Raw genomic sequence first — 56252 nt, forward strand, 5'->3', positions numbered from 1 at the left:
GGGCGCACGACGGCCACCGCGTCCTCTCCCCCGAGGCCGCCGAGCGGGTCCGCGAGGGGCAGGGCGGCTGCCGCGATCTGGTGCTCGGCGCCGGGTTCGAGAGCGAGACCGAGGTCGGCCTCGGCCTGTGGCTCAGCGGGCCGAACGGCTCGTACGGGCCCAACCCTCGGGCCTTCGGGCATGACGGCTTCGGCGGCTCGTGCGGGCTGGCGGATCCGGAGGCCGGAGTGTCCCTCGGCTATGCGATGAACGCCATGGGCCCTCATATCGCCAACGACCCGCGGAAGATGGCGCTGGTCGACGCCCTGTACAGCGCTTTGTGACGAGCGGTGGGCGCGGGCCGTTCACGCCGATGCGGCGGGTCGGCCCGGCCTACCAGTAGGAAATTCCAACCCACTTAATCCGTCCGGCGTCGCGCCACCACCATCCGCACACGCGGGCTTCCGTCTCGCTGCCGCCCGAACTCGCGCAGGGCCTGCAGTTCCACCTGGAAGCCCGCACGCGCCAGCTCGCTGCGCACCTCCCCGAGCCGGAAGGCCCGGTAGTACATGACGAACGGGGGCCGCCACACGGCGTTGCGCACCCGCATCACCGCGTCGAAGCCCAGCAGCATCCAGTACGCCGGGGACGCGGGCCCCGGCGGCGCCACGAGCGGGAAGGCGAAGCATCCGCCGGGCCGCAGGACGGAGTGGACCTGGGCGAACAGCCCCGGCAGCTCACGGGGCAGGAAGTGACCGAACGCCCCGAAGCTCACCACGAGGTCGAAGGCGGGGGCGAACGGCAGGGCACGGGCGTCCGCACGAACCCAGTCCACTCGCGGCCCGTCCACCCCCACCCGCTGCCGTGCGACATCGAGCATGCCGGCACTGAAGTCGACGCCGGTGACGCTGCGTCGGCACACCCCGGCCAGCACGTCCACACCGGCGCCCGTCCCGCAGCAGAGGTCCAGTCCGTCGTCGTACGGGCCCGTGCGCGTGAGCGCCGTCGTGACGGCGGAGAGCACCGAGTCCGGCGTACGGAACGGTGTGTGGTCGAACTTGGGGGCGAGCAGGTCGTATCCGCGCTCCACGGACGACAGCGCCTGGACGGCGAGTTCACGCAACGAGGGGCCCTCGGGGCTGAACATCCGCGTCACCCCCTCGCGACGCGGTGCTTCAGGACGGCGAGAACACGCTCGCACCAGCGCAGGTTCTCCTCCTCGAAGGAGATGCCGCGCAGCAGCGTCAGATACGGCCCGACGCGCTCGGACTCACGCAGATACTCCTCCTCGGTCCGCCCGTCGAGGAGGCGGTCGCGGACACGTTCGTATCGGTCGAGTTTGCCGCGCGCCCAGGTCATGCGTTCCTCGATCAGGGCGTGGGCGGCTTCGGAGTCCTCCATGGCCTGCAGCTTGATCAGCAGTTCGTCGCGGACGGCGGTGGGCCGCCGGGGCGGCTCGGCGGCGAAGGCGCGCAGGTCCTCGCGTCCGGCCGGGGTGAGCGTGAACATCCGCTTGTTCGGCCGCCGTTCCTGCTGCACGAACCGGGCCTCGACAAGGCCGTCCTGCGCCAGGCGTTCCAGCTCGCGGTAGAGCTGCTGCGGGGTCGCGGGCCAGAAGTTGGCGAACGAGACGTCGAAGACCTTGGACAGCTCGTAGCCCGAGGCCTCGCCCTCCAGGAGGGCGGCGAGGACGGCGTACTTGAGGGACATGTGGACACGTTAACAGCAGGTGATTATTCTCATCGGCACCTACTCAACTAATTGACTATGAGGTGATCCGATGCGCGCGTTCCGCGAGGCGGTCGAGGCAGGCGACGCCGCTGCCATGGAGGCACTGCTGGCGGAGGACGTCGTCTTCACCAGCCCGGTGGTGTTCAAGCCGTACGCCGGCAAGGCGATCACGGCGGCGATCCTGCGCGGTGTCATGCGGGTCTTCGAGGACTTCCGCTATGAGCGCGAGATCAACGACCCGGGCGGCCGCGACCACGCGCTGGTCTTCACCACGCGCGTGGGCGACCGGGAACTCACCGGCTGCGACTTCCTCCGGCTCAACGAGGACGGCCTGATCTCCGAGTTCATGGTGATGGTCCGTCCACTGTCCGGAGCGCAGGCGCTGGCCGCGGCCATGGGGGCACAGTTCGAGCAGATCGAGAAGGAGGCGGCGGAGCGGTTGGCGTGAAGGAGGCGGAGGTGCCGGGGTGAGTGCACTGTCACCCCACCGACGAACCGGCTCCTACGCGGATCGACACTCCGCGAGCCGCTTCTCCAGGAACCTCCGTTCCGCGTCGTTCTCCACCAGTTCCAGGGCCCGCCGGTACGCCTCGGCGGCCTCTTCCGTACGGCCGCTGCGGCGCAGCAGATCGGCGCGGGTGGCGGGGAGGAGGTGGTACCCGGCCAGCTCCCCTTCCTCCTCCAGTTCCGCGACCACGGCGAGGCCGGCCTCCGTGCTCTCCGCCATGCCGACGGCCACCGCACGGTTGAGGCGGACCACGGCGGAGGGCACGAAGCGCGTCAACTCGCCGTACAAGGCGGCGATATCGGCCCAGTCGGTGTCCTCGGCGGTGAGCGCGGTGGTGTGGCAGGCCGCGATGGCGGCCTGGATCTGGTACGGGCCGGGCCTGCCGCGCCGCAGCGCGGTCTCCAGCAGGGCGGCGCCCTCGTCGGCCTCGGCCCGGTCCCAGGCCGTGCGGTCCTGGTCCTCCAGGGTGACCAGGTCTCCGGCGGCGTCCACGCGCGCGCGGCGACGGGCGTCGTGCAACAGCAGGAGAGCGAGCAGGCCGAGCACCTCCGGCTCGTCGGGCATGAGACGGGCCAGGACGCGGGCCAGGCGGATCCCCTCGGCACAGAGGTTCGTGCGGACGAGATCGGCGCCCGCGGTGGCCGCGTACCCCTCGTTGAACAGCAGGTAGATGACGCCGAGCACGCCCGTCGTGCGCTCGGGCAGAAGGTGCGCGGGCGGCACCCGGTACGGGATTCCGGCGTTGCGGATCTTCCGCTTGGCGCGCACCAAGCGCTGCGCCATGGTCGTCTCGGGGACGAGGAAGGCGCGGGCGATCTCCGGTGTGGTCAGGCCCGCGAGGGTCCGCAGGGTCAGTGCGACCCTGGCCTCGATGGGCAGCGCGGGATGGCAGCAGGTGAAGATCAGCCGCAGCCGGTCGTCATGCACCCCGCTGTCGTCGCCGATGTCTCCAGGTCCGTACGGCAGTTCGTCGCGGGTCGGCACCGCCACCTCCCGGAGTTTCGCCGCCCCCACCGCCTCCCGGCGCAGCACGTCCAGGGCGCGGTTGCGGGCGGTCGTGGTCAGCCAGGCGCCGGGGCGGCGCGGCACTCCGTCGCGCCGCCACCGGTCGAGGGCCTGGGCGAAGGCGTCCTGCGCGCAGTCCTCGGCGAGGTCCCAGTCGCCGGTCACCCGGATGAGGGTGGCGACCACCTGACCCCATTCCTCGCGGAAGGCCGCGCCGACGGCCTCCTCGACTCCGTCCGTCTCGCTCACTCCCAGACCGGTCGCACTTCGACCGAGCCGCCGCCGAGGGCCGCGGGATGCCGGGACGCGAGGTCGATGGCCTCGTCCAGGTCGGCGACCTCGATGATGTCGAATCCGGCGACGTACTCCTTGGACTCCACGAAGGGCCCGTCGCTGAGCAGCACTTCGTCGCCCTGGACGCGCACGGTGGTGGCGTCGCTGTGCGGCCGCAGCCGGGCCCCGCCCTTGACGACGTCACGGCTGCGGACCTCGTCGATGTACGCGGTGAAGCGCGGGTCCTCGGCGATCTCCTGCGGGCTCGGTTCCTCGCCGCCGACCGGCGTGCAGATGAACAGGACGTACTTCATGACCGCTCCTCGGTGTCGAGCGTGGCGTGTTCGTGCGCGATCAGCCAGCGCAGGCCGACGTTGCGGTAGCCGGTGGTGACGCGCATCAGGTCGTCGAGTCGCGTGCCGTCCGTGCGGGTGGCGCGCAGGCGGACGAGGGCGTGACCGAAGGCGACGCTCTCGTCGACGTGGACATGGAAGTCCCGCACCTCGCGGATGACAGGGCCGGTGACGCCGGTGAGCAGTCCTTCCATCGACTTGCGCAGGGCGTCGGTCCCTCGGTGTTCCCGGCCGTCGGCGAACGCGGCCGCGTCCGGGGCGTAGCAGGCCGCCATGCGGTCGACGTCCCGCTCTCGCGCCGCTCCGGTCAACTCGGCGTCGAGCGCGCGGATCTGTGTCTCGGCGTCCTCGTCCTCCCAGAAGGGCCGTACTTCCATGGCCCCGACGGTGGCCACGGGATGCCTCGCCGCCGCCTCGATCGCCTCCTCCAAGCTGTCGCACTCGAGGATGTCGAAGCCGGCGACGTACTCCTTCGTCTCCGCGAACGGGCCGTCGCCGCGCAGCACCTCACCGTTCCTCACCCGCACGGTGACGGCCCGGTCCGGGAGCGCCAGGCGGTGGCCGTGCAGACGTACACGGCGGTCGCCGAGGTCCTCCACCCAGGGCTCGACGGGGGCCATTCCCGAGGCGTCGGCGGTGTCGTCGCCGCAGACGAGCAGCATGTACTTCATGGTTCCTCCCGGTCCTCATGAGCTTCCTACATCCCACCGACGAACGGGGCCGGACCGAATCGACAACCGGCGGCACCGGGAGCCCCTCTGCTCCGACTGTGGTACAGTGCCAGCAGCACTTGTGTACGCCCCGTTGTGGGCGCCGGTGCGAGTTTCCCTTCAATTCGCTGATCCCCCTCGGCCGTCGCGGCCGGTGCATCAGCTTCTCGGCACCACCTCGTGAGCAACTCTTTCGTCGGCCTTTCGGCGCCGTGCACGAGGTGACGTTCCGCCGCCCGAAGGCGCGCTCGTTCTGCCCGCCTTCCTCTCGCGGCCCTCCCCTCCCTTCGCATGTCCCATGCCTTCCGTCCTTGAAAGGACCGACCACCATGACCACCACACTCGAACACCCCCCAGTCCAGCAGCAGCTCCCGCCCCGGGCCGTCACCGGAGTCCTCGACATCGACGCGAGCGGGAAGGGTCACCTGCGCGCCGAGAACTGCCTGCCGTCGCCGTCCGACTCCCAGGTGCCCGCCGCGTTGATCCGGCGGTACGGCCTGCGCAAGGGCGACCTCGTCGACGGTGTCCGCGGCGATCGGCGCGCCCTGACCGAGGTGGCCCGCGTGGGCGGGCGCCCGGCCGAGGACCTGCGCGGTCGTCCCCACTTCGGCGACCTCACCCCGCTGCACCCGCGGGAGCGGCTGCGCCTCGAACACCCGGCGGCCGGTCCGACCGGGCGGGTCGCCGATCTGATCGCGCCGGTCGGCAAGGGGCAGCGAGGGCTGATCGTGGCCCCGCCCAAGACCGGCAAGACCGTGCTGCTCCAGCAGATCGCGGCGGCCGTCGCCGGCAACCACCCGGAGTGCCGGCTGATGGTGGTACTCCTCGACGAACGTCCCGAGGAAGTCACCGACATGCGGCGCTCGGTGCGAGGCGAGGTGTACGCCTCCACCTTCGACCGGGCGCCCAAGCAGCACATCGCGCTGGCCGAGCTCGTGATCGAACGGGCCAAGCGGCTCGTCGAGGCGGGCGAGGACGTCGTCATCCTGCTGGACTCCCTGACCCGGCTGTGCCGGGCGCACAACAACGCGGCCGCGTCCGGTGGCCGCACCCTGAGCGGCGGCGTCGACGCGGCCGCGCTGCACGGGCCGAAGCGGTTCTTCGGCGCCGCACGGCTCGCCGAGGAGGGCGGTTCGCTCACCATCCTCGCCACGGCCCTGGTGGAGACCGGCTCCCGGGCCGACGACTTCTACTTCGAGGAGCTCAAGAGCACCGGCAACATGGAGCTGCGGCTGAGCCGGGATCTCGCCTCACGCCGTGTCTTCCCCGCTGTCGACATCAACCCGTCCGGCACCCGCCGCGAGGAACTCCTCCTGCCCCCGGCCGAGTTGACGGCCGTACGGGGTCTGCGCCGGGCCCTGCAGTCCCGGGACGGCCAGGCCAGTCTGGAAACCCTCCTGGAGCGCATGCGGGACACGCCGGACAACGCGACGTTCCTACGGCGGATCCAGCCGACGCTGCCCGGCCGGTGACACGCCGCGCGGCATCGCCCGTCCGGGTGCCGACGCGGCCCGTCCGGCCCGGGCAGCGCGGTGGAAGGCGGGAGCGTTTCTAGGTTGACCGTATGAAGATCGGATTTATCTCCCGGGCTCTCGCGACCACCTGCGCGCTCTGCGCGGCCGGGCTGCTGGCGCTCGCGCCCTCCGCCGCGGTCGCCCGCACCAGGCTCGATCCCGACCCACCCAGTGGGCCGCAGACGGTGACACCGCGGCCGTCGCTGCTGTACCGGCCCGGCACCCATGTGCGGCCGACCGCCGATGTGCCCCGGGTTCCGCGGCTCTCGGCGCTGTCGTGGCTGGTGGCCGACGCCGGCACCGGTGAGGTGCTCGCCGCGCGCAACGCGCACCGGGAGCTGCCGCCCGCCAGCACCTTGAAGACGCTGTTCGCCCTGACCGTGCTGCCGACCCTGCCCGCCGGCATCCGGCACCGGGTGAGAGAGGAGGAGCTGGCGGGGATCGGGGCCGGCAGCAGTCTGGTGGGGATCGCCGAGGGGCGTACGTACCGGGTCGCCGACTTGTGGCGCGGGGTGTTCCTCCGCTCCGGCAACGACGCCGTGCGGGTGCTGGCCGCGCTCAACGGCGGCTGGCGCGCCACGGCCGCCCGTATGCAGGACAAGGCCCGTGCGCTGGGCGCCCTCGACACACAGGTGGAGTCGCCGGACGGGTACGACACGCCCGGCCAGGTGTCGTCGGCGTACGACCTGGCGGTGTTCGGGCGGGCGGGGCTGCGCAACGCGGACTTCGCCCGGTACTGCGGCACGGCCGAGGCGTGGTTCCCGGGCCGGAACGGCTCTGCGTACGAGATCCGGAACACCAATCGGCTGCTGGTCGGCACCGCCGACATGGATCCGTATCCGGGCATGATCGGCATCAAGAACGGCTACACCAGCAAGGCGGGCAACACACTGATCGCCGCCGCCCGCCGAGGCGATCGCACCCTCGTCGTGACGGTGCTCAACCCTCGGTCGGGCGGCGGGCTCGCCGTCTACGAAGAGGCCGGCGAGCTGCTCGACTGGGGGTTCGACGCGGCCGGGCGGGTCGAACCGGTGGGATCGCTCGACGCCTTGCGGGCGAAGCCGAGGCCAGGGCCCGTGACGGGGCCCGTGGTGGCCGCGGTGGCGCCCGAGGGCGGTCCTGCCGGGGCCGGCTGGGCGGAGGCGTGGGCGATCGCGGGCGCCACCGGTGTGGGCGCCGGCTTCGTGTCCCTGGTGCTGCGTGCCAAGTGCTTCGAGCGCGTGGACCCGGACTGACCGACCGGCAGCCGGAGCAGCAGACCGAGCGTGATCCAGGCGTACATGTTGCTCCCGAGGAAGCCGTCCACGCCGGACGCGTCGTCGAACCACAGCCACACCACGCTGGTACAGAGCACCGCGTACAGGGCACCCGCGATCCGGACGTGCCCGGCGCGGACGAGGACGGCGAACGACGGCAGCAGCCACACCAGGTGGTGAACCCAGGTGATCGGGCTGACCAGACAGGAGGTCAGCCCGGTGAGGGCGAACGCCGCGGTCCAGTCCCCCGCCGCGACCGCCCGCCGGGTGCGCGCCGCCCAGACGCCCAGCACCAGCAGGACCACCACCGCCCAGACCGCACGGTCCGACACGCCGAGCCGGGCCAGGATGCCCTGCAGCGACTGGTTGGAGACGTAGTCGAGGCGGCCCACCCGAGTGGTGTCCCACATCGCGTGCGTCCAGTAGAAACGGGACGCGGCGGGCGCCACCCAGGCCGCCAGCGCCGTCGCCGCGGCGGCGACGGCCGTCGCCACTGCCGCGGTTCGCCAGCGCCGGGCCACCAGCAGCAGGCCGATGAACGCGGCGGGCGTGAGCTTGATCGCGGCAGCGAGACCTATGCCCAGCCCCGCCCAGCGCTCCCGTCCCGTGGACAGCAGCCAGCAGTCGAGGAGGACCAGCGCCAGCAGCAGGATGTTCACCTGGCCGAAGCTGAAGGTGTCCCTCAGCGGTTCGAAGAGGGCCAGCGCGCAGGCGGCGAGCGCGCAGCCGTACCAGCCGTAACGCCGCCAGGACCGTCCGGCCAGCACGCGCAGCGAGAAGGCGAGTGCGCCGAGGTTGAGCAGCAGCGCCACGGCGATCGCGGCGTGCAGACCGACCAGTGTCATGGGCAGCATGACGACGGCCGCGAACGGCGGGTAGGTGAAGCCGTACGTCGTGCCGGGCACCCGGTAGTCGTAGATACGGCCGCCGTGGTGGATCCAGGTGTCGACGGTGCCGTAGTAGACGCGCAGGTCGAACCAGTCGCGCAGCAGGGGCACGGTCGCGGTGAAGACGGTCACGGCGGCGGCGAGCACCAGGACGAGGGCCAGCCGACCGCGGTCGGTGCGGGGAAGTCTCATGCCGTGCGCTCCAACGCCGGGGCCTGCGCGGCCAGATGTGCCTGCCACAGGACGACCACGGCGAGCACGCCCCCCGAGACGGCCAGCACCAACTGACCGACGTCCGCGGAGCCGCCGCTGGGCAGGACGGCCAGTGCGAGCACTCCGGTCAGGGCGGCGACCCGGTGCCGTACCGATGTGCTGGGCGCGGCGGCCGCTATGAGGAACAGGCCCCACAGGGCGTACCAGGGGCGGATCGCGGGTCCGAAGGCGGCCACGGCCGCGAGACTCAGGCCGAGCGCGTACACCGGGCGCGGACGCCAGCGCCACCATATGAGGACCACGAGGACCGCTGTCAGCACCATCCCGAAGACGTGCCACGCCGGAACGGCCAGCGGCGCCAGATCGCTGCCGATCTCGTCCAACAGGGAGGCGGTGGCCCGGCCGAGCAGGCTGGTGAGCGCCCAGTTCTGCGGCGAGACCGGAGTGTCCAGGGCGCCGATCCAGCCGTATCCCGTGCCCGCGACGGCCGTCGCGGCGACCGTGGTGGCCGCGGACGCGGCCAGCGTGGTGAGCACGGCCTTGGCCACGTGGTGCCCGGCCCGCATCATCAGCAGCACGACCGCGGCGAGGCCCATCGCGGCGGGCGCCTTGACCAGGGCGGCGAGCGTGACGAGTACGGCGCCCAGGATGGGCCACCGGCCGAGGGCCGCGACCAGACCGGCGCCGAGCAGGCCGAGCATGATGGCGTCGTTGTGGGCACCTGCGACCAGGTGCAGCAGCACGAGAGGGTTCAGGGCGCCCAGCCACAACGCGGCGGCCGGGTCGGCCCCGCTGTGCCGGGCGAGGCGCGGCAACGCCGCCGCCATCAGCGCCACACCGAGCAGCGCTATCAGGCGCATGCCGATGAGCCCGGCGGGGAGTTCACCACGGGTCAGGCCGGACAGGGCGGAGGCGACACCGAGGAACACCGGGCCGTAGGGAGCCGCGGTGTGCCGCCACAGCGGGGCGACCTCGTCCGCGAGCGGTCCGCCGAGGTGGGCGGGCCCGTAGGCGTACACGTCGATGTGGGCGTCGACCATGGCGCCTTGCGCCAGGTAGCTGTACACGTCCCGGCTGAACAGCGGCGGCGCGATCAGCAGTGGGGTGGCCCAGACCGCGAGCACCAGCAGCAGGGCGCGTGGGGTGGGCGGGTCCGCGCCGCGCACGAGCCGGCCGAGCAGCAGCCAGGCCGCGATCAGCAGGACGACGCCGAAGTAGACGCCGACCAGGCCCAGGGCGGCGTGCGCCGAGGACGGGGCCAGGAGTTCCCGGACCGGTAGGGCACCGGCCGTCTCACCTCCCAGGGCGAGGAAGGCGGTGCCGGCCAGACCCAGAATCTGGCAGCGGCGGAGATCGACGGGGAAAGCCATGGCCAACACTCGGTCAGCGTGTCAACGTGGGGTGGCCGGAAGTTGACGGGGTTCCCTCCGGAGGGAAGCCGGCGTATGACCGGCCGGTGATCGAATGCGAGGGAGTTGCAGTCTGCTTCCCGTCTGCCGGATACGGCCGTTCGCAGGCCGCGGGCCGGTGGGGGCTTGTCGTGCCCACGCGGCGGAGCCGCATATCGAAACAGCCCCACGCCCGTGAGGGGGCACGCCCGCACTCGGCGCCGAGCTGATCCGTCAGAACACCGACAGACCCGTCAGCGTCGTGAATCTGTCCAGGGCCGCCACTCCCGCCACCGAATTGCCCCGCTCGTCCAGACCCGGGCTCCAGACACACAATGTGCACCGCCCCGGCACCACCGCGATGATGCCGCCGCCCACGCCGCTCTTGCCGGGCAGACCCACCCGATAGGCGAAGTCGCCTGCCGCGTCGTACGTCCCGCAGGTCAGCATGACCGCGTTGACCTGTTTGGCCTGGCTGAGGGTGAGCAGGCGGGTGCCGTCGGCCCGGATGCCGTGGCGCGCCAGGAACGTGGTGGCCAGGGCGAGGTCGGCGCAGGACGCCATGACGGAGCACTGGCGGAAGTACTGGTCGAGCAGGACCGGCACCTGGTTGTCGATGTTGCCGTAGGACGCCATGAAATGGGCCAGGGCGGCGTTGCGGTCGCCGTGGGCCGACTCGGAGGCGGCCACGTCCTGGTCGAAGTCCAGGGTCGGGTTGTCGCTCTCGGTGCGCAGGAAGGACAGGAGCTCGCCCGCCGCGTCGCCGGTACGGGTCTGGAGGCGGTCGGTGACGACGAGGGCGCCCGCGTTGATGAACGGGTTGCGCGGGATGCCGTTCTCGTACTCCAGCTGGATCAGGGAGTTGAAGGGGTTGCCGGAGGGCTCTCGGCCCACGTGCTCCCAGAGTTCGTCGCCCTCGCGGGCCAGGTCGAGCGCGAGGGTGAACACCTTGGTGATGGACTGGGTGGAGAACGGCTCGCGCCAGTCCCCCACGCCGTACAGCGAGCCGTCGATTTCCGCGACGGCCATGCCGAAGCGCCGGGGGTCGCAGGCCGCGAGCGCCGGGATGTAGTCGGCGGGCCGGCCTCGGCCGGGGGTCCGCCCGATCTCCTCCGCGATGCGCTCCAGGATCGGCTGGAAGGTCAGTGACGACGTCGACGCTGCCATGATCACCATTGTGCCTTCCAGTCGGTCCCGGTGCGCATCCGCGGAGTCGGGAGGGATCAGGCCAGCGCCCGGCCGCTGCCCGCGACGACCTCCGGACGGAGCAGGTCGGCGAGGGTCTCGGCGGGCAACAGGCCCTTCTCCAGAACGAGTTCGGCCACGCCCCGGCCGCTGGCGAGGGCCTCCTTGGCGATATCGGTCGCGGCCGTGTACCCGATGTGCGGGTTCAGGGCGGTGACCAGGCCGATGGAGTTCTCCACGGTCCGGCGCAGTGCCTCGGTGTTGGCGGTGATGCCGTCCACGCAGCGCTCGGCCAGCGTCACGCACGCGTTCCTCAGGTGCGTGATGCTCTCCGACAGGGAGTGCAGGATGATCGGCTCGAAGGCGTTGAGCTGGAGCTGTCCGGCCTCGGCGGCCATGGTGATGGCGACGTCGTTGCCGATCACCTCGAAGGCGACCTGGTTGACGACCTCGGGGATCACCGGGTTGACCTTGCCGGGCATGATGGACGAACCGGCCTGCACGGGAGGCAGGTTGATCTCACCGAGGCCCGCGCGCGGCCCGGAGGACAGCAGCCGCAGGTCGTTGCAGCTCTTGCTGAGCTTGACGGCGATGCGCTTGAGCACGCCGGACATCTGGACGAACGCCCCGCAGTCCTGGGTGGCCTCGACCAGGTTCGCGGCGGTGACCAGCGGCAGCCCGGTGATCTCGGAGAGGTGACGGCGGGCCGACTCGGCGTATCCGACGGGGGCGTTGAGGCCGGTGCCGATGGCCGTGGCGCCCAGGTTGATCTCATGGATCAACTCGACGGCCTCGGCAAGTCGGGACCGGTCCTCGTCAATCATGACGGCGTACGCGGAGAACTCCTGCCCCAGCGTCATCGGCACCGCGTCCTGCAACTGTGTACGGCCCATCTTGAGCACGTCACGGAACTCGACGGCCTTGCGGGCGAAGGCGTCCTGGAGGACGGACATCGCCTTGAGCAGCCCGCGTACCGCGAACACCGTCGCGATCTTCACGGCGGTCGGGTAGACGTCGTTCGTCGACTGACCGAGGTTGACGTCCTCGTTGGGGTGCAGGTGCTGGTACTGGCCCTTCTCGTGGCCCAGCAGTTCCAACGCCCGGTTGGCCACGACCTCGTTGGCGTTCATGTTGGTCGACGTGCCGGCACCGCCCTGGATGACGTCGACGACGAACTGGTCGTGCAGCTCGCCGTCCCGGATCTCCCGGCAGGCGGCGACGATCGCGGCGGCCTTCTTCGGGTCCAGCAGCCCGAGTTCCTCGTTGGCGAGGGCAGCGGCCTCCTTGACGGCGGCGAGGGCGTCGATGAGGTGCGGGTAGGCGGAGATGGGAGTGCCGGTGATCGCGAAGTTCTCGGTGGCGCGCAGGGTGTGGACGCCCCAGTACGCGTCGGCGGGTACGTCACGGTCGCCGAGCAGATCGTGTTCGCTACGGGTGGAGGTCACGGTCATGAGAGAACGAGTCCTCTTTCAAGAGGGTTGAGGGTGAACGCGCCCCATAGGGGCGCGGGGGACTGCGCGACCAGCCACAACCGGCCCGCAGCCGCCGGACAGGAAATCCGGCACATCCTTAGGCGCAAGCAGGAACAACAACCGGCTCCAGCGAACGAACGGGCCGCACACACCCGACCGCCTGACCGCCCCCGAGAAGCGCCTCACCCTGGAACTCGGTGAGCAGCCCCAGATCCACCCCGGCCCTGGCCAGAGCCGCGGCGGCAACCGGCACGCGCGCCCGATTCGCCCCATCGGCGATCTTCACGGCGATGGCCCGCCCGTCCGGCAGCGCGGCAACCTGCACGCCCTCGAACCCGTCCTTGGCGAGCAGCCCCGGCACGGCCCGCATCAGCGCGGCGACATCCCGCCCCGAGCCGGAGGCCATCTCGGCGTGCTCCCGCATCGCGTCGGCGACCCGCGCCTCGGGCGTACCCGCAACCGCGGTGGTGATACGAGCGACGGCCCGGGCCAGCCCGTGCAGCGAGACGGAGAACAACGGCGCCCCACACCCGTCGACGGTAGTGCGAGCGATCCGCTGCCCGGTGAGGTCCTCGACGATCTCGGCGATCGCCTGCTGAAGGGGGTGCGCCGGGTCGAGGTAGTCCTCCAGAGACCAGCCGTTGAGCCGGCAGGCGTACAGCATGGCCGCGTGCTTGCCGGAGCAGTTCTGGGCGAGCCGGGAGGGCGGTCGGCCCTCCCGGACCCAGGCGTCCCGCACGACCGGGTCGTACGGCATGTCCGGGACGTTGCGCAGGTGGTCCTCGGTGAGTCCGGCGAGCTCCAGGATCCGCCGGGTTCCGGCGAGGTGGCGTTCCTCGCCGGAGTGGCTGGCCGCGGTGAGCGACAGCAGGTCGCCGTCGAGCGGGAGCCCGGCGCGGACCATGGCCACGGCCTGGACCGGCTTGAGCGCCGAGCGCGGGTAGAAGGCGGCCTCGATGTCACCGAGCTGGAACTGGACCTCGCCGTCGGCGCCGAGGACGACGACGGAGCCGTAGTGGATGCCTTCGATCATTCCGCCGCGTATGAGGTGGGCGACGGGCGCGTGGAGGGGTTCGCGGACAAGGGGTGCGTCCGCTATGGAACTGCTGTACATCACTGCCTGGTTGTCCTGGGTCGATGGATGGTTTCGACCGACGCGGATCTCACGCGTCGGCCTTGGTGGAGGTGCGCGCGACCCTGGCACGGATGCCGTACCAGCCCGCGACCAGCGCTCCGACGATCAGCGGCAGGCACAGCACGGTGGTGCGGCCGGCGCCTCCGTCGGCGTACATGAGGACCAGGACGGAGGCCAGGAAGGCCAGCGTCACGACTTCGGTCCACGGGGAGCCCGGCAGTCGGTAGCCGGGGCGGGTGAGTTCGCCCTTCTCGGTCTTCTGCCAGAAGAGCAGGTGACAGATCATGATCATGCCCCAGGTGGCGAGGATGCCGATCGCCGCGAAGTTCAGCACGATCTCGAACGCGTCCGCGGGGACGACGAAGTTGAGACCGACACCGAGGACACAGATACCGCTGGTCAGCAGGATGCCGCCGTACGGGACCTGGCTGCGGTTCATCACCGAGGTGAACTTGGGGGCGGAGCCGGACATCGCCATGGAGCGCAGGATGCGGCCGGTGGAGTACAGGCCGGAGTTGAGCGAGGACATGGCCGCGGTCATCACGACCAGGTTCATGACGCCGCCGGCGGCCGGGATGCCGATGTTGGACAGCACGGTGACGAAGGGGCTCTCCCCCGCCTTGTACGACGACCAGGGCAGCAGCATCGACAGCAGGACGACCGAGCCGACGTAGAACAGACCGACGCGCCACATGATCGAGTTGATCGCCTTCGGCATGATCTTCTCGGGGTTCTCGGTCTCACCGGCCGCGACGCCGACCAGCTCGACGGAGGCGTAGGCGAAGACGACGCCCTGGATGATCAGCAGCATGGGCAGCAGGCCGTTGGGGAAGAGGCCGCCGTGGTCGGTGATCAGGGAGGGGCCGGGGGTGGTGCCGTCGACCTCGTGCTGGGTGACCAGCAGGAAGATGCCGATCAGCATGAACGTCACCAGCGCGCCGACCTTGATGATGGCGAACCAGAACTCCAGTTCGCCGAACATCTTCACCGACACGAGGTTCACGGTGAGGACCACCGCGAGGGCGATCAGCGCGATCACCCACTGCGGGATGTCGGAGAACATGCCCCAGTAGTGGGTGTACACGGCCACCGCGGTGATGTCGGCGATGCCGGTGGTGGCCCAGTTGAGGAAGTACATCCAGCCCGCTACGTACGCGCCCTTCTCCCCCATGAACTCTCGGGCGTACGACACGAAGGCGCCGGACGACGGGCGGTACAGGACGAGTTCGCCGAGGGCCCGCACGACGAGGAAGGCGAAGACGCCGCAGACCGCGTAGGCGATGAACAGGGACGGGCCGGCGTCGGCGAGTCGGCCGCCGGCGCCGAGGAACAGGCCGGTGCCGATGGCTCCGCCGATGGCGATCATGTTGACGTGCCGGGACTTCAGCGACTTGCTGTAGCCGAGGTCTCCGGCGTCGACGTGACCGGACTGGGGGCGCGTCTCGTCTTTGAGGTGCTGTTCGCTCACGCCTCGGGTCCGCCTTCCGTGGTGCTGTCCGTGCGCGGGGGGCGCACGATGTCGGTGAGGGTCGTCTCGACGCGGTCCAGGTGATGGGCCATGGCGTCGGTCGCGTCGAGTTCGGAACCGTCGATCAGCGCCTCGACGATCGCCCGGTGCTCCCGGTTGGACTGCTCGCGGCGGCCGCCCAGCTCGTTGAGGAAGGCCGACTGACGCGCCAGTGCGTCGCGGATCTCCTCGATGACCCGGCGGAAGACCGGGTTCTGGGCGGCCTCGGCCACGGCCAGGTGGAAGAGGGTGTCCATCGCGACCCACGCGGTGGTGTCCGTCTCCCGCTCCATACGGTCGAGCAGGTGGGCGAGGTGGTCGAGGTTCTCCGGGGTGCGGCGCAGGGCCGCGTACCCGGCGACCGGGATCTCTACGTGCCGGCGCACTTCCAGCAGGTCGCTCGCCGCGTAGTCGCCGAAGGTGGGGTCCTCGACGGTGTTCGCGACGACGAACGTGCCCTTGCCGGTCTTGGAGACGGTCAGACCCATGGTCTGCAGGGCCCGCAGGGCCTCGCGCAGCACAGGACGGCTGATCTCCAGGGTGCGGCAGAGCTCCGCCTCGGAGGGGAGCTTGTCGCCGATGGCGTACTCGCCGCGCTCGATGGCATCGCGGAGGTGTGCCAGCACCGCCTCCATGGCGCTGACGCGCCGTGGGGGCTGACTGGCTGTCCGGCTGTCTGACAGGTTCACGGTGGTGATCCTGCGGGTGACATCCCGGAACTGTCAAGAGCGGCGAATGAAGAGATTCATCCGTCCCGCTCCGTGAAAATCGGCCGGCAGCCGCCTACGACCACACCGCCCCCGCGATCGAAACCCCCAGGAACGCCGCGCCGAGCCCGGCGGTCACGCTGCCCGCGATGTTGGCGAGGGCGTAGAGCCCCGCCCCGGTCTCGGCCAGCCGCAGGGTCTCGTAGGAGAAGGTCGAGTACGTGGTCAGGGCGCCGCACAGGCCGGTGCCCAGCAGCAGCTGGAGGTGGGAACTCGCGGCGCCGGCCGCCGCCGCGCCGGTGAGCAGGCCGAGGATCAGGCAGCCGGAGACGTTGATCGCGAAAGTGCCCCAGGGGAACACCGAGTCATGGCGGGACTGCACCGCGCGGTCGGTGAGGTAGCGGAGGGGCGCGCCGACCATGGCGCCCGCGATCACCAGGAGCCAGTTCACGGCGACTTCTCACCCTTCGTGCTCTTGCCCTTCGTGCTCTTGCCCTTCGTGTTCTTGCCCTTTGCGGCAGCAGTGCGCGGGGTGTCGTCGCGGCCGACGTACCGGATGACCTCGCAGTCGTCGAGGGTCACGAGCCCTTCTCCGACGAGTGCGTCCAGCTGCGGCAGGAAGGCCCGGACCCGCTCCTCCGCGTCGACGATCACGATGGCGACCGGCAGGTCCTCGCTCAGGGACAGCAGCCGCGAGGTGTGGATGACGGAGGACGCGCCGAAGCCCTCGATACCGCGGAAGACGCTGGCGCCCGCGAGGCCGGCGGCGTGGGCGCGGTGGACGATCTCCGAGTAGAGGGGCCGGTGCTGCCAGGTGTCGCTCTCGCCGACGTAGACGGTCACGCGCAGGGCCCTGCCGGTCAGCCTTGTCATGGCTGCCTCCACTTCAGGACGCGGCGGGTCGCCGCCGCGGCGAGCCAGACCGCCGTGAGTGCCGCGATCAGGGTCGCGGCAAGGTAGGCCAGTCCGGTACGGGGGTGGCCGCCGTCGACCAGTCTCTGGATGTCGACGGCGTACGTGGAGAAGGTGGTGAAGCCGCCGAGCACTCCCGTGCCGAAGAAGGGGCGAACCAGGCGGTGGGCGGCCCACACGTCGGTGATGACCACCATGAACACGCCGATCACGGCACAGCCGACCACGTTGGTCCAGAAGGTCGCCCAGGGGAAGCCGCCCTGTTGGGCCGGCCACCAAAGGGAGGCCGCGTAGCGGGCCGTGGCGCCGAGGGCTCCGCCGACGGCGACCACCGCGACGATCGGCGCCTGCGTCCGCCACGCGGGCTGCCGCGCGGTGCGGGTGGGGGCGCGGAGGTTCTCGGTGTCCGGGGCTGTCATGGGCGTACGTCTCCTACTCGCCGGGGCCCGGGCATGCGGGCCGCGTCGTCGCAAGTAGGGACCGTTGGCGGCAGCACTGCCGCGGTTCGGGTACGGCGGGCCCCACCGCCGCGCCGCGAGGGTGGTCGCGGCCGGTGAACAGGGTAACTCCGGGCGTCCGGAAGGAGCACGTCGAGGCCTCGACCTGGGCACGTCCCACCGCTGCGGGTGCCCCGAGTGCGCGGCGCGGCTACCGTCGAAGAGCCCCTGCGCAGCTGAGGAAGAGGAGCGTGGTCGGCTTGGCCCGGAACCGTCGCCTGATCCTGAGCTCTCCGTCCGAGGTCTGGAGTCTGCTGTCCGACGGCCATCGCTACGGGGAGTGGGTCACCGGGACCCAGCAGGTCCTCGCCGCCGACCCGCACTGGCCGGATGTGGGCGCCCGGCTGCGAGTCCGTGTCGGTGTCGGCCGCCTCGCCCTGGAGGACACCTGCGTCGTCCGCATCTGCGAACCGGGGCACCGGCTGGAACTGGAGGCGAAGGCGGAGCCCTTCGGAGCGGCCCGCATCGCCATGAGGCTGATCCCCTGGGGCGAGCACACCCTCTTCATCCTCGACTGGCACCCCCTCCGCGGCCCGGGCACCCGGATGCACGGGCTGCCCGTCGACTACGTCGTCGCGATCCGCAACGGCATGATGCTGACGAAACTGGCCCGGATCGCGGTGCGCGAGCATGACGAGTTCGGTGAGGTGGCGGGACGGGGCGCGGGCTAGGGCCTGTCCGGGAGTCGGGCCGACTGCTCCCGCCCCCGCCTACCAGCCCTTCTCGAACATTCGCGCCACCTCGGCGATCCGCATCTCCTCGCGCCGGTAGTACAGGCGCCGCCGGATCCGCTTGGTGCGCAGCAGGCCGAGGTCCGTGAGGAGGCCCAGGTGGGTCTCGGCGACCTTGCGCGGCACGCCGAGTTTCGCGGCCACGGCGTCCGCGGTGACGCCGTCCTCGGCCGGGTCGCCGTGTCGCGGCTTCGGGAAGTGTGCGGCCGGGTTCTTCAGCCATTCCAGGATGTCCAGGCGCCTTACGCTGACGGGAGTCCTGAGCATCTCGTGCCTCCCTCCGTGGGGCCGCGTCATCACGCGTCCCCCCACTGTCCCGCAGTCGAAGCCGCCGTGTCCGGGACTCCGGGACCCTTGTCCGGTACCGAACGGCCGTACGACACACGGTGGTTCGTCCGGGACGCGGCGGGGCCCGGCCGCATGGGCACGGCCGGGCCCTTCTGTCACTGATTCAACGAACTCAGCGGTGGCTGAACCACGCCATCGACGACAGCGCCTTGTCGTCGTAGCCGAACAGCGCCTGGTTCTCCCAGCCGTTGCCGGAAGAGGCGTCGGTCGGGTCCCAGCCGTTGCCGGAGACGGCGGTCCAGGTCGCCTCCCAGTAGAAGACGCCGAGGCCGCGACCGTTCGGGACGGCCTCCACGATGCTCGTCACGTCGTTCATCCACCGGCGCTGCCCGGCCGTGTTCGCCGGGTAGCCGGAGACCAGTTCGCCGGTGGTGTTGATGATCTCCTCGTGCGAGTCCTCGCTGTCCAGCCGGAACGGGTAGGCCGTCTCGGCGACGAAGACCGGCTTGCCGTAGCGGGACGCCGCGTCGTCCAGGGTCGTCTGGAAGTCGTAGAGCGAGCCGTGCCAGTAGCCGTAGTACGACAGGCCGATCGCGTCGAACTTCACCCCGTTGGAGACGGCGCTGTCGAACCACCAGCGGGTGCCGGAGAGATCGCCGCCCTTGGCGAGGTGCAGCGCGACCGTGGTGGACGAGTTGACCGCCTTGACCGCGTCGTAGCCCGAGTTGAGCAGGCCGGCGAGCTGCGACCAGTTGTCCGTGGAGCCCTCGGACCACAGCATGCCGCCGTTGATCTCGTTGCCCACCTGGACCATGTCGGCGGTGGTGCCTTGAGCCTTCAACGCGTTCAACACGTCGTACGTGTGGTTGTACACGTCGGTCTTCAGTTGACTGTACGAGTGCCCCGCCCAGGCGGACGGCTTGCTCTGGGCGCCGGGGTCGGCCCAGGTGTCCGAGTAGTGGAAGTCGACCAGCAGCTTCATGCCGGCCGCCTTGACGCGCTTGGCCATGGCGAGGACGCGCGTCTTGTTGTTGTAGCCGTCGGCCGGGTTGACCCAGACCTTCAGACGCGCGTAGTTCATGCCGGCGTTCTTCAGGATGGTGACCGCGTCGCCGGTCGTGCCCGAACCGGTCTTGTAGACACCGCCCTTGGCCTCGCTCTTGACGAGGGAGGAGATGTCCGCGCCGTGGATCGATGTGCCGCCGGTGCCGGACGCGAAGGTCAGGTCGTCGACATTGATCCAGTTGCCCGCGTTCGCGTCACTGTTGATGCTGATGGTGCACTGACTGTTGGTCACATTGACCGGCACGACGATACGGATCCAGCCGCTCGCCGAGACCGGAAGATCGGTGCGCTGCTCGGCACCGCCGCAGCCCTTCAGCGCTATGTACGCCGAGTTCTGGCCACCGCCGGAGCGGACCCAGGCGGTCAGCTTGTAGTTCCCGTTGGTCAGCCCGGACAGGTACTGGTAGGTCTCCACCTTGTAGGCGGAGGACGAGTAGTGCGTCAGGCGGTAGCTCCCGCCGTGGCCGCCGGCCTCGGTGAAGGAGGCCGAGTTCTGGCCGGCCGCCGAGTACGTGGACCAGCCGGCCGGAGTCGCGGTACCGGTGCCGTCGGACTCGAAGCCGCCGTTGGTGAGCGTGCTCGCCGCCGAGGCGGTCTGCGCGGGCAGGGCGGTGAGGGCGAGTCCGGCGGCCAGCGGTATGAGCAGAACTCGGAGGGTGCGTCTGGGATGGAACATCGTCGTCCGTCGTCCCTTCGACGTGGGGTTGGGGGTACCCCTCGCCAGGAAGGTCGGCGAGGGCCTCACCACAGTGGTGAGGAGCCCCTCCGCCCGCGGCTCGCGGCACGCGCGGGCGGAGGGGAGTCGGCTCAGCCGTCGAGTCGTACGACCCGGACGGCTCCCGCGGGCACTTCGAGGCAGCCCGCGGCGCGTTCACCGGTCAGCAGTTCGGTGCCGGGCGCCTCCAGCGGCACCTTGGCGTCCGACGCGGTGTGGTTGACGGCGAACAGATAGCTGCCCGACTCGCCGGCGCGGCGGACGACCTCGACGTCGCGGGGCAGGTCGACACGCGGGGCGACCTGCGCGTCCTCGATCGCCCAGCCCAGCAGCGCGTCGAGTCCCTCGGCGCCCAGACGGGTGGAGACATACCAGGCGGTCCCCTCGCCGAGCCGGTGCCGGGTGACGGCCGGATGGCCGGCGGTCAGGCCGTCGGTGTACGTCCAGACGGTCTCGGCGCCGCGCGGGACGACGAACTCGCTCCACACGTCGCCGCTGAGCTCGGAGCCGTCGGGGCCGGTGATCCGCACCAGCTGGTCCTGGAGCAGCGGCGAGAACTCCTCGATCGTCAGACCGAGGACGTCCCGCAGCGGTCCGGGGTAGGAGCCCTCGTGCACGGCGTCGTGCTCGTCGACGATGCCGGAGAAGTACGACACGACGAGCGTGCCGCCGCTCTCGACGTACCGGCGCAGATTGCGGCCGGCCGCCTCCGTCATCAGGTACAGCGCGGGTACGACGACAAGAGGATAGGGCGACAAGTCGGCTTCCGGATGCGCGAAGTCGACCGTGAGGTGGCGGTCGTAGAGCACTTCGTAGAAGGCGTCGGCGCGCTCACGCGGGTCATGGTCCTCGCTGGGGCGCCAGTCGAGGTTCTGCGCCCACCAGGAGTGCCAGTCCCACAGCATCGCCACGTCGGCCTGCGTGCGGGTGCCGCGCACACTGCTCAACGAGTCGAGGGCGGCGCCGAGTTCGACCACCTCGCGCCACACGCGCGTGTCCGTGCCGCCGTGCGGGAGCATCGCCGAGTGGAACTTCTCGGCGCCGCGCCGGGACTGCCGCCACTGGAAGAACATGGCGCCCTCGGAGCCGCGCGCCACATGGGCGAGGGAGTTGCGGGCCATCTGGCCCGGGGCCTTGGCGGGGTTGCGGGGCTGCCAGTTGACGCCCGAGGTGGAGTGCTCCAGGAGGATCCACGGGGCGCCGCCCGCCACCGAGCGGGTGAGGTCGGCGGCCATCGCGAGGTTGACGTGGGTGCGGCGGCCGTCGGTGATCAGGTAGTGGTCGTTGGTGACGATGTCGACCTCGCGGCCCCAGGCCCAGTAGTCGACGGAGTCGCACTGGCTGAGGGCGGTCATGAAGTTCGTCGTGACGGGGACGCCCGGCGAGAGGCGGTGCAGGATGTCCCGCTCCATCACGAAGTTCTCGCGCATGGTGGCGTCGGCGAACCGCTTGTAGTCCAGCGCCTGGGCCGGGTTGACGGAAGTGGGCGTCAGGCGCGGCGGGTTGATCTGCCCGAGATCGCTGTAGCGCTGGCCCCAGAAGGCGGTGCCCCAGGCCTCGTTGACCGCGTCGACGGTCTCGTACGTCGACTCCAGCCAGCGGCGGAAGTGTGCGGCGCAGGAGTCGCAGTAGCAGGCCGAGACGGGGACGCCGTACTCGTTGTGCACGTGCCACATCGCCAGCGCCGGGTGGTCGCCGTAGCGTTCGGCGAGCTTGGTGGTGATGGTCGCTGCGGCGGCCCGGTAGTCGGCGTTGCTGTGGCAGATCGCGGCGCGGGAGCCGAACTCGTGGCGCACACCCTCCGCCGTCACGGGCAGGGCCTCGGGGTGGGCGCGGTAGAACCACACCGGCGGGCACACCGTGGGCGTGCCGAGGTCGACGCGGATGCCGTTGTCGTGGAGCAGGGCGAACAGGCGGTCCAGCCAGCCGAAGTCGTATTCCCCGGGTGAGGGCTCCAGCAGGGCCCAGGAGAAGATCCCGACACTCACCATCGTGACGCCGGCCTCCCGCATGAGCCGGACGTCCTCCTGCCAGACGCTTTCCGGCCACTGCTCGGGGTTGTAGTCCCCACCGAAGGCGAGCCTGGTGAGGCCCCTGGGGGTGGTCTCCGGCATGGATCTCTCCCGTTTAATCGATCATTTGGGAACGTGCACACACCCGATCAGCGGTGCGAGCCCAACATAACCGCACAGCAACAACCATTGACAAGTGTCCGGGATGTTTCTCTACTGTGAACGCTCACAGAAGCATGGCAGGTCTTCGCATCAGGCGGAGACCCCAGGTCAGGGGAGAGATCCATGCCCAACACGAAGCGCGTTCGCCTCGTGGCATCCACCATCGCCGTGGCCCTCGGCGCCACCGCCCTCGCCGCTTGCGGCTCCGAAGACGCGAGCGACGACGCGTCGGGGCCGGCCTCACTGACGTACTGGACGTGGACGCCCGGCATGGACAAGGTCGTCGACCTGTGGAACAAGGGCCAGGGCAAGAAGGACCAGATCACGGTCACGGTGAAGAAGCAGGCGTCCGGCGACACGCTGGTCACCAAGATCCTCACCGCGCACAAGGCCGGCAAGGCCCCGGACCTGGTCCAGGCCGAGTACCAGGCACTCCCGACGCTGGTCAGCAATGACGCGGTCGCGGACATAGCGAGCGAGGTCGGCGACACGAAGGGCAAGTTCGCCGACGGTGTGTGGCAGCAGACCACGCTGGGCACGGACGCGGTCTACGCGGTCCCGCAGGACATCGGGCCGATGATGTTCTACTACCGCGAGGACCTCTTCAAGAAGTACGGCCTGACGGTCCCGACCACCTGGGAGCAGTTCGCCGAGACCGCGCGAGCGCTGAAGAAGAAGTCCCCCGACACGGACCTCACCACCTTCTCCGCCAACGACTCCGGCCTCTTCGCGGGCCTCGCCCAGCAGGCCGGCGCCAAGTGGTGGACGACCTCAGGCGAGAAGTGGAACGTCGGCATCAATGACGCCGCCTCCCAGAAGGTCGCCAAGTTCTGGGGCGACCTCGTCAAGGAGGGCGCCATCGACAACCAGCCGATGTACACCCCGGCCTGGAACAAGGCGCTCAACACCGGCAAGCAGATCGCCTGGGTCAGCGCCGTGTGGGCGCCGGGCACGCTGACCACGGCCGCGCCCGACACCAAGGGCAAGTGGGCCATGGCCCCGCTCCCCCAGTGGTCGCAGTCGGAGAACGTCACCGGCAGCTGGGGCGGCTCCTCGACCGCCGTCACCACGGACTCCAAGCACAAGGCCGCCGCCGCGAAGTTCGCCGCCTGGCTGAACACCGACCGTGACGCCCTCAACGCGCTGGCCAAGGAGAGCGGCATCTACCCGGCCTCCACGTCGGCCCAGCTCAGCGGCGCGTTCACCACCCCGCCGGACTACTTCTCCAACCAGGCCGACTTCTACACGAAGGCCGCAGAGATCGCCGAGACCACCGCGCCGTCCGCCTGGGGCCCGAACGTGAACGTCGCCTACACGACCTTCAAGGACGCCTTCGGCAAGGCCGCCAAGGAAAAGTCGGACTTCGGCGCCGCCCTGAAGAGCATGCAGGACGACACGGTCGCCGACCTCGAGAAGCAGGGCTTCGAGGTCTCCGAGTGACCAGCACCAGCCGGAGGGCGTACGGGGTGAAGGGGGCCCCGTACGCCTTCCTCCTCCCCGCAACGATCCTCTTCCTGCTCTTCTTCGCGCTGCCCATCGGCTACGCGGTCTGGCTCAGCTTCCACAAGGTGAAGGTCTCCGGGCTCGGGCTCGGTTCCGGCGCCCGCAAGGAGGTCTGGGCCGGTCTGGAGAACTACACGGACGCCCTCACCGACAGCGAACTGGTCGACGGCGCGCTGCGCGTGCTCGGCTACGGCTGCATCGTGGTGCCGGTGATGCTGGGCCTCGCCCTGCTGTTCGCGCTGATGCTCGACTCCGACAAGGTGCGCCTCGCGCCGTTCACCCGGCTCGCGATCTTCCTGCCGTACGCCATCCCAGGCGTCGTGGCCGCGCTGTTGTGGGGCTTCCTGTACCTGCCGGACGTCAGCCCCTTCTACTACGTGCTCGAAAGGCTGGGCATGCCGCAGCCGGACCTGCTCGACGGCGGTCCGCTGTACCTCGCCCTGTCGAACATCGCGGTCTGGGGCGGTACCGGCTTCAACATGATCGTCATCTACACCTCGCTGCAGGCCATCCCGGCCGAGGTATACGAGGCGGCCAAGCTGGACGGTGCCACTCCGCTCCAGGTCGCGCTGCGGATCAAGATCCCGATGGTGGCGCCGTCGCTGGTGCTGACCTTCTTCTTCTCGATCATCGCCACGCTCCAGGTGTTCACCGAGCCGACCACCCTCAAGCCGCTCACCAACTCCGTGTCCACGACGTGGAGTCCGCTGATGAAGGTGTACCAGGACGCCTTCGGCAAGGGCGACATCTACGCGGCGGCGGCGCAGGCCACGATCATCGCCCTGGCGACGCTGCTGCTCTCCTTCGGCTTCCTGCGGGCCGCGAACCGTCGTAACAAGCAGGAGGCAGCCCGATGAGTTCTCTTGCCGTCGGCAAGGCCGACACGGCCGCCGGCAGCACGTCCGGCACCGCCCAGAGCCGCCCGCCCCTGCGCCGCCGGATCGCGCTGTTCCCGACGGTCACGCTGCTGCTCGGCGCGCTCTACTGCCTGCTGCCCGTGGCCTGGGTGGTGATCGCGGCGACGAAGTCCGGCAGTGAGCTTTTCTCCACGTTCACCTTCCTGCCGGGCACGGGCTTCGCCGACAACTTCTCGGATCTGAACGCCTATCGCGACGGCGTGTACTGGCAGTGGATGGGCAACTCCGCCCTGTACGCCGTTCTCGGCGCCCTGCTGTCGACGTGCGTGTCGGCGTTCAGCGGCTACGCCCTGGCGATGTACCGCTTCCCCGGCCGCGAGGCGATCTTCAGCGTCCTGCTGGCGGGTGTGCTGATGCCGCCGGTGATCCTGGCCATCCCGCAGTACCTGCTGCTGGCCAAGGCCGACCTCACGGACTCGTACCTCTCCGTGCTGCTGCCGCAGATCCTCTCGCCGTACGGCGTCTACCTCGCGCGGATCTACGCGGCCGCGGCCGTCCCCGCCGACGTGGTCGAGGCCGGCCGGATGGACGGGGCGAGCGAGTGGCGGATCTTCACGCGGGTCGCATTGCCGATGATGGTGCCCGGCATGGTGACGGTCTTCCTGTTCCAGTTCGTGGCGATCTGGAACAACTTCCTGCTGCCGTACATCATGCTCAGCGACGACGAGCGGTTCCCGATCACGGTCGGTCTGCAGACGCTCCTCGAACAGGGCGCCAACACGCCCGCGCTGTACACCCTGGTGATCACCGGTGCGTTCCTCGCGGTGATTCCGCTGGTGGCGCTCTTCCTGGTCATCCAGCGGTTCTGGAGTCTCGATCTGCTCTCCGGAGCCGTAAAGTCATGACCATGAGCAACACGGGGGGCCGACGCAGACCGCCGACGATCCACGACGTGGCGCGCGAGGCCGGAGTCTCACGGGGTACCGTCTCGCGAGTGCTCAACGGCGGGCACTACGTCAGCCCGGCCGCGCAGGAAGCGGTCAACGCGGCGATCCGCAAGACGGGTTACGTCGTCAACCGCCATGCGCGCTCGCTGATCACGGGGCGTTCGGACTCCATCGGCTTTCTGCTGACCGAGCCGCAGGAGAAATTCTTCGAGGACCCCAACTTCAACGTCCTGCTGCGTGGTTGCACCCAGGCGCTGGCCGCGCACGACATCCCGTTGCTGCTGATGCTGGCGGGCACCAAGGACGAACGGCGGCGCATCACGCGGTACATCACGGCCGGGCACGTCGACGGGGTGCTGCTGGTGTCCAGCCACTCCGGTGACCCTGTGGCCGAGGAGCTGCGTGAGGCGGGTGTGCCGCTGGTGGCGTGCGGCAAGCCGATCGGGCTCGGGTCCAAGGTCAGTTATGTGGCCGCGGACGACCGGGACGGCGCCCGGGACATGGTGCGCCATCTGCTGTCCGTCGGCCGCCGCCGTATCGGGGTGGTCACCGGTCCGCTGGACACCCCGGGCGGTGTGGAGCGGCTCGCCGGGTACAAGGAGGTGCTCACCGAGGCGGGTGTCGAGATCGACGACCGGCTCATCGTCTCCGGCGACTACAGCCGGGCCAGCGGTGAGGCGGGGGCCGAGCTGTTGCTGGCGCGGGCACCGGACATGGACGCGGTGTTCGTCGCGTCCGACCTGATGGCGCAGGGCGTTCTGACGGCCCTGGAGCGGGCCGGGCGCCGGGTGCCGCAGGACGTCGCGGTCGGCGGCTTCGACGACTCCCCCGCCGCGCTCGCCGCCCGCCCCGAGCTCACCACGATCCGGCAGCCCTGGGACCGGATCAGCGCGGAGATGGTGCGGGTGCTGCTGGCGCAGATCGGCGGTGAGGATCCGGCGGCGGTGATCCTGCCGACGGAGCTGGTGAGACGGGAGTCCACATGAGGGCGTGAGCGGGCAGCGGGGGCGGGCCGCACGGGTTGGGGCCGGCGGCGCGCCCTCGGCCGGCGATCGGCAGCGCGCCTTCGCCCCGTCATCGGTCAGGAATCAAGAAGTGCCCGACCGCTCCCCCGTCCTAGCGTGAAGCCACCGACGAGACGCGTCGGACCACGCTTCACGAGGAGTGCGCCATGACCGCCGGACTCAACACGATCATCTACCCCGTCAAGGACCTCGACCGGGCGAAGTCCCTGTTCAGCGCCCTGCTGGGCACGCAGCCGTATGCGGACGAGCCGTATTACGTCGGCTTCAAGCACGCCGGGCAGGACGTCGGCCTGGACCCCAACGGTCACGCGAAGGGCATGACAGGGCCGGTCCCCTACTGGCACGTGACCGACATCCGGGCGACCCTCGCGGCCCTGCTGGAGAGCGGTGCCGAGACGCTGCAGGACGTGAAGGACGTCGGCGGCGGCAGGCTGATCGCCTCCGTGAAGGACGCGGACGGCAATCTGGTGGGGATCCTCCAGGACCCGACCGAGTGACGACTGACTCTCGATCCGCTGGCCCTCGGTCCACGCTTCTGTTGCGCATGCACTAGTTGCACGCTCAATGATTGGCCGGATCGGTGTTACCGTTCCGGTATGGCAGTGAAGACGGCCGACGCAGGGCTCGAGGAACGGTGGCGGGACATCCTGTCGGTGCACGCGCGCACGATGTGCGAGATCGATCGCGTCCTGCACCCGCACGGACTGGGCGCGAGCGACTTCGAGGTGCTCGACATCCTGGCGACCGCCTCGTCCGACGAGGGCACCCAGTGCCGGGTGCAGAACCTCGTCGGACGCGTCCATCTCAGCCAGAGCGCCCTGTCCCGGCTCATCGGCCGGCTGGAGAAGGACGGCCTGGTGGAGCGTTCCATGTGCGCTGAGGACCGGCGCGGTGTGTACGTCACGTTGACCCGCAAGGGCCGCGACCTGCATGCGGAGGTTCTGCCACTGCAGCGCGACGCGCTGGTCCGGATGCTGGGCGCCTGACGCCACCCGTCGGAGACCTGGCTAGAGCACGAACTCCGCCCCGTCCGGGAGCACCTCGACGCCCGCCTCCGACACCTGCGTGCGAGCCGCCGAGGCGGGGTCGAGCAGGGGATTGGTGTCGGCGAGGTGGGTGTAGACACGGCGGACGTGCGGATGGCGGGTCAGGGCGGTGAGGCTGCCGGCGGTTCCCGAGACGGGAAGATGCCGCCCGGGCCGAGCCGCCTCGTCCGCCGCGAAGTGGGTGCCGTCCAGCACGACGCAGTCCGCCTCCGCCACGATGTCCTCCAGCATCGGCGTCCAGGTGCCGACTCGGGGCGCGTACACGAGGACGCCCCCGGTGGCCAGATCCTCGATCCGGTACGCCGTCACCCACCGGCGGTCCTTCGCCCGGCCCGGCACATACGCCGGGGGCTCCCCCACCACGGGGTGCGCCGTGACGACCAGGCCGCCGGCCAGCACGAACCCGCCCTCCGTCAGATTGTCGGCCCAATCCCACGGGGTGTGGCGGTCGAGGGCCGTCCGCGCCGGGGCCAGGGCGGCGAGCACCGGAGGAGCGGCGTACGTCTTCAGCCCAGCGGCCTCACGCAGCACGGCCAGGCCCGCCAGGTGATCGGCCTCGGCGTCGGTCAGCAGCACACCACGCACCGGAGTGTGCCGGGGGCCGGGCCACAGGGCGGGGGCGGCGGTGAGCTGGGCCCGGATGTCCGGCGAGGTGTTCAGCAGCCACCAGTCCCGGGAGTTGCCGGTGACGGCCGCGCACTCCGGGGTACGGGTGAGCAGCTTGCCGTCACGGGCGGCGGCGCACCGCGCACAGGCGCAGTTCCATCGCGGGAAGCCGCTTCCGGCGGCGGTGCCGAGCAGGACGACCCTCAAGACGACCCCCCATCCCCAACACGTCGGCCCTCCCGGTGGGATCTTCCCTCTCCATACGGCCGAACCACCCTGCGGCGGGGAGCAGTTCCGGCCGACCTTCACCGGGCGGGGCCGCTGACCACCGTCACGGGCGTCACCCCTGCCGCAGCAGTTCCCGTACGGCGCCGAAGGCGGCCTCGGCCGTCGCCGGGTCCGCGCCGGGGCGGGCGAGTGCGCTCATCGCGATCGGCGTGACGGCCGGCAGGCCCTCGCACGGGGTGAGCCCGTCGGGCGCGGCGCCGACCGAGGCGAGCAGGGCCACACCCTGGCCGGTGCGGGCGATGTCGAGGACGCCCGCGAGATAGCCGGCGTCGCCGACGACCGTGGCGGGCACTCCGTGTTGGGCGAGGGTCGCGATGGCACGGCGGCGGATCGCGCACGGTTCCTCGATCGCGACCAGCGGCACCGGAGCGGGTGCGGCCGGGGGCGCCCAGCCGGGGACGGCATGCCAGGTGAGCGGGAGGCCGCCGACGGGGGTGCCCTCGGTGGCGGCGGCCTCGGTGACGTACACCGCGACATCGACGCTGCCGCGTTCCACGGCCTCGACGAGCCGGGCCGAGCGGTCGATCCGGAACCGCACCCGGCAGCCGGGGCGTACCTCCTGGACCGCGGCGGTGAGCCGGGGCAGGAACTGGTCGGCGGCGTGTTCGGTGGAGCCGACGGTGACCGTGTCGCCCTCGGTGTCGAGCAGGGTGCGGACGGCCTCGTCGTGCACGGCGAGGATCCTGCGTGCCTGTTCCAGCAGTCGGCGCCCTTCGGGGGTGAACCGGGTGCCACGGCCCTCGCGTTCGACGACCGGCCGCCCCAGGGTCTTCTCCAGTTTGCGCACATGCTGGCTGACCGCGGACTGGCTCAGGGACAGCGCCTGGGCGGCGCGGTGGAAGCCGCCGCAGTCGGCTATCGCGGTCAGGCTGCGCAGGGCCACGATGTCGAGGACGGGTTGGGGCATGCCGTGACAGTAGCCCGCCCGGGCGATCGATCGCGATCGCTGATCGGTTTCGATGCGGAATCGTCGTTGGACGTGGTCCGCCGCCTGCGGTCATGATGAGCGCATGTTGCACGCGACCGCTTCCGCTGCCTTTCTGACGCAGCGCCGAGTCATCGACTTCGGCGTGGCGTGCAGCGCGCTCTGTCGCTGACATTCCTCTCGGCGCTCTGCCGCCGTCCCAGCTGATCACGTCGCCCCTGCTCCGACACGCGCTGACACGTGACAGCACCTTCTGCCTGCCCTTCCCTGCTCTCTTTCCCTGCTCTCTCCATCCCCTGAAACGGGAGTTGCCCCCTCATGCCCGAATCGTTCTCCTGGGACGAACCCGAAGGTCTCGCCGCGCGCGGCACGCTGATCGTGCTGGCCGGGCGGGGCGAACACGGCGGTGTGTACGAGCGGTTCGGCCGCCGGCTCGCCTTCGACGCGTACCGCGTCCGCGCCCTCGGCGACCCGGCCGCCGACCCGTCGGTGCTCGACGAGGCGGCCAAACTGCTGGCCGACGAGTCGCTGCCCGGCCCGAAGGTGCTGGTCGGCTCGGACACCGGCGCTCTCTACGCCGCGCGGCTGGCCGAAGAGCGGACGGTGGACCTCGACGCTCTGATCCTGGTCGGCCTGCCCGTTTCCCCCTGGACTGCCGGGAGTTGGGAGGCGGAAGTCGAGGCCCGCACCGCCTGCCCCACCCACCAGGGGCGGCTGACGAACGACGTGGACTTCCGGCGGGGTGCGCTCGACTCGCTCCCGGACCTGCCCGCACCCCGGCTCGACCGAGTGGGCGTCCCCGTCCTGGCTCTGCACGGCAAGGACGACACGGCGAGCCCGGTCGATCAGGCACTCGCGGCGTACCGGGGAGCGCGGACGGTCGTCTTCGACGGCGGCCGGCACGACGTCCTCAACGACGCCCTGCACCGCACCGCCGCCGCCACCGTGGTGCTCTTCCTGGAGCGGCTGCGTCTGTCCCCCGAGCTGCCCCCGATCGCCGAGGAGCGGGCATGACCGTCACGACCACCGTCGCCGAACTCCACGAGCAACTCGCCACCGACACTCCCCCGGTCCTGCTCGACGTCCGCTGGGCACTGGGCGACCCGCACGGCCGCGCGCACTACGCCGAGGGCCATATCCCCGGTGCCGTATACGTCGACCTGGTAACCGAGTTGGCGTCCGCTCCGAGCCCGCGGGGCGGTCGGCATCCGCTGCCCTCGGTCACGGATCTCCAGCGGGCGGCCCGCGCATGGGGCATCCAGGAGGGGCAACCCGTCGTCGTATACGACGACTTGGGCAACACGGCGGCAGCGCGGGCCTGGTGGCTCCTGCGGTACGCGGGGCTCGGGCGGGTGACGCTGCTCGACGGGGCGCTCGGTGCGTGGCGTGCGGCGGGACTCCCCCTGGAGTCGGGGCTGCCGGCTGATCCGGGGCCGGGCGATGTCGTCCTGCGCGCGGGCGCACTGTCGGCCACTGATGCCGACGGTGCCGCCGAACTCGCCGCCTCGGGGCTGCTGTTGGACGCGCGGGCCGCCGAGCGGTATCGCGGTGAGGTGGAGCCGGTCGACCCGCGTGCCGGTCATATCCCGGGCGCGGTCTCCGCGCCGACCGGGGAGAACCTCGCCGCGGACGGGACCTTCCGGCCGGCCGACGAGCTGCGCAAGCGGTTCGAGGACCTGGGTGCCGGTACGGCCGGGCGTGTCGGCGTGTACTGCGGCTCGGGTGTGACCGCGGCCCATCAGATCGCCGCGCTGGAGATCGCCGGCTTCGAGGCCGTCCTCTTCCCCGGCTCCTGGTCCGCCTGGTCGGCCGACCCCGATCGCCCGGCCGCGAAGGGAAGCCGTCCATGACGACCAAACCGCTGGTACGGCCCCGGCAGACCGCACCGGAGAAGCCCGCACCGTCCACCCGCGTCACCATCCGAGGCAGCGTCAAGACCGGCCGTCGCTTCACGGTTCCCCGTTCCGTGCGCCGGGCCGCCGGACCGATCGGTCTCGTCCTCCTGTGGTTCCTGACCTCGGCCACCGGTGTCCTCCCGGAGTCCGTGCTGGCCTCCCCCGTGGACGTCGTGAAGCAGGCCGTGGAACTGACCCGGACCGGTGAACTCCCCGGCGCCATCGCCGCGTCGGGCCGCCGCGACATCTTCGGGCTGTGGGGCGAGCCGCTCAAGGAGACGGCGGAGCAGATCGCCGCCGTCAACGCGGTCGCGGACGCCGCCGGGCGCCCCCGGCCCCGTATCTGGGTGTCGTTCCGCCCGATCATCGCGCCCACCGAGGAGCTGGCCTGGGAGAAGGCACACCGCACGCTGGGCGTGCTCAAGGACCAGGCACGCAACACCGAGCTGCTGCGCCACTACCGCACGACCGGGCGCCCGGCCAACGTCGGCTCCCAGCGGCTGCTCGACATCGCGGACCGGGGCGAGGTCCACGACCGCTGCCTGTGGACCGCGCCCGCCGTCGCCACCAACGCCGCCGGGGCCTCGACCGCGCTGGTCGGCACCCCCGAGACGGTGGCCAAGGCCCTGCTCGACTACGTCGACATCGGCTGCGACCTGCTGTCGATCCGCGGCTACGACCCCCTCAACGACGCCGTCGACTACGCCCGTCACGTCCTGCCGCTGGTCCGGCAGGAACTCGCCCACCGCGCGACCACCCACGCCGCCTGATGGAGATCCCGTGTTGTTCCGCCGTTCCCTGCGCACGTCCGCCGCCGCGCTCGCCCTGCTCCTGCCGTTCGCGGCGGGCTGCGGAACCGAGGCCCAGGCGGAGGCCCCGTCCTCGGTGTCCGCGGTCACGCTGAGAGTCGGTGCCACCGGCTGGAAGGTCGAGGAGGCGGTGCTGAAGTACGCCGGCCTCGACGACACCCCCTACCAGGTGAAGTGGAGCCAGTTCCAGGGCGGCGACCAGCAGCTCCAGGCCATCCGGGCCGGGGCGCTGGACCTCGCCTCCTCCAGCGAGATCCCGCCGGTCTTCGCCGCCGCCGACGGGGACCCCGACTTCAAGGTGGTCGCCGTGCAGCGCGGATCCACCCTCAACCAGGAGGTCGTCGTCCCCAAGGGGTCGGAGGTGACCGACATCGCCGGGCTGAAGGGCAAGAAGGTCGGCTACGTCCAGAACACCACCGCCCACTACTTCCTCTACCGGCTGCTGAAGCAGGCGGGCCTGAAGTGGTCCGACATCGACGCCAAGCCGCTCCTGCCGAACGACGGTATCGCCGCGCTCAACGGCGGCGGCATCGACGCCTTCGCCTCCTACGGCACGTCGATCATCACGGCCCATCAGCAGGGCGCGACCACGGTCGGCTCGGGCAAGGACATCCTGTCCGGCAACTTCCTCTGGTCGGCGCGGGACAGCGTGCTGAAGAGCCCTGCGCCGAGGGCGGCCGTCGCCGATCTGATCGCGCGGATCACCAAGGCGTACGCCTATGTCCGCGACGGCCACCTCGACGGCTTCGCGAAGATCACCGCCGACGCCACCCACCAGCCCCTCGCCCAGGCCCGGAAGGATCTGCTCGACGCTCAGAACCAGCGCCCGACCCAGGCCCGGACGGTCGGCGACGACGCCATCGCCTCGCAGCAGAAGGTCGCCGACGCCTTCACCGAACTCGGCGCCCTGAAGCAGCACTTGGACGTGAAGTCCTTCTGGACCACCGACCTGAACGCCGACCTGAAGAAGGCCCTGTGACGAACGAGACGACCGAGAGGCCCGAGCCGACCGCGCGCATCGCCGAACTGGCGGTCGAGTACGACCGCTCGGCCGCCTTCCCCGCCGAGTCCCTGCGGATCGCGCACGAGGCGGGCCTGCTCACCGCGACGATCGGCGAGCGGTACGGCGGCCGGGGCGGCGGCGTCGAAGAGAGCGCCCGGATCCTGCACTCCCTGGGACGGCTCGACCCGTCCGTCGCGCTGATCACGGCGATGACGCTGAACACGCACGCCCGGCAGGCCGCTCAGCCGCACTGGCCGCAGGAGCTGTACGCGCGCGTGGTGAAGGAGTCGTTCGAGCTCCCGGTGCTGATCAACCACGCGCGCGTGGAGCCCGAGTTGGGTTCCCCCGCGCGGGGCGGGCTGCCCGCGACGCGGGCTCGGCGTACGGCCGACGGCTGGGCGGTCAGCGGCACCAAGCGGTTCGTGACGGGCGCCGAGGGGCTGGACTGGTTCCTGGTGTGGGCGCACACCGACGAGCCCGAGCCGCGTGTGGGCACCTTCCTGGTGCCCGGCGGCTCGCCCGGCATCGAGATCACGGGCCGCTGGGACCAGTTGGGGCTGCGGGCCAGCGGCAGCCATGACGTGACGTTCCATGAGGTGGAGGTCCCGTACGAGCACGTCATCGGGATCGGTCCGTACGGTCCCGCCGCCGAGCAGGACAACCGGGCGGGCGCGGCCCTCCATGTCCCTCTCGCCGCCCTCTACTTGGGCGTCGCCCGCGCCGCACAGGCGTACTTCCACACCTTCGCCAACACGCGCGTGCCCGCCAACCTGGGCCATCCGGTCGCCCGTACCGAACGCTTCCGGCGCACGGCCGGGGAGATCGAGGTACTCCTCGCCACGGCCGAGCAGCTGGTGTTCGGCGGGGCCGTGAAGCTCGACGCCGACGACCCCTCGTACACCCCCGAACAGGCCCTCGGCGCGCGCGTACTGGCCGACCGGCACGGATTGCGGGCCGTCGAGCTGGCCGTACGGCTGCTCGGCAATCCGGGGCTGGCTCGCGGCAATCCGCTGGAGCGCCACTTCCGCGACATCCAGTGCGCGCCGGTGCATGCGCCCCAGGAGGACGTCTCCCTGGTCGCGATCGGAACAAAGGCACTCGCTGCAGAGGCACTCGGAACGAAGGCACTCACCTCATGACGGCAGCACCCGAGACGACCGTGTCCGCGCGCTTCCTGGGCCTGCTGGCCCGGGACCTGCCGCCCGACCGGCTCACCACCGACCCGGCCGCCCTGTCGCCGTACGCCACCGACCGCTCCGGCACCCGACCGGGCGGCGAACCGCTGGCCGTCGTGCACGCGCGACGCACGGAGGACGTGACGGTCACGCTGCGGCACGCGCACGCCCTGGCCGTGCCGGTGGTGCCGCGCGGTGCGGGGACCGGTCTGTCCGGCGGGGCGACGGCGTCGGAGGGGTCCCTCGTCCTGGACCTGTCCGGCATGGACCGGATCCTGGAGCTGTCGGCGGACGATCAGCTCGCCGTCGTCGAACCCGGTGTGATCACGGCCGAGCTGGACCGGGCGGCGGGCGAGCAGGGGCTGCGGTACGCGCCCGACCCGGCGAGCGCCGCCCTGTCCACGATCGGCGGGAACATCGCGACCAACGCGGGCGGGCTGCGGTGCGCGAAGTACGGGGTGACCCGGGACAGCGTGCTGGGTCTGGAGGCGGTGCTCGCGGACGGGACGGTGCTCGGGACCGGTCGCCGTACCGTCAAGGGCGTCACCGGCTACGACCTCACCGCCCTGCTCACCGGCTCGGAGGGCACCCTCGCGGTGATCACCTCGGCGACCCTGCGGCTGCGTCCGGTGCCGGTGGCGACGGCCACGATCGCCGCGTACTTCCCCACGTTCGAGGCCGCCGCCGAGGCCTCGTACGCGATCGGCCGGGCCGGTGTCGTGCCCGCGCTGGCGGAGCTGGTGGACGGACCGGTGCTGGGCGCCATCGACCCGGCGCTGCGGGGGCGGGGAGCCGCGCTGCTGCTCGTGCAGTGCGACGGTGCGGGCGCGGCGGCCGAGGCCGCGGTGGTCGCGCGGTTGCTGACCCCGTTCGCCTCGACCGTCGAGACCACCGAAGATCCCGCCGAGGCGGACGCCCTGCTCGCCGCCCGCCGGCTCGCCCTGCCGGCGCTGGAGCGGCTGGGGCGCCCGCTGATCGAGGACATCGCCGTTCCACGGTCCCGCCTCGCGGAGGCGGTGCGGGAGATCCGCGCCATCTCCGTACGCCATGACGTGCCCGTCTACACCCTCGCCCACGCGGCGGACGGGAACCTGCACCCGATCATCATCGTGGACCCCGCCCTCGACCGGCTCCCCGACGCCGCCTGGGAGGCGGCGGGCGAGATCTTCGCGCTGGCCCTGCGGCTCGGCGGCACGCTCACCGGGGAGCACGGGGTGGGCCTGCTGAAGCGGCAGTGGGTGGCCGACGAGCTGGGGCCCGCTGCCCATGCCGTGCAGCGGCGGGTGAAGGAGGCGTTCGATCCGCGGGGGATCCTCAACCCCGGCAAGGCGCTGTGAGGGCGGATGCGTCCTGCGGCGCTACGGCCGCGCGAGCAGGGTCCGTACGCCCTCCGAGGTCAGCGTCAGGGGGTGCGGCGAGCCCGCGTCTATGGTGAGCGCCAGGTCCTCGGACGGCCACTGCGAGGCGAGTGCGCCCAGCGGTACCAGGCGGTAGCGGGAGATGAAGGGCAGCAGTGCGGCCATCGCGGGCTCGGAGGTGAACACCGGGACGGTCGGGTCGCCGCCCTGCTGTTCCATGACGGGCAGCGCCACGGTCTCGGGGTCGTCGGCGACCTCCGCGCCGGCGTCGTCGGGCACGGGGACGAGGACCTCGCTGCTCGCGAGTACGTCCATCGCCGCCCTGTCCTCCGTGTTCTCGGCCAGCGCGTCCAGCGCCCGGCGGGCGGGTGTGGCGTCGTAGTGGTTCGCGGGTGTGTGCATGGCGGATCCCCTGGTAGCGGCGGTCTTGCGGCCCTGCTCGCGTACCCGATCCGGACCGGAGCATTCCTCAGGGAATCAACGGAATGTGCTCCGACGGCAGCCCCAGGCGGTCACAGCCGACCCGGCGGGCGAGGGGCTCGGCCATGGCGGGGCCCACATGGGTCCAGTACGTGGCCGCGTCCCGGAAGTAGCGCTGCATCCGCTCCCCGTCGCGCGCGTGCCGGGAGCCTGCCGTGCGGAAGAGGGTGCCTTGGAGGACGTCCCAGGTCATACGGCCCGCGTTCAGGAACATGAGCGCGAGACGGTTGTCCTCGGCGATCGTGAAGGGGGCGGCACCGGTGGCGTTGCGGTGGCAGGTCTCCATCCACTCCTCGGCGGTGCGCTGCAGTGCCGCCTCGGCCGTGTGGATCACACCGAGGGCCTCGCCGAGGTGACGCTGGTAGTCGTGGAGTTCGGCGCGGGTGCGGTCGGGTTCGAGGATGAGCGGGCGCTCGGCGACGGCCCGGGCGTACTCGTCGGCGGCCGCGTGGGCGGTGCCGATCATGATGGCGGCCAGTTCGCCGTGGAAGAAGCTCGGCGCCCGGCCGGCGTACATCGGGTTGCCGTGCAGCTCGGAGCCGACGCTGCCGCCCTCGACGGGGAGGTCCAACAGGCTGGCCTCGCGGGTGAGGTACGCGGGGATGCGGGCGTGCTCCATGAGGACGCTGTTGGAGCCGGTGCCGCGCAGGCCGAGGACGCCGTGCCAGTCGTCGAGCACCGTCCACACCGAGCGCGGGGCGACGAACAGCACCGGCGGGCCCGGCGGGCCTCCGGGGCGGTCGGGGGCGCGCAGGGTCTGACCGACGTAGTGGGTGGAGTACGGGGCTCCGGAGGAGTACGGCCAGGTGCCGTCGAGGACGACATGGCCGTCGCCGTCGGGCTGTGCGACGCCGATGGGCGTGACCGTGGACGCTGCCCGGAAGTCGCCGTCGGTGCCGAAGATCTCGTCCTGCGCCCGCTCCTCGAAGAGCGTGGCGACCTGGAGGACGTGGGCGGCGGTGAGCGACAGGGCCCAGCCGGTGGAGGGGCAGCCGCGGGCGATTTCGGTGACCACCCGGTAGAAGGTGGGCAGGCCGAACTCGTAGCCGCCGTACCGGCGCGGCTGGAGCATCCGGTAGAAGCCGGCCCGCAGGAAGTCGTCGTGGGTGTCCTTGGGGTAGTGCGTCAGCCGTTCGGTCTCCGGCTGGCGTTCGAGCAGCACGGGCCGTAGGTGCACGGCGCGTTCGACGATGTCGCGTTCGGTCAGACCGGGCTCGGGAGCGGCGATCACGATGCCTCCTGACGTATGGGGCCGTCCGTTCGTGCCGTGTTGCGTGACGCGATACGAGTGATTGAACACGGCAACCGCCTCGGGGTACCGACGGGATATCGCCAAGTGGCGGGCGGCGGGGCGGCCCGGTGTCCAGGGCTCTCACGGCGCCGGACGCGGGCGAACGGTCGTAGCCTGAAAAGGACGGGACAGGCTCCCGCCCTGGTGGGCGCGGGAGGCGGTGTATGCGTTACGACGACCGCAGGGAGGCCGGGCGGCTGCTGGCCGAGAGGCTTCAGGAGCTGCGGGGTCGGGATGTCGTGGTGCTGGGGCTGCCGCGCGGCGGCGTGCCCGTGGCGGCCGAGGTGGCGCGTGGTCTCGGCGCCCCGCTGGACGTGCTGGTGGTGCGCAAGCTGGGCGTGCCCGAGCAGCCGGAGTGGGGCTTCGGGGCGATCGGTGAGCACGGGGTCCGTGTCCTCAACGAGGACGTGATCGACGCGGCCGGGCTGCGGGCCGGCGAGCGCGAGGCCGTGGAGGAGGCCGAGCGGGGCGAGCTGGAACGGCGTGTGCGCAGTTACCGGCGGGAGCGGACCGCGCTGCCGGTAGCCGGGCGCACGGCCGTCGTCGTGGACGACGGACTCGCCACCGGGGCCACGGCCGAGGCCGCCTGCCGGGTCGTACGAGGTCAGGGCGCGGCCCGGATCGTGCTCGCGGTGCCCGTCGGGGCGAGGCACAGCGTCGCCCGGCTGGAGCGGGTGGCGGACGACGTCGTCTGCCCGCACACGCTTCAGGTCCTCGGCTCGGTGGGCGCCTGGTACCGGGACTTCACCCAGGTCACGGACGCCGAGGTCACATCCCTGCTCGCGGCTGCCGCCCGCTCCCCCACCGCGCCCGCGGCCACCTCGCCGTCGGACCGCGAGGTGCTGGTCCCGGCCGCGGGCGCGCGGGTCGGTGCCCGCCTGGTCGTGCCCGACGGGGCGCCGGCGGCCGTGGCGTTCGCGCACGGCAGTGGCAGCAGTCGGCACAGCCCGCGCAATCAGTATGTCGCCACCGCCCTCAACCGCGCGGGGCTGGCCACGCTGCTGCTCGACCTCCTCACCGACGGCGAGGCGCAGGACCGGCACAACGTGTTCGACATCCTGCTGCTGGCCCGGCGCCTGCACGCCGCGTCGGTGTGGCTGCGCGGTGAAACCGGGCTGCCCGTCGCCTACTTCGGGGCCAGTACCGGAGCCGCCGCCGCACTGGAGGCCGCCGCGCTGTCCGGTTCCGACGTCCGCTCGGTCGTCTCCCGCGGCGGCCGTCCCGACCTGGCGACCCCGGCGGCGCTGACCCGCCTGCGGGCACCGACCCTGCTCATCGTCGGCAGCCGCGACGCCCAGGTGCTCAGCCTCAACCGTCTGGCTGCCGACCGGATGCACTGCGAGCACCGGATCGCGGTCGTCCCGGGCGCCACCCACCTCTTCGAGGAGCCCGGCACCCTGACCATCGTCGCCGAACTGGCCCGCGACTGGTTCACCGCCCACCTCGACCGGCCCGGCACGGGGGCGCCACGCCGTTCCGCGTAGGCCCGGGCGGCTGGTTCCCGACCGTCCGGAGGGCCTGGCTCCGCCAGATCCCGGGGTCGTGGAGATTGCGTGCAGGCCATCTGTTTAAATTCCGAACATCCGCACGGAGAGGGATCCCGCGTGAGTGAGCCGAACGGCCCTGTCTGCCCCGAGTGCGGCACGCCCCGGGCATCGGACGGCACCCCGGACTGCTCCTGCGGCCGACTCGCGTCCGACACCCGTCGCGAGTCGCGCACGGCGGAGGCGGCGGCCGCGGAGGACTTCGACCCGGTGCGGATCCGGCCGTTCGTGGACCTCGGTGGCGACGCCGATGCCGACCCGGACGATGTCGCGTGGGAACCAAGGGAGTTGACGACGTCGGACGACGCCCGGCCGACGTCCGGGGACCCCACGGAGGAGCCTTCCGACCGGGCGCCCCTGCGCGACGCGGATGCCCTGGAAGGTCCCCGGAGCAGGCGTCGCACCCTGCTGATCACCGCAGCGGGCGCCACCCTCGTCGTCCTGTTGACGGGCGCCTTCCTGGGCGGGTTGTTCTCCTATGACAGCCCGTCACGGGAGGGCGCCGCGTCCGACGACATACGGGCACCCGTCCCGGACGGTTCGTCCGCGGACGGCACCTCCCCCGAGGGGCAGTCCTCCGGCACGTCGTCCGCATCACCGTCCCGGAGTTCGACGCCCTCACCCGGCGCGACCCCGGCCGACAGCTCCCCCACACCGACCGACGCCTCCGCCACCCCGACAACGGCCCCCTCCGGCCCGGGAACCACCCCGAGCGTCACGGCCCCCGAACCGACCGATGCGGAAGGGCGTCCCCCGGTCCTCCGCTTCGGCGACCAGGGACCGGAGGTGGTCGAACTCCAGCTCCGGCTGCGCCAGATCGGCTTCTACGGCGGTGCCGCCGACGGTGACTACGACCGCGAGGTCGAGAGCGCGGTACGCACCTACCAGCTCGCCCGCGTCGTCCTCGCGGACGAGTCGGGCGTCTACGGCACGGCGACCCGGACATCGCTGGAGTCCGAGACGTCTCAGCCGTGACCAGGCCGTCTACGTCAGCAGCTCGGCGACCGTCGTCACCCGGATCAACGGCCGGTACAGGTCCAGCACCTGCAACGCCTTGACGTGCGAGTCGTCGTCCGCACCCGCGCAGGCATCGGCGACGACCAGCACCTCGACGCCCGCGTCCGCAGCCGCCAGGGCCGTCGACAGGACACAGCAGTCGGTGCTGACGCCGGCCAGGACCAGACGGCCCTCCGAGGTGGCGCGTCGGGCCAGTTCCGGGGTCCATTTGCCGAAGGTGGTGGCGTCCAGCACGTGCCTTTCGGGGGGAGCGAACTCGTCCGTCAGCTGCCAGAGTCGGGCGTCCGGAGGTTGCAGGGCGAAGGGCCACTGCTCGTAGTACGCCCGCCAGGCGCCCTCCGGTTTGTCGGGGGCCACGAAACGGGTGAACGTCACCCGGTCCCCGAAGGCCGGCAGCAGACGTCGTACGCCCGCCGCCGCTTCGGCGAATCGAGGGGCGGCCCAGGGGCTGTCGGGGTCGGCGAAGACGCGCTGCATGTCGATGACGGCGAGCAACCCGGCGGTCATGCTGTCGCCCCTTCGTCCACCGTCGGGCTCGGTGCCTGTGCCTCCTGTACGCGGATGCGTCCGCGGCGCAGGGCCAGTGTGCCGAGGAAGCCGAGGGCGAGGGCCGCGAGGACGCCGAGGTTGGCGTACGCCCAGGCTCCGGACCTGCCGCCGAGGCCGAGGGGGCCTAGCAGATAGCCCTGCCAGTCCAGCCAGTTCGCCGTCGAGTTGGTGACCAGGCCCCAGCCGAGGGCGGTGGCCGTGAGGGTCAGGAGCAGCGGGGTGAGCGGTACGTCGCCGTAGCGGCCGGTCGGGCGGTAGAGGTCGGGCTCGTCGTAGTCGCGGCGGCGCAGGGCCAGGTCGGCGAGCATGATGCCGCACCAGGCGGCGATGGGGACGCCGAGCGTGGTGAGGAAGCCCATGAAGGGGCCGAGGAAGTCGTCGGCGACGAACACGATGTAGATCGAGCCCGCGATCATCAGCAGGCCGTCGAACAGGGCCGCCACATAGCGCGGCACGCGCAGGCCCGCCGAGAGCAGGGCCAGGCCGGACGAGTAGATGTCGAGGACCGCGCCGCCGACCAGGCCGAGGACGGCGACGACGGCGAACGGGACCAGGAACCAGGTGGGCAGGATCGTGGTCAGCGCGCCGATCGGGTCGGCGGCGACGGCCGCGCCCAGCCCGCTGGAGGAGCCGGCCAGCAGAAGTCCGAAGACCAGCAGGAGCAGGGGTGCCAGCGACGCGCCGAAGGTGGTCCAGCCGATCACGCCCCGGCTCGACGCGGTGCGCGGCAGATAGCGGGAGTAGTCGGCGGCCGCGTTGACCCAGCCGAGGCCGAAGCCGGTCATCATGAAGACGAGCGCGCCGATGAACTCCTGGGCGGATCCCGCCGGCACGGCGCTGACGGCCGACCAGCGGACGTGGTCGGCGACGAGAACGACGTAGACGACGGTGAGCACGCCCGTGACCACGGTGATCACGGTCTGGAACCGCATGATCAGGTCGAAGCCCATGACGCCGACGACGACGGTCAGCGCGGCCACGACGACGAGGGCGACCACCTTGGTCTCGGTGCCGCCGCCCCAACCGAGGCGTCCGAAGACGGTCGCCGTGGCCATGGTGGCCAGGGCGCAGAGCACGGTCTCCCAGCCGACGGTGAGGACCCAGGAGATCACCGACGGCAGACGGTTGCCGCGCACGCCGTACGCGGCGCGGCCGAGCACCATCGTCGGCGCGGAGCCACGCTTTCCGGCCACGGCGACAAAACCGCACAGCAGGAACGAGAAGACGATGCCGACCACTCCGGCGGCCAGCGCCTGCCAGAAGGAGATCCCGAAGCCGAGCGCGAAGGCACCGTAACTGAGGCCCAGGATCGACACGTTGGCCCCGAACCAGGGCCAGAACAGGGTCCGTGGAGTGCCTTTGCGTTCGGCGTCGGCGATCACGTCGAGGCCGTGGGTCTCCACCTGGAGTCCTAGGCGCGGGGGCCTGCCGTCGAGTGGGTCCGGGGATGTGATCATTGCGGCATCGTCGCACCGCTCGCCCCGTCGGGGAACTCCTCGATCGCATCGAAGCCGTCGGGGCCGGTCGAGCTGGTTGCCATGCATCAGTCACTCGTCCGAGTGGGACTTGGTGTACCGGTTGCCGTCCGAGGGTGATGTTCATGTGGCAACAGCACCCAATCCACAGGAGTACGCATGCGTATTCGCACCGCACTTGCCGCCGCCGCTCTCGGAACTCTCGTCGTCCTCGGCGGCGCCACCGCCGCCCACGCGGATGTCGACGACCAGACCACCACCGGTGCCGCCTTCGGGAACGAGAGCTGGCAGGGGCCGTCGTTCGACAAGGGCCAGAGCGGCGCCGCCTTCGGGGACGAGGCCTGGGCAGGGCCCTCGTTCGGGGACCAGGCGGGCGGCGCCTCCGGCAGTGAAGCGACCCGGGACATGGGACAGGCGCAGGGCTTCGGTGACGCCGACAGCTCGTTCCAGCAGTAGGAGGGTCTAGGCCGATCGGCGGGACCGTCCGAACTCGGCGGCCGAGGACGCCTCGTATGCGCGTCGCGTACGAGGCGTCCTCGGCCGTGGCAGTCTCCCGGAACCGTCGACCCGGTCGGCGGCCGTGGTTCAGCCGAGCTTCTTCAGCAGTTCGACGGCGAGCGGGGCGGCGGAGGCGGGGTTCTGGCCGGTGACCAGGTTGCGCTCGATCACCACGTTCGGGACCCATGGCTCGCCCACCTGGACCTGCACGCCGGCCTCGGTGAGCCGGTCCTGCAGCAGCCACGCGGCCTTGTCGGCGAATCCGGCCTGGGTCTCCTCGGCGTTGGTGAACGCGGCCACCCGGGAGCCCGCGAAGGCGTTGGTGCCGTCGGCCCTGGTGGCGGCGAGCAGCGCGGCCGAGGCGTGGCAGACGACGCCGAGCGGCTTGCCGGACTCCAGGGCGAGCGTCAGCAGCCTGCCGGAGTCGGGGTCGGCGGCGAGGTCCTCCATCGGGCCGTGACCGCCGGGGTAGAACACGGCGGCGTAGTCGTCGAGGTCCACGTCCGTCAGCCGGAGCGGCAACCGCAGCTCGGAAATCGCGGCGAGTGCGGCGGCGGTCCGGTCGGCGTTCTCCTGACCACCGTTGAACTCGGCCGCGAGGCTGCCCTGGTCGACGGGCGGCACGACCCCGCCCGGCGTGGCCACGACGACCTCGTGACCGGCGGCCTTGAAGGCCTCGTACGGGGCGACGGCCTCCTCGGCCCAGAAGCCGGTGGGGTGCTTGGTGCCGTCGGCGAGCGTCCAGTGGTCGCTTCCGGTCAGCACGAAAAGGATCTTCGACATGGAGTGCCTTTCGAGGGGTGGGTCTCCACCGTAGGCGTGTCCCGCCACAGGGATCCAACGGGCCTGTTCCAGCCGACCTCCGAATGGCCCGCGACCGACAACTCCCCGCAGGTCAGCCGCCGTTCGGCCGCAGCGCGTGCGTACGCAGCGCCAAGAGCGCCTCGAACCGGAACCGCGGGTCCCCGAGCCGGTCGCCGAACAGCGCCTCCAGCTGGCGCAGTCGCTTGCGCGCCGTCTGCGGATGGATGCCCAGCGCCTGCGCCACCTCGGGCGCCGTACGCCCCCAGGACATCAGCAGCGCGTCCAGGGTCTCGGCGAGCCGGGCGGCCCTTCCCCCGGGCAGGTCCGCGAAGACGCCCAGCACCCGGCGGCCGAGCAACTGCCCGATGGGGGCGCCCCGGACCAGGTGCAGTTCCGCGAGATCGTCGTCGACGCGCAGGAAGGCCTCGTCGTCCGGTTCCGTCGGGAGTTCGTCACGACGGTCGAGGGCGAGGCGGGCGCACTGCAGGGACAGCCACGCCTCGTGCACGGGTACGGCCGGGCCCACGGCGGCGACACGGCCCCGGGCGGCGCCCCGCACCCGTTCGATCAGCCCGCCCGTCTCCGGCTCGGGCACGATCAGGACGAGGTCGCTCCCCCGGTTGACGGAGAGCAGTTCACCGTCCGCGCCGGGCACGGAGAAGCGCCCGGCCGACCGCACCACCACACACGCGACGGCATCCGGCAGCGCCCAGCGGGCACGTTCGGCCAACGGTCCCAGCGGGGCGCGCTCCTGCCCTCTCGCCTGCTCCAACAGCTGCTCCACCAGGGTCCGGCGGGCTCGCTTCACCTCGCCCTCCGAGCGCAGCTGCGCCGCGAGGAAGCCTTTCACCGCCTCGTTGGACAGGGCGTTGATGTGGATCAGCACGGCTTCGTGCAGCGTCAGGACCGTCTCGGGCGGCAGCGCGGCCTCCTGCACGAACTCGGCGTACCGCCTGCTGCCGACGCGCGCTCCGACCCGGAAGGCTGCATGGAGGCCGTCCGTCGTACGGCCGTTGAGGAACTCGATGCGGCCCAGGTGCCGGAAGTGCCGGATGTGATGGTCCTGCGCGCTGTCGGGGTGCTCGATCAGCTCCGCGAACTGCCGTACGGCCCGGCGGACCGCCTCCGTCAGGTCGCGGCCGACGGCGGAGTCGAGCGGGCGGCGGTAGGGGGACACCTCGTCACGGATCGCCTTGATCATGTCGGTGACGATGCTCTCGGTCCGGGAGCGGATCAGCTCGGCCAGCACCGGGGGCAGCTCGTGCCAGGGCTGACGCGTGAACGTGTCGGCCTGTGACGCCATCGCGGTGACTCCCCCTTTCGGAAAGGTGTCACGCCCATGACACCTTTGCCTGCTCCGCCACGGTTCCGCTGGTACGGCTCCCTCCGGCGACGCGAGTGTTGACCCGACGTTACGCGTCAGTAGCTTCCGTGTCTCTCCCTTGTGACAAGGCCGCACGGATCCACTGCCGCACCCCACGACCAGGCAGAGGAGACACCCTCATGCGCACCCGCAGACTCCGCCGCCGTCGCCTGCTGACATCATCCTTGGCCGGGCTCACCGCAGCCGTCTGTATCGGCATGGTCGGCGTCGACCGATCCCAGGCGACACCGGACACGGACGACGCCGCCCCGGTGGCGGCACAGGATCCCGTCGGCCCGCCCCAGGACGACTTCCCGTCGGCCCTCGCCTACTCCCTCGCCCGCCCCGCGGCAGTACCGACCGGCGCCAACGACTTCACCTGCCGCCCCGGCACCGCACATCCGCGTCCCGTCGTGCTCGTGCACGGCACCATGGAGAACCGCTACGACAATTGGGCGGGACTGGCCCCGAAGCTGAAGGAGGCCGGGTACTGCGTCTTCGCCCTCAACTACGGCGGCGGTTCCGGCGCCGTGCTGGGCACGGGCGACATGAAGGACTCGGCCGGGCAGCTGGCGGACTTCGTCCACCGCGTCCGGGCCGCGACCGGCGCCGCGAAGGTCGACCTGGTGGGGCACTCGCAGGCCGGCGTGGTGGCGCGCTACTACATCGAGCGTCTCGGCGGCGCGGCCGAGGTCGACAAGCTCGCCTCGCTCAGCCCGCCCAACCACGGCACCACGTTCTCGGGCCTCGGCCTGCTCGCCGCCACGATCCCGGGCGGCACCGCACTCCTCGGAACGGCCTGCAAGGCGTGCAGCCAGCAGCTCATCGGCTCGAAGTTCCTCGCCGACCTGAACGCGGGCGGCGAGACCCACCCGGACATCACCTACACGGTGATCGCCACGCGGTACGACGAGGTCGTCACCCCGTACACCTCGGCCTATCTCGACGCCGCCCCGAACGTCACCAACGTCAAGCTCCAGGACCTCTGCCCGGCCGAGGTCACCGAACACGCCGGCATCAGCTACAACGACGTCGCCACGCGGCTCGTGCTCAACGCCCTGGATCCGGCTCACGCACAGCGCCCCACCTGCTGACACCGCGCGCCCCGTGGCTCCAGCCACGGGGCGCGTTCAGTACTTCTCCGCGCCCGCCACGATCGCCTCGCGGATGCGGTGGTACGTCCCGCAGCGGCAGACGTTGCGGATCTCGTCCAGGTCGGCCTCGCCGATCTCGCGGCCCTCCTCGCGGGCCTGGCGGACCTTGGCCACGGCGGTCATGATCTGGCCGGGCTGGCAGTACCCGCACTGGGCGACGTCGTACTCCAGCCAGGCCTCCTGCATCGGGTGGAGTTCCCTGCCGACCGTGGCGGGCAGGCCCTCGATGGTGGTGACCTCGTCGGTGGGGCGCAGGTCCTTGACCGGGACCGAACAGGGGTTGAACGCCTTGCCGTTGATGTGGCTCGTACAGGCCTGGCACACACCGAGCCCACAGCCGTACTTCGGTCCGGTGACGCCCAGGACGTCCCGCAGCACCCACAGCAGCCGTACGTCGTCCTCGATGTCCACGGTCACGGACTCGCCGTTGAGGATGAAAGTGTGTTCGGGCACGGTGGCTCCTAGAAGGCGCGGCTCAGGCCGTCGGTCGGGGACGCGGGGATCGGCGGTGTGGTGGGCAGCGGCTCGAAGCCGAGCGGTTCGCCGTGGTTGAGGGGGAACGTCGTCGGCATCGTGCCGGTCGCGCGTCCGTAGGCGCACGCAACGGCCGCCATCGCGCCCGCGACGGCCAACTCGCCCGCGCCGCCCGGAGTTTCGGCGGTCGGCGGCATGACGACGATCTCCAGCTCCGGTGGGGTGTTCCACTGGCGGGTGTAGAAGTAGTTGTCCCAACTGCCTTCCAGGAAACGCCCGTCCGCGAGGTGCAGCCCGGAACTCAGGGTGATCGCGATGCCGTCCATGATGCCGCCCATCATCTGGGCCTGAAGGCCACGGGGGTTCACCGCCAGGCCCACGTCCACCGCGCAGACGATCTTGGTCACGCGCGGGCCCGTGTACGCGTCGGGGATCTCGCGCCCGGTGGTCTCCGGACGGCAGTCGATCTCGGCGAGGATCGCGACATACGCGTGGTACTCGGGGTGCAGCGCGATGCCCTGCGCCGTCCCCGCCGGCATCGCGCGGCCCCACTCCCCCACCTCGGCGACCTTGTCGAGGACGGCCCGCGCCCGCTCGTCCTTCAGGAAGGCGCGGCGGAACCGGTAGGGGTCCTTGCCCATGCGCCTGGCCAGCTCGTCCACCACCAGCTCCTGCGCGCATCGCACATTGGGCGAGTAGATGTTGCGCATGGAGCCGGTGTTGAACCTCTTGTCGGTCTCGCTGAGGAGTTGGGTGACGACGCCGAAGTGGTAGGGGGTCTGCTGGGTGAGCGTGAAGATCGTCTCGGAGAAGGTGAGGTCGCCGACGGGCAGTCGGGCGGCCTCGGCGGTGATGATCTCGCCGACACCGTGGCCGAAGTCGGTGGCCACGGAGGTGTGGCGCTGGTCGTAGGTGAGCACCTGGCCGAGCGCGTAGGTGGCGCGCACCCGTGAGGTGGACATGGGGTGCGTACGGCCCTGGCGGAAGTCGTCGGTGCGGTGCCACATCAGCTTGACCGGTTTGCCCACCGCCCGCGAGATCTCGGCGGCCTCGGCGGCGGCGTCGTAGAAGAGCTTGCGGCCGAACGAGCCGCCGCCCTCCGTCACATGGACCTTGACCGCGCTCACCGGGAGGCCGAGCCTGAGGGCGATGTCCTGCTGGGCGACGATCGGTGTCTTCAGGCTGGCCCAGATCTCGGCCGAGTCCTCGCGTACGTCGGCGACGGCGCAGTTGGTCTCCAGGGCGCTGTTGCTGGCGAAGTGGAAGGTGAAGCGGGCGTCGACCGACTTGGTCAGCAGGTCGAGGCCGGGCAGCGGGAGTTCGGCCTTGCGGAGTTCGGCGCGGATGTCGTCGTCGGAGGCGTCCTGCGCGGTGCCCGGCCCCCAGGTGACCTTCAGGGCGCGTACCGCGTCGATGCACTGCCCGAAGGTACGGCCGCGCACGGCGACCCCGGTCGAGATGCGGACGACGTCGGTGATGCCGGGCATGGCCCGTACCTCGGCCAGGTTCTCCACGGAGCGGACGGTGCCGTTGATCGTCGGCGGCCGGCACACCATCGTCGGCAGCGCGCCCGGCACCCGCACGTCCATGGCGAACTCCTTGCGGCCGGTGACCGCCTCCAGCGCGTCGACGCGCCGCCGCCCGGTGCCGATGACCTTGAACTCGCCGCGTTCCTTCAGGGTCACGGAGACCTGGCCGGTGGCCACCGAGGCGGCCTTCTCGGCGAGTTCGCCGTAGCCGAGGCTCTTCCCGGTCACGGTCGAGAGGATGACCCCCGCCTTCGTGGTCAGGGTGTCGGCGGCCTCCCTCAGTTCGAGCGCGGCGGCCCACAGCAGGCGGCCACGGGCCACGGCGGCGGCGACGCGAATCGGGGTGTAGGTGGAGATGGTGGTGTTCGAACCGCCGGTGACCTGGTTGAACAGCAGCTCGGGCCGGGCATCGGCGAGGCTGACGTGGATCTTCTCCAGCGGCAGGTCCAGTTCCTCGGCGATCAGCATGGCGCTGGAGGTGGTGATGCCCTGACCGACCTCGGCCCGCGGCAGGGCGAAGGAGGCCGTGCCGTCGGTGTCGATCCGGATGGTGATCAGGTTCGCCGTGGGCAGCGTTGCGTGGGTGAGCATGTCATTGAGGTCGTAGATCTCGGCCGGGCCCGGCACCGAGGGGACCGCCGCTGCCGCCTCGGTGGGCGCGAGGACCGTCTCACCGAGCGGGGCGGCGACGGTCAGCGTCGAGGCTGCCACCACGTAGCCCAGAAATCTGCGCCGGCCGATGCCGTCGGGGTCGGCGGCGGGCACGGTGTCCGGCCGCTCCGAACCGTGGTGTGCTCCCATCGACTGACCTCCCGGCGACGTGGCGTGCGGCCGTGCCCGGCGGCTCCTGACTCTGCACGGCACGCACCCGTTCGGGAAGATCCTTGCGGCCTTCGACACACAACACCCACAACGCACCCCACCTGTGCCGCACCAGCCGCGCCTACCGGGTGCTACGCCCTCAGAACGCGCCCTTGCGGAACTCCGTGGCCGAATCGGCCGATGTGGTGGTGACGTTGTAGCGGTCGCCGCCCGCGTCCCGCCCGCCCTGGTTGTGGTTGTACTGGAACTTGAAGACGTAGGTTCCGGGGTCCAGGGTGTTTCCCGACTTCAGCGTCACCACGTAGTCCAGTTCGCCGCTGCTCGCCGCCGCGGAGACCGACACCTTGTCCCCGACGGAGCTCCAGGTCCCGGTGTTGGTGACCCCGCCGGTCTGGATGATCTTGACGACCACCTTGAGCGAGGTGAGGGGCTTGGTGGACTTGACGGTGACGGTGCTCTGGTCCCAGTAGTCGTTGGTGTCGGAGCCCACGCTGCCGTCCGACCACAGGTAGCCGGTCGTCGTGGCCGACTGGGCACTGCGGTCCGTCGAGGAGGAGTCCTGGTCCTCCTGACTGCCTCCGCCCGAGGTGCCCGCCGAGCCGGACGTCGCAGTGGACTCCGGCGCCGCCGCGGCCCCGCCCCCACCGGTGCCGCCCTGCACCGGCACGTAGACGACCTCGGGGTTCTTCTTGCCGCTGTCCTCCTCCTTCGGGGACGGGACGACCGTCGGCTTCTCGACGTCCTCGCCGGAGGCGCTCGCCTCGGGGACCTTCTTGTCGGCCGCCGTCGTCACCTTGTCGGAGTCGCCGGAACTCCAGTCGATGGCGGAGACCACCGAGGCGGACCCGGCGATCACCAGGACCACGGCCGCCGAACCTCCCACGGCGTTCCAGACCCGGCGCCCGGGCAGGAAGCCGCGCAGGGGCGTGCGTGCCTTGCGGGCGAACAGTTCGGCGAACTCGCCGTCCGAGCGGTCGGATCGAACGGATCGATCGGGTCGAACGGGGGGCTGCGGCATGAGAGGGATCCTTAGGCAGAGGGACTTGTGGAGGAAACGGAGGAGGTGACGGAGAGGGAGCCGGTCGGACTACGGGAGGTCGTCCGGCATGAGGGTCATCAGGTCCGACTCGGAGATGTCGGACAACTCGGCGACGCGGTAGGCCTGACGCTCCGTCATCGCCTGGAACAGCTGGCGGGCCGCGCGTCCGTTGCCGAAGCCGCGTTCCCGTGGCAACCCGTCGAAGTGGGCGGTCAGGGCCTCACGGGCGCCCGGTGTGAGCTCGTACTGGTGCTGGGCCGCCTGGTGCTCCACGATGCTGACCAGTTCGGCGGAGCCGTAGTCCTCGAAGAGCAGGGTGCGGTTGAAGCGAGAGGCCAGACCGGGGTTGGAGCGCACGAAGGTCTCCATCTCCCGGGGGTATCCGGCCACGATCACCACCACGTCGTCCCGGTGGTCCTCCATCAGCTTCAGCAGGGTGGCGATGGCCTCCTGGCCGAAGTCGTTGGTGCCGGCGTACTGGGCGAGGGTGTAGGCCTCGTCGATGAAGAGGACACCGCCCCGGGCCTGTTCGAAGACGCGGGTGGTCTTGGGGCCGGTGTGGCCGACGTACTCGCCGACGAGCGCCGAGCGGTCGGCCTCGACCAGATGGCCGCGGTCGAGGAGGCCGACGGCGGCGAGGATCCGGCCGTAGAGGCGGGCCACGGTGGTCTTGCCGGTGCCGGGGTTGCCGGTGAAGACGAGGTGGCGGCTGAGCGGGGGCGCGGCGAGGCCCATCTCCTCGCGGCGGCGCACCGTCTGCATCAGTTTCACCAGGGACGACACGTCGTTCTTGACGCGGTCCAGGCCTGCCAGTCCGTCGAGTTCGGCGAGCAGGTCCTCCAGGGTGTCCTCGGCGGGGGCGTCGGTCTCCCGCGCTCCGGTCGCCGCGGCCGTGTCCCCGCCCGCGGTGGCCGGGAGGGCCTCGACTCGGCCGGTGGGCAGGGCGGGGTGGGTCACGTTGCGCGACACGCAGTCGTCGAACACCGGTCGGGCTCCCTTCTCGGCGGCCACGTCCTCCTCGGCGTCCCGCACCACACAGCCGCGCAGCACGGGCGCGCTGCCGGCCGCCATGTGGACGGCCGGGAACGCCTCACCGTCGTGGCCGGCGCCGGTGAAGACGCACTCCTCGAAGGTGCCGCGCGCCTTCTCGCCGACGAACAGGCTGTTCTTGCCGGTGCGGGCCACGGTGACGGCCTTGACGCGCGGTTCGGCCGCAGGGCCCAGGACCAGTCCGGAGCCGGTCGCGTCGCGCACCGTGCAGTCCTCGATCCTGGGGGTCGCGCGCTCGCCGACGACCAGGCCCGCGGTGCCGGTGCCGCTGATCCGGCAGTCCCGCAGCACGGCCGACGTGCCGGTACCGCAGGTGATGCCGGCGCGCTCGGCCTCGGTGACGTCGCACTCCTCCAGAACGACCGTGCCGGTGGACTCGGCGCTGATGCCGGTGCGTCCGCGCAGCACGGACAGCCCGCGCACCCGGGCCCCGGCGGCGGCGTCGATCTGCAGGCCCGACAGTCCGCAGTCGCTGATGCGGACGCCCTCGACGGTGAGCTCGGCCCGGTCGGTGGCCCGGACGCCGTGTTCGGGGGTGGAGCCGATCCGGCAGTCGGTGAGCGACAGCCGGGAGTCGTCGCAGGCGTGCACGGCGCTGAAGCCGCAGTCCCGCACATCGGTCGACGCAAGGCTCACCTGCGAACGGTCGCCGGCCAGCAGCCCGTTGGCCCGGCTGCCGTGCACCGAGGTGCCTTCCGCGGACAGCCGCGCGGCGCCCCGGGCCACCAGACACGAACCGTACGGTCGGTCCACCTGGCAGTCGACGAGTACGACCGTGCTGTCGTCGTCGGCGCTGACGCCGGGTCCGGAGCCGCCCCGTACCCGGGTGGTGAACAGCAGCACGTCACCGGCCCCGGAGACGGCGACCCCGTCCGCCCCGGTGCCCAGCACCTGGCAGTCGGCGAGCACCACACCGCCCTCCGCGACCTCGGGACGCCCCGGGTTTCCCTCGGGTCGGCGGGAGCTCCCCAGCACCCGTACGCCTTCCGCGCCCGTCTCCTCCAGCCGGCAGTCCAGCGCGGCCACCGACGCCTCGTCCTCGACCAGCAGTCCGCTGCGGCCGGGCCCGTTGATCCGGCAGTCGCGCAGCACCGCGGTGGCCCGGCCCCGCACCCGGACCCCGGATCCGGTGACGCCACGGACGGTGAGCCCGAGGACCTCCGCAGTGGTGGCGGAGCCCAGGACGACTCCGGTGCCGTCGACGTCCTCGACCGCCGTGTCGGTCACCTCGGTCGCGCCGGTCGTGTTGGCGTGCACCCCGGCCAGGGCGGCACCGGAGACCCGGCAGCCGCGCAGGGTCAGCGACGCGGCGCCGCCCGCCTCGACACGGCCGCCGGAGATCTCGCACCCGTCCAGTTCCAGGCCGCCCGCGGCGACGAGCACGGCGGGCAGCGCCGGGTCCTGGCCGATCAGCGCGAGGCCGTCGACGCGGACGCCGGGGGCGGTGATGTCCAGGACCGGGCGGCCGGGGTCCGCCGCCAACAGTCGTACGGCATGGTCCGGCCCTTCCTCGGGCAGCAGGCTGACCGCGCGGTCCAGGACCAGCACCTCGACATAGTCGCCGGGGGCGATGCGGATCTCGTCGCCGTCGGCCGCGGCGCGTACGGCGGAGGTGATGCTGCGGTGGGCGCCGCGGCCCTTGGGGGCGACCCGGTGCACGGCGGGGATGGCGGGGGCGGTCACGGGAGCTCCATTCCCTCGGTGAGTGCGGCGGGTTGATCGGCCGGGGGCTGCGGGGCAGGCGCCGGTGTGGTGGACGTGGACGGGAACGCGCGGCTCGGTTGGACGTTCGCGCCGTTCTGGCCGGTGAGGAAGGAGTTGATGATGCCCGCGGTGAGGGCTTCCGTGGTCTGCCAGAGGTAGTCGCCGGGGCCGAGCCGGTGGAAGACGCGCGAGCCTGCGGTGGCGTGCCAGGCGTAGCGGGTGAGTCCGCTGGTGACGCCGGTGAGCGCCGAGGCCGCCGCGTTCCAGGCGCCTGCTTCGAGGGCGTCGAGGCCGGTGCGCTTCTCGCCGTTGACGCCGAACACCGCCGCGTTGACGGTGCCGTTGACGAAGCCCGTGAGCACGCCGACGCCCAGGTTGTTGAAGAAGTCGTAGCTGCCGGAGCGCCAGCGGGTGGGGTTCTCATAGGCCGACCACTCGCCGGGCCAGTCGTCCTTGGACGCCTGCGGGTGGCGGTTGAAGTCCATGCCCTGGTCGAGGTTGGTCAGGCCGTTCTTGAGATAGCCGAGCCGTGTCGTGTCGTAGAGGACGTTGACGCCGGTGCGGATGGCGCCGCCGATGGCAGCGTTGAGCAGCGCCCGTTCGAAAGCCTGCGTCGGGTCGAACCGGGTGTTGTTGATGTCGGCGACGATCGCGGACACGGCGAAACTCGTGCCGAACTCGATCAGATAGCCCATGGTGAAGTCGGTGAGCACCTTGCGCACCTGGTGGCGCCACATCGGCATGGCGCGCGAGGAGCCGTCCTCGACGCCGGTCCAGATCTCGTGGAACACATCGCGGAACTCCCGGTTCACACCGCGCAGTTCGGTGGTGTAGCCGCGGAAGTCGACCTCCCGGCCGATCAGCCGCCAGCTGCGGTGCCCGTCCAGGCCCACCTGTCCACCGACGCTGGGCAGGCTGCTGATTTCCGGCAGCTTGGCGACGTCGAAGGTCGACCAGCGGCCGAAGGCGTCGGTGGCCCAGACCCGCCCGGCGATGGTGCGCTGGGCCACCAGCCGGCCGTCCTGGTATTCCCGCCACTGGCCCCACAGCGACTCCGACTCGCGGTACCGGCCCGGCACGCCTTCGACGGGGTCGCGGCGGTGGCGCACCGTGCCCATGTCCCACTCCCGCCAGACCTCACCGTCGACGGTCACGGACACGGGCGGCTCGAAGTGCCGCCTGGATGCGGAGAGCAGCTCGGACAGAGTGGACCCGCCGGTGCTCAATGTGGGTGTGACGGGCGTCGGGGGAATCTCCACCGTGTACGCGAACTCGCGGACCCGGCCGCCGTTCCGCCGCCGTACGACCTCGTCGCCGATGCGGTCGGTCCAGCGGCCCTTGGCGAGGTCCTGGTGGTCGCGGATGCCCTGCGAGTGGACGGTGCCGTCGGCGTCGGTCTTCCGCCAGATCCAGGTGTCGTCGTCCCGCCGGGTGGCGTCGATCCAGACGGTGCCGTTGTCGGTGGCGGTGCGCTCCCGGAGCGCTTCGAGCTTGCCGTTGTCCAGCCGCTTGAAGTCGGTGAACGAGTCGTCCCAGACCGGGGAGTACAGCGAGCCGCGACTCTGCCTGCGTACGCCCTCGGTGACGTTTCCTTCGGCGTCGGTGGCCTTCCAGGTCCAGGTGCGGTGGCGGGGGTTGCCGTGCGCCTCGACGTGAAGATCGCCCCAGTGGTCGCGGCGGCCCGTGATCTGCATCTGGGTGTTCTTGTCCACCCATACGCCGGAGACGTCGTCGGTGCCGATGCCGCGCGCGGGGTTGTCGGCGAGGTATTCGCGTACGCCCGTGCCCTGCGAACGCATCGACAGCACCTCGTCGCCGGCGGCGTTGCGGAACACGTCCTCGAAGTGGCCGTCGACGGCGATGTGGCGGGTGCCAAAGACCCCGCTCGTCGTGTCCCGCCAGGGCAGTTCGTACGAGGCCGGGTTCCCGTTCCGCTTCGGGGCCGGGGCCCACTGCTTGGGATCGGTGAGGCTGCGGCCCACCTCGATGACGTTGCCGTTCTCCAGCTTGCGGGTCTCGCGGACGAGCCGGCCGAACTGGTCGATGTCCTGCCAGCTGTGACCGCCGTGCGAGACGAGCCTGACACCGCGCAGGCTGCTGCCGTCCGGCGCGATCTCGGTCCACTTGGACACCTGGAACTGCGAGTCGCCGGTGGCGAAGTTCCGGAAGAAGTCCTGGAACCGGTTCTGGCCCGCCCCCGAGTACCAGAAGGCCGCCGGGAGGCGCTGGTCGGAGATCCGGACGACGTGGATGGTGCCGCCGTCCGCGAGTTGCTCGGAGAGCTCCTCGATGATGTCGATCGGTTTGTTGTTCGGTCCGATGGCCGTGTGCAGTGCGGGGTCCACGCGCGTGCCCGCGGGCGCGTGTCCGGGCACCACGGGATGTTCCGTGTACAGGCGGGAGCCGTGGTAGCCGTCCAGCGGCCAGATGTTGCCGCGCTGCTGGGCGAGGGTCCGCTGCCCGGTGGCGGGGTCGAGGAAGCTGTCCTTGAAGCCGATGCGGTTCCAGGACCAGTCGCGGGTTCCGGACAGCACCTCGGTGCCGTCGGTGTTGAACCGTGTCCAGCTCCAGTCGCCCGACGCGTTCTTCTCCGCCCGGATCAGGCCGCCGTCGAGGGCCTTGGTGTACGTCCGGACGTCGAGGACGTCCACGGGGGCCCAGCGGTTCGAGAGTGTGTCGTGGATGGTCCGGCGGTCGTTGTCCCAGATCCGCTCCCCGGAGCGCACCTTGGTCCCGGCCTCGTCGAACTCGGTCCACCTGGCGCGGCCGACCCGGTCCACGTCGACTTGGAGGACGTTCCCGTTGCGCAGGACCTCGCGCTCGAAAAGCGTCACATTGCCGTCCCCGGTCAGCTTGAACTGGCCGGTGGCCGACTTCTCCACCTTGGCTGTCGCGTAGCGGCCGGTGAGGGGGGTGCCCGTGGGGTCGACCCGAACCGCCTTCCCGGTCACATGGTCGATCTGCCAGTACTGGCCGCCCGGCTTGCCGCCCTTGACGCGTACGGCGACGGTCTCCTCCAGCACCTTGACGCCCTGGGCGTCGAGCACCGTCCGCTCCAGCGGCTGGACCCCCTTGCCGGTGGAGGTGAGCGCGATACGGCCGTCGTCGAGCCGCTCCACGCGCAGGGTGAGGGACGGATTGCCCGAGGTGTCGAGCACGCGCGGCACACCGTCGGGGGCGCCCGCGTCGAAGCGGAGCAGGCCCCGGTCGCCGGAGAGTTGGACGTCCCGCAGGGCGAGGGTGCCCTCGGGGCCGTAGTGCCATTTGGTCGTGCCTGCGGTGTCGGTGAGGGTGAAGCCGCCGCGCAGCTCTGTCGGGGTGTTCGGGGCGAGAGGCGTGACGGTGAAGGCGTCGTCGGCCACGCGGGTGCCCACGAACTCGACAGAGTCGGGGGTCCAACCGCCTTCTGCCGCACGGCCGGTGAGCCCGAGCTTCGTGCCGTCGAGTTCGGCGGGGCCGCCCCTGAGGAACACCTCCTGGTAGAGCAGCTCGCGGTTGGCGCCGAAGCCCGAGCTCAGGTCCGTCGGGGTGTGCGTGACGGTGAAGCGGCTGCCGCCCGGGCCGGTACCGTGCGGGGTGGGCGTGACGGTGAAGTCGCCGAAGGCGCGGCTGCCGCCGTTCTGCAGGTCCTCCAGGCGGGTCGCCAGCGGCAGGTCGAGGTACTGCCGCATGGCGGTGGCGGCACCCTGCCGGATCCCCTCGTGGGCCTGCGCGGTCAGCTGCCGGAACTGGTCGTGGAGGAGGTCGGAGCCGAGGCCGAACCGGTTCAGCGAGTCGGTGGCGTCACCCGCGAGCTGCTGCACGCGCAGGACGTCCA

Annotated in this window: 51 protein-coding genes and 1 pseudogene (2 of these 52 running past the window's edge); 21 read left to right on the forward strand and 31 right to left on the reverse strand. The window is 71.3% G+C overall.

Annotation, left to right across the window (positions count from 1 at the left end):
* Nucleotides 1-323, forward strand: partial view of a serine hydrolase domain-containing protein gene (locus BLU79_RS15460; RefSeq protein ID WP_093906314.1) — the end only. It extends 844 nt beyond the left edge of the window; the window shows 323 of its 1167 coding nt (coding positions 845-1167); the start codon falls outside the window, past its left edge; the stop codon is at nucleotides 321-323.
* 74 nt (nucleotides 324-397) lie between these two features.
* Here the strand turns inward: BLU79_RS15460 and BLU79_RS15465 are convergent, their stop codons facing one another.
* Both BLU79_RS15465 and BLU79_RS15470 read right to left on the reverse strand, forming a co-directional pair.
* Nucleotides 398-1126 carry a class I SAM-dependent methyltransferase gene (locus BLU79_RS15465; RefSeq protein WP_093906315.1) on the reverse strand — a complete coding sequence of 243 codons (729 nt, stop codon included), beginning with the start codon at nucleotides 1124-1126 and terminating at the stop codon, nucleotides 398-400.
* A gap of 5 nt (nucleotides 1127-1131) precedes the next feature.
* On the reverse strand, nucleotides 1132-1689 hold the full coding sequence (locus tag BLU79_RS15470; protein WP_093906316.1) for a PadR family transcriptional regulator: 558 nt from the start codon (nucleotides 1687-1689) through the stop codon (nucleotides 1132-1134).
* A 70-nt stretch (nucleotides 1690-1759) separates the two neighbouring features.
* Between BLU79_RS15470 and BLU79_RS15475 the strand changes: the two genes are divergently transcribed.
* Nucleotides 1760-2158 (forward strand): nuclear transport factor 2 family protein, encoded by a 399-nt coding sequence (locus BLU79_RS15475; RefSeq protein ID WP_093906317.1) that lies wholly within the window; start codon nucleotides 1760-1762, stop codon nucleotides 2156-2158.
* A gap of 54 nt (nucleotides 2159-2212) precedes the next feature.
* On the opposite strand, the gene BLU79_RS15480 is transcribed toward BLU79_RS15475, so the two are convergent.
* The 3 genes from BLU79_RS15480 to BLU79_RS15490 are packed head-to-tail and all read right to left on the reverse strand — an operon-like array spanning nucleotide 2213 to nucleotide 4520.
* Entirely contained in the window at nucleotides 2213-3472 is a 1260-nt protein-coding gene (locus BLU79_RS15480) for an RNA polymerase sigma factor (RefSeq protein WP_093906318.1), read from the reverse strand.
* Nucleotides 3469-3810: a YciI family protein gene (locus BLU79_RS15485; protein ID WP_093906319.1), complete on the reverse strand. Its 342-nt coding sequence runs from the start codon at nucleotides 3808-3810 to the stop codon at nucleotides 3469-3471. The genes BLU79_RS15480 and BLU79_RS15485 overlap by 4 nt, the downstream gene beginning before the upstream one ends.
* Nucleotides 3807-4520, reverse strand: a complete 714-nt coding sequence (locus BLU79_RS15490) for an SgcJ/EcaC family oxidoreductase (RefSeq protein WP_093906320.1) — start codon at nucleotides 4518-4520, stop codon at nucleotides 3807-3809. The genes BLU79_RS15485 and BLU79_RS15490 overlap by 4 nt, the downstream gene beginning before the upstream one ends.
* 368 nt (nucleotides 4521-4888) lie before the next feature.
* On the opposite strand from BLU79_RS15490, the gene rho reads away from it, so the two are divergent.
* Together rho and BLU79_RS15500 are read left to right on the forward strand one after the other, a co-directional pair.
* Nucleotides 4889-6031, forward strand: a complete 1143-nt coding sequence (rho, locus tag BLU79_RS15495) for a transcription termination factor Rho (protein WP_093906321.1) — start codon at nucleotides 4889-4891, stop codon at nucleotides 6029-6031.
* Nucleotides 6032-6123: 92 nt separating this feature from the next.
* Nucleotides 6124-6960: pseudogene (locus BLU79_RS15500) on the forward strand (D-alanyl-D-alanine carboxypeptidase family protein); the annotation flags it as partial.
* Between the two features lie 83 nt (nucleotides 6961-7043).
* Here BLU79_RS15500 and BLU79_RS49065 read toward each other — a convergent pair.
* From BLU79_RS49065 to crcB (BLU79_RS15550), 10 genes are all read right to left on the reverse strand, one after another.
* A complete protein-coding gene (locus BLU79_RS49065) occupies nucleotides 7044-8408 on the reverse strand; it encodes a glycosyltransferase 87 family protein (RefSeq protein ID WP_093906323.1) in 1365 nt (454 codons plus the stop codon).
* Nucleotides 8405-9799 (reverse strand): polyprenol phosphomannose-dependent alpha 1,6 mannosyltransferase MptB, encoded by a 1395-nt coding sequence (gene mptB, locus BLU79_RS15510; protein WP_093906324.1) that lies wholly within the window; start codon nucleotides 9797-9799, stop codon nucleotides 8405-8407. The genes BLU79_RS49065 and mptB overlap by 4 nt, the downstream gene beginning before the upstream one ends.
* 252 nt (nucleotides 9800-10051) lie before the next feature.
* The gene (locus BLU79_RS15515) at nucleotides 10052-10993 is read right to left on the reverse strand and encodes a glutaminase (RefSeq protein ID WP_093906325.1); all 942 of its coding nucleotides are present in this window, start codon (nucleotides 10991-10993) and stop codon (nucleotides 10052-10054) included.
* 47 nt (nucleotides 10994-11040) lie between these two features.
* Nucleotides 11041-12453 (reverse strand): aspartate ammonia-lyase, encoded by a 1413-nt coding sequence (gene aspA, locus BLU79_RS15520; RefSeq protein ID WP_093906326.1) that lies wholly within the window; start codon nucleotides 12451-12453, stop codon nucleotides 11041-11043.
* A gap of 118 nt (nucleotides 12454-12571) precedes the next feature.
* On the reverse strand, nucleotides 12572-13588 hold the full coding sequence (locus BLU79_RS15525) for an asparaginase (RefSeq protein WP_093906327.1): 1017 nt from the start codon (nucleotides 13586-13588) through the stop codon (nucleotides 12572-12574).
* A gap of 49 nt (nucleotides 13589-13637) precedes the next feature.
* Nucleotides 13638-15077: an amino acid permease gene (locus BLU79_RS15530; RefSeq protein ID WP_093906328.1), complete on the reverse strand. Its 1440-nt coding sequence runs from the start codon at nucleotides 15075-15077 to the stop codon at nucleotides 13638-13640.
* Complete coding sequence (locus BLU79_RS15535; protein ID WP_093906329.1) at nucleotides 15074-15751, reverse strand: FadR/GntR family transcriptional regulator; 678 nt, start codon at nucleotides 15749-15751, stop codon at nucleotides 15074-15076. Before BLU79_RS15535 ends, BLU79_RS15530 begins: the two co-directional genes overlap by 4 nt.
* Nucleotides 15752-15899: 148 nt before the next feature.
* Nucleotides 15900-16274: a fluoride efflux transporter CrcB gene (crcB, locus tag BLU79_RS15540; RefSeq protein WP_093906330.1), complete on the reverse strand. Its 375-nt coding sequence runs from the start codon at nucleotides 16272-16274 to the stop codon at nucleotides 15900-15902.
* Nucleotides 16271-16696 (reverse strand): DUF190 domain-containing protein, encoded by a 426-nt coding sequence (locus tag BLU79_RS15545; protein ID WP_256333319.1) that lies wholly within the window; start codon nucleotides 16694-16696, stop codon nucleotides 16271-16273. Before BLU79_RS15545 ends, crcB (BLU79_RS15540) begins: the two co-directional genes overlap by 4 nt.
* Nucleotides 16693-17154: a fluoride efflux transporter CrcB gene (gene crcB / locus BLU79_RS15550; protein WP_093906331.1), complete on the reverse strand. Its 462-nt coding sequence runs from the start codon at nucleotides 17152-17154 to the stop codon at nucleotides 16693-16695. The genes BLU79_RS15545 and crcB (BLU79_RS15550) overlap by 4 nt, the downstream gene beginning before the upstream one ends.
* Before the next feature lie 278 nt (nucleotides 17155-17432).
* Here crcB (BLU79_RS15550) and BLU79_RS15555 point away from each other — a divergent pair, with 278 nt between their 5' ends.
* Nucleotides 17433-17903: an SRPBCC family protein gene (locus BLU79_RS15555; protein ID WP_093906487.1), complete on the forward strand. Its 471-nt coding sequence runs from the start codon at nucleotides 17433-17435 to the stop codon at nucleotides 17901-17903.
* A gap of 39 nt (nucleotides 17904-17942) precedes the next feature.
* Here BLU79_RS15555 and BLU79_RS15560 read toward each other — a convergent pair whose 3' ends face one another.
* From BLU79_RS15560 to BLU79_RS15570, 3 genes are all read right to left on the reverse strand, one after another.
* Nucleotides 17943-18230: a helix-turn-helix domain-containing protein gene (locus BLU79_RS15560; protein ID WP_177001029.1), complete on the reverse strand. Its 288-nt coding sequence runs from the start codon at nucleotides 18228-18230 to the stop codon at nucleotides 17943-17945.
* 193 nt (nucleotides 18231-18423) lie between these two features.
* A complete protein-coding gene (locus tag BLU79_RS15565; protein ID WP_093906333.1) occupies nucleotides 18424-19992 on the reverse strand; it encodes a glycoside hydrolase family 53 protein in 1569 nt (522 codons plus the stop codon).
* A gap of 131 nt (nucleotides 19993-20123) precedes the next feature.
* On the reverse strand, nucleotides 20124-22145 hold the full coding sequence (locus tag BLU79_RS15570; RefSeq protein WP_093906334.1) for a beta-galactosidase: 2022 nt from the start codon (nucleotides 22143-22145) through the stop codon (nucleotides 20124-20126).
* Between the two features lie 183 nt (nucleotides 22146-22328).
* On the opposite strand from BLU79_RS15570, the gene BLU79_RS15575 reads away from it, so the two are divergent.
* The 6 genes from BLU79_RS15575 to BLU79_RS15600 all read left to right on the forward strand — a co-directional run bounded on the left by BLU79_RS15575 (nucleotide 22329) and on the right by BLU79_RS15600 (nucleotide 27523).
* Nucleotides 22329-23645: an ABC transporter substrate-binding protein gene (locus BLU79_RS15575; RefSeq protein WP_093906335.1), complete on the forward strand. Its 1317-nt coding sequence runs from the start codon at nucleotides 22329-22331 to the stop codon at nucleotides 23643-23645.
* Nucleotides 23642-24565, forward strand: coding sequence for a carbohydrate ABC transporter permease (locus tag BLU79_RS15580; protein ID WP_093906336.1), 924 nt, complete (start codon nucleotides 23642-23644; stop codon nucleotides 24563-24565). The genes BLU79_RS15575 and BLU79_RS15580 overlap by 4 nt, the downstream gene beginning before the upstream one ends.
* Nucleotides 24562-25470: a carbohydrate ABC transporter permease gene (locus tag BLU79_RS15585; RefSeq protein ID WP_093906337.1), complete on the forward strand. Its 909-nt coding sequence runs from the start codon at nucleotides 24562-24564 to the stop codon at nucleotides 25468-25470. Before BLU79_RS15580 ends, BLU79_RS15585 begins: the two co-directional genes overlap by 4 nt.
* Nucleotides 25467-26498, forward strand: coding sequence for a LacI family DNA-binding transcriptional regulator (locus BLU79_RS15590; protein WP_093906338.1), 1032 nt, complete (start codon nucleotides 25467-25469; stop codon nucleotides 26496-26498). Before BLU79_RS15585 ends, BLU79_RS15590 begins: the two co-directional genes overlap by 4 nt.
* A gap of 185 nt (nucleotides 26499-26683) precedes the next feature.
* Nucleotides 26684-27034 (forward strand): VOC family protein, encoded by a 351-nt coding sequence (locus tag BLU79_RS15595; protein WP_093906339.1) that lies wholly within the window; start codon nucleotides 26684-26686, stop codon nucleotides 27032-27034.
* A gap of 99 nt (nucleotides 27035-27133) precedes the next feature.
* Entirely contained in the window at nucleotides 27134-27523 is a 390-nt protein-coding gene (locus BLU79_RS15600) for a MarR family winged helix-turn-helix transcriptional regulator (protein ID WP_093906340.1), read from the forward strand.
* A 21-nt stretch (nucleotides 27524-27544) separates the two neighbouring features.
* Here BLU79_RS15600 and BLU79_RS15605 read toward each other — a convergent pair whose 3' ends face one another.
* On the reverse strand, nucleotides 27545-28396 hold the full coding sequence (locus BLU79_RS15605; protein ID WP_093906341.1) for a pyrroloquinoline quinone biosynthesis protein PqqB: 852 nt from the start codon (nucleotides 28394-28396) through the stop codon (nucleotides 27545-27547).
* Nucleotides 28397-28529: 133 nt separating this feature from the next.
* Nucleotides 28530-29384, reverse strand: a complete 855-nt coding sequence (locus tag BLU79_RS15610; RefSeq protein WP_093906342.1) for a LysR family transcriptional regulator — start codon at nucleotides 29382-29384, stop codon at nucleotides 28530-28532.
* 336 nt (nucleotides 29385-29720) lie between these two features.
* Here BLU79_RS15610 and BLU79_RS15615 point away from each other — a divergent pair, with 336 nt between their 5' ends.
* Genes BLU79_RS15615 through BLU79_RS15640 form a run of 6 tightly spaced genes read left to right on the forward strand, consistent with a single transcriptional unit; the run spans nucleotide 29721 to nucleotide 35621 of the window.
* Nucleotides 29721-30416: an alpha/beta hydrolase gene (locus tag BLU79_RS15615; protein ID WP_093906343.1), complete on the forward strand. Its 696-nt coding sequence runs from the start codon at nucleotides 29721-29723 to the stop codon at nucleotides 30414-30416.
* On the forward strand, nucleotides 30413-31252 hold the full coding sequence (locus BLU79_RS15620; protein ID WP_093906344.1) for a sulfurtransferase: 840 nt from the start codon (nucleotides 30413-30415) through the stop codon (nucleotides 31250-31252). The genes BLU79_RS15615 and BLU79_RS15620 overlap by 4 nt, the downstream gene beginning before the upstream one ends.
* Entirely contained in the window at nucleotides 31249-32067 is an 819-nt protein-coding gene (locus BLU79_RS49070; protein WP_256333320.1) for an LLM class flavin-dependent oxidoreductase, read from the forward strand. Before BLU79_RS15620 ends, BLU79_RS49070 begins: the two co-directional genes overlap by 4 nt.
* 10 nt (nucleotides 32068-32077) lie before the next feature.
* Nucleotides 32078-33085, forward strand: coding sequence for an ABC transporter substrate-binding protein (locus tag BLU79_RS15630; protein ID WP_093906345.1), 1008 nt, complete (start codon nucleotides 32078-32080; stop codon nucleotides 33083-33085).
* Nucleotides 33082-34248, forward strand: a complete 1167-nt coding sequence (locus BLU79_RS15635) for an acyl-CoA dehydrogenase family protein (RefSeq protein ID WP_093906346.1) — start codon at nucleotides 33082-33084, stop codon at nucleotides 34246-34248. Before BLU79_RS15630 ends, BLU79_RS15635 begins: the two co-directional genes overlap by 4 nt.
* Nucleotides 34245-35621, forward strand: a complete 1377-nt coding sequence (locus BLU79_RS15640) for an FAD-binding oxidoreductase (RefSeq protein ID WP_093906347.1) — start codon at nucleotides 34245-34247, stop codon at nucleotides 35619-35621. Before BLU79_RS15635 ends, BLU79_RS15640 begins: the two co-directional genes overlap by 4 nt.
* A gap of 21 nt (nucleotides 35622-35642) precedes the next feature.
* On the opposite strand, the gene BLU79_RS15645 is transcribed toward BLU79_RS15640, so the two are convergent.
* On the reverse strand, nucleotides 35643-36044 hold the full coding sequence (locus BLU79_RS15645; RefSeq protein ID WP_093906348.1) for an SseB family protein: 402 nt from the start codon (nucleotides 36042-36044) through the stop codon (nucleotides 35643-35645).
* A 67-nt stretch (nucleotides 36045-36111) separates the two neighbouring features.
* Entirely contained in the window at nucleotides 36112-37353 is a 1242-nt protein-coding gene (locus BLU79_RS15650; protein ID WP_093906349.1) for an acyl-CoA dehydrogenase family protein, read from the reverse strand.
* Between the two features lie 224 nt (nucleotides 37354-37577).
* Between BLU79_RS15650 and BLU79_RS15655 the strand changes: the two genes are divergently transcribed.
* Together BLU79_RS15655 and BLU79_RS15660 are read left to right on the forward strand one after the other, a co-directional pair.
* A complete protein-coding gene (locus BLU79_RS15655; protein WP_093906350.1) occupies nucleotides 37578-38897 on the forward strand; it encodes a phosphoribosyltransferase family protein in 1320 nt (439 codons plus the stop codon).
* 120 nt (nucleotides 38898-39017) lie between these two features.
* A complete protein-coding gene (locus tag BLU79_RS15660; RefSeq protein WP_093906351.1) occupies nucleotides 39018-39932 on the forward strand; it encodes a peptidoglycan-binding domain-containing protein in 915 nt (304 codons plus the stop codon).
* A 9-nt stretch (nucleotides 39933-39941) separates the two neighbouring features.
* Here BLU79_RS15660 and BLU79_RS15665 read toward each other — a convergent pair whose 3' ends face one another.
* Complete coding sequence (locus BLU79_RS15665) at nucleotides 39942-40481, reverse strand: cysteine hydrolase family protein (RefSeq protein WP_093906352.1); 540 nt, start codon at nucleotides 40479-40481, stop codon at nucleotides 39942-39944.
* Nucleotides 40478-41980, reverse strand: a complete 1503-nt coding sequence (locus tag BLU79_RS15670; RefSeq protein WP_093906353.1) for a purine-cytosine permease family protein — start codon at nucleotides 41978-41980, stop codon at nucleotides 40478-40480. The genes BLU79_RS15665 and BLU79_RS15670 overlap by 4 nt, the downstream gene beginning before the upstream one ends.
* Nucleotides 41981-42157: 177 nt before the next feature.
* Between BLU79_RS15670 and BLU79_RS15675 the strand changes: the two genes are divergently transcribed.
* Nucleotides 42158-42454: a hypothetical protein gene (locus BLU79_RS15675; protein WP_093906354.1), complete on the forward strand. Its 297-nt coding sequence runs from the start codon at nucleotides 42158-42160 to the stop codon at nucleotides 42452-42454.
* 129 nt (nucleotides 42455-42583) lie between these two features.
* Here BLU79_RS15675 and BLU79_RS15680 read toward each other — a convergent pair whose 3' ends face one another.
* A complete protein-coding gene (locus tag BLU79_RS15680; protein WP_093906355.1) occupies nucleotides 42584-43279 on the reverse strand; it encodes a type 1 glutamine amidotransferase domain-containing protein in 696 nt (231 codons plus the stop codon).
* Nucleotides 43280-43391: 112 nt separating this feature from the next.
* Nucleotides 43392-44603 carry a PucR-like N-terminal domain-containing protein gene (locus BLU79_RS15685; protein WP_093906356.1) on the reverse strand — a complete coding sequence of 404 codons (1212 nt, stop codon included), beginning with the start codon at nucleotides 44601-44603 and terminating at the stop codon, nucleotides 43392-43394.
* Nucleotides 44604-44803: 200 nt separating this feature from the next.
* On the opposite strand from BLU79_RS15685, the gene BLU79_RS15690 reads away from it, so the two are divergent.
* Nucleotides 44804-45757, forward strand: a complete 954-nt coding sequence (locus BLU79_RS15690; protein ID WP_093906357.1) for an esterase/lipase family protein — start codon at nucleotides 44804-44806, stop codon at nucleotides 45755-45757.
* A 36-nt stretch (nucleotides 45758-45793) separates the two neighbouring features.
* Here the strand turns inward: BLU79_RS15690 and BLU79_RS15695 are convergent, their stop codons facing one another.
* The 5 genes from BLU79_RS15695 to BLU79_RS15715 all read right to left on the reverse strand — a co-directional run.
* Nucleotides 45794-46270, reverse strand: coding sequence for a (2Fe-2S)-binding protein (locus tag BLU79_RS15695; RefSeq protein WP_093906358.1), 477 nt, complete (start codon nucleotides 46268-46270; stop codon nucleotides 45794-45796).
* An 8-nt stretch (nucleotides 46271-46278) separates the two neighbouring features.
* Nucleotides 46279-48621, reverse strand: coding sequence for a molybdopterin cofactor-binding domain-containing protein (locus tag BLU79_RS15700; RefSeq protein ID WP_093906359.1), 2343 nt, complete (start codon nucleotides 48619-48621; stop codon nucleotides 46279-46281).
* Nucleotides 48622-48781: 160 nt separating this feature from the next.
* Nucleotides 48782-49660, reverse strand: a complete 879-nt coding sequence (locus BLU79_RS15705; protein WP_093906360.1) for a hypothetical protein — start codon at nucleotides 49658-49660, stop codon at nucleotides 48782-48784.
* A gap of 69 nt (nucleotides 49661-49729) precedes the next feature.
* Nucleotides 49730-52414 (reverse strand): right-handed parallel beta-helix repeat-containing protein, encoded by a 2685-nt coding sequence (locus tag BLU79_RS15710; protein ID WP_093906361.1) that lies wholly within the window; start codon nucleotides 52412-52414, stop codon nucleotides 49730-49732.
* Nucleotides 52411-56252 carry the end of a scabin-related ADP-ribosyltransferase gene (locus tag BLU79_RS15715; RefSeq protein WP_143052500.1) on the reverse strand. Its footprint extends 6106 nt past the window's final position, so only the last 3842 of its 9948 coding nucleotides appear in the window; its start codon lies off the right edge, out of view; its stop codon occupies nucleotides 52411-52413. Before BLU79_RS15715 ends, BLU79_RS15710 begins: the two co-directional genes overlap by 4 nt.

Origin of the sequence: Streptomyces sp. cf386, from assembly GCF_900103585.1 — a bacterium.
GTDB lineage: Bacteria > Actinomycetota > Actinomycetes > Streptomycetales > Streptomycetaceae > Streptomyces.

Bases quoted from the DNA above. Each gene is read 5' to 3' on its own strand.
- crcB (WP_093906331.1), bottom strand. From the start codon at position 17,154: ATGACAGCCCCGGACACCGAGAACCTCCGCGCCCCCACCCGCACCGCG.
- BLU79_RS15545 (WP_256333319.1), bottom strand. From the start codon at position 16,696: ATGACAAGGCTGACCGGCAGGGCCCTGCGCGTGACCGTCTACGTCGGC.
- BLU79_RS15670 (WP_093906353.1), bottom strand. From the start codon at position 41,980: ATGATCACATCCCCGGACCCACTCGACGGCAGGCCCCCGCGCCTAGGA.
- BLU79_RS15665 (WP_093906352.1), bottom strand. From the start codon at position 40,481: ATGACCGCCGGGTTGCTCGCCGTCATCGACATGCAGCGCGTCTTCGCC.
- BLU79_RS15575 (WP_093906335.1), top strand. From the start codon at position 22,329: ATGCCCAACACGAAGCGCGTTCGCCTCGTGGCATCCACCATCGCCGTG.
- BLU79_RS15515 (WP_093906325.1), bottom strand. From the start codon at position 10,993: ATGGTGATCATGGCAGCGTCGACGTCGTCACTGACCTTCCAGCCGATC.
- BLU79_RS15560 (WP_177001029.1), bottom strand. From the start codon at position 18,230: ATGCTCAGGACTCCCGTCAGCGTAAGGCGCCTGGACATCCTGGAATGG.
- aspA (WP_093906326.1), bottom strand. From the start codon at position 12,453: ATGACCGTGACCTCCACCCGTAGCGAACACGATCTGCTCGGCGACCGT.
- BLU79_RS15600 (WP_093906340.1), top strand. From the start codon at position 27,134: ATGGCAGTGAAGACGGCCGACGCAGGGCTCGAGGAACGGTGGCGGGAC.
- BLU79_RS15470 (WP_093906316.1), bottom strand. From the start codon at position 1,689: ATGTCCCTCAAGTACGCCGTCCTCGCCGCCCTCCTGGAGGGCGAGGCC.
- BLU79_RS15675 (WP_093906354.1), top strand. From the start codon at position 42,158: ATGCGTATTCGCACCGCACTTGCCGCCGCCGCTCTCGGAACTCTCGTC.
- BLU79_RS15570 (WP_093906334.1), bottom strand. From the start codon at position 22,145: ATGCCGGAGACCACCCCCAGGGGCCTCACCAGGCTCGCCTTCGGTGGG.
- BLU79_RS15655 (WP_093906350.1), top strand. From the start codon at position 37,578: ATGCGTTACGACGACCGCAGGGAGGCCGGGCGGCTGCTGGCCGAGAGG.
- BLU79_RS15705 (WP_093906360.1), bottom strand. From the start codon at position 49,660: ATGCCGCAGCCCCCCGTTCGACCCGATCGATCCGTTCGATCCGACCGC.
- BLU79_RS15585 (WP_093906337.1), top strand. From the start codon at position 24,562: ATGAGTTCTCTTGCCGTCGGCAAGGCCGACACGGCCGCCGGCAGCACG.
- BLU79_RS15525 (WP_093906327.1), bottom strand. From the start codon at position 13,588: ATGTACAGCAGTTCCATAGCGGACGCACCCCTTGTCCGCGAACCCCTC.
- BLU79_RS49070 (WP_256333320.1), top strand. From the start codon at position 31,249: ATGACGACCAAACCGCTGGTACGGCCCCGGCAGACCGCACCGGAGAAG.
- BLU79_RS15610 (WP_093906342.1), bottom strand. From the start codon at position 29,384: ATGCCCCAACCCGTCCTCGACATCGTGGCCCTGCGCAGCCTGACCGCG.
- BLU79_RS49065 (WP_093906323.1), bottom strand. From the start codon at position 8,408: ATGAGACTTCCCCGCACCGACCGCGGTCGGCTGGCCCTCGTCCTGGTG.
- BLU79_RS15680 (WP_093906355.1), bottom strand. From the start codon at position 43,279: ATGTCGAAGATCCTTTTCGTGCTGACCGGAAGCGACCACTGGACGCTC.
- BLU79_RS15465 (WP_093906315.1), bottom strand. From the start codon at position 1,126: ATGTTCAGCCCCGAGGGCCCCTCGTTGCGTGAACTCGCCGTCCAGGCG.
- BLU79_RS15615 (WP_093906343.1), top strand. From the start codon at position 29,721: ATGCCCGAATCGTTCTCCTGGGACGAACCCGAAGGTCTCGCCGCGCGC.
- BLU79_RS15685 (WP_093906356.1), bottom strand. From the start codon at position 44,603: ATGGCGTCACAGGCCGACACGTTCACGCGTCAGCCCTGGCACGAGCTG.
- BLU79_RS15690 (WP_093906357.1), top strand. From the start codon at position 44,804: ATGCGCACCCGCAGACTCCGCCGCCGTCGCCTGCTGACATCATCCTTG.
- BLU79_RS15645 (WP_093906348.1), bottom strand. From the start codon at position 36,044: ATGCACACACCCGCGAACCACTACGACGCCACACCCGCCCGCCGGGCG.
- mptB (WP_093906324.1), bottom strand. From the start codon at position 9,799: ATGGCTTTCCCCGTCGATCTCCGCCGCTGCCAGATTCTGGGTCTGGCC.
- BLU79_RS15475 (WP_093906317.1), top strand. From the start codon at position 1,760: ATGCGCGCGTTCCGCGAGGCGGTCGAGGCAGGCGACGCCGCTGCCATG.
- BLU79_RS15640 (WP_093906347.1), top strand. From the start codon at position 34,245: ATGACGGCAGCACCCGAGACGACCGTGTCCGCGCGCTTCCTGGGCCTG.
- BLU79_RS15620 (WP_093906344.1), top strand. From the start codon at position 30,413: ATGACCGTCACGACCACCGTCGCCGAACTCCACGAGCAACTCGCCACC.
- BLU79_RS15535 (WP_093906329.1), bottom strand. From the start codon at position 15,751: ATGGAGGCGGTGCTGGCACACCTCCGCGATGCCATCGAGCGCGGCGAG.
- BLU79_RS15595 (WP_093906339.1), top strand. From the start codon at position 26,684: ATGACCGCCGGACTCAACACGATCATCTACCCCGTCAAGGACCTCGAC.
- BLU79_RS15590 (WP_093906338.1), top strand. From the start codon at position 25,467: ATGACCATGAGCAACACGGGGGGCCGACGCAGACCGCCGACGATCCAC.
- rho (WP_093906321.1), top strand. From the start codon at position 4,889: ATGACCACCACACTCGAACACCCCCCAGTCCAGCAGCAGCTCCCGCCC.
- BLU79_RS15700 (WP_093906359.1), bottom strand. From the start codon at position 48,621: ATGGGAGCACACCACGGTTCGGAGCGGCCGGACACCGTGCCCGCCGCC.
- BLU79_RS15485 (WP_093906319.1), bottom strand. From the start codon at position 3,810: ATGAAGTACGTCCTGTTCATCTGCACGCCGGTCGGCGGCGAGGAACCG.
- BLU79_RS15490 (WP_093906320.1), bottom strand. From the start codon at position 4,520: ATGAAGTACATGCTGCTCGTCTGCGGCGACGACACCGCCGACGCCTCG.
- BLU79_RS15565 (WP_093906333.1), bottom strand. From the start codon at position 19,992: ATGTTCCATCCCAGACGCACCCTCCGAGTTCTGCTCATACCGCTGGCC.